Source organism: Terriglobales bacterium (assembly GCA_035567895.1).
Taxonomy (GTDB): domain Bacteria; phylum Acidobacteriota; class Terriglobia; order Terriglobales; family Acidobacteriaceae; genus Gp1-AA112.
The window spans coordinates 173,015-230,685 of sequence record DATMPC010000058.1 but is presented as its reverse complement, the minus strand read 5'-3'; the positions used below and the strand labels follow the sequence as shown (position 1 = coordinate 230,685).

General features: G+C 55.7%; 47 protein-coding genes, 1 tRNA gene and 1 riboswitch (1 of these 49 cut by a window edge). Of the genes, 25 read left to right on the top strand and 23 right to left on the bottom strand.

Features of this window, described 5'->3' with window-relative positions:
* Positions 1–548: the end of a succinate dehydrogenase flavoprotein subunit gene (gene sdhA / locus VNX88_11975; GenBank protein HWY69379.1), read on the top strand. 1,225 nt of this gene lie to the left of the window's left edge; only the last 548 of its 1,773 coding nucleotides appear in the window; its start codon lies off the left edge, out of view; it ends in the stop codon at positions 546–548.
* Between the two features lie 41 nt (positions 549–589).
* Complete coding sequence (gene sdhB, locus VNX88_11970) at positions 590–1,345, top strand: succinate dehydrogenase iron-sulfur subunit (GenBank protein HWY69378.1); 756 nt, start codon at positions 590–592, stop codon at positions 1,343–1,345.
* 254 nt (positions 1,346–1,599) lie between these two features.
* Here the strand turns inward: sdhB and VNX88_11965 are convergent, their stop codons facing one another.
* Both VNX88_11965 and VNX88_11960 read right to left on the bottom strand, forming a co-directional pair.
* Entirely contained in the window at positions 1,600–2,574 is a 975-nt protein-coding gene (locus tag VNX88_11965; GenBank protein HWY69377.1) for a glycosyltransferase family 2 protein, read from the bottom strand.
* 64 nt (positions 2,575–2,638) lie between these two features.
* On the bottom strand, positions 2,639–4,330 hold the full coding sequence (locus VNX88_11960) for a carboxypeptidase regulatory-like domain-containing protein (GenBank protein HWY69376.1): 1,692 nt from the start codon (positions 4,328–4,330) through the stop codon (positions 2,639–2,641).
* A 105-nt stretch (positions 4,331–4,435) separates the two neighbouring features.
* Here VNX88_11960 and VNX88_11955 point away from each other — a divergent pair, with 105 nt between their 5' ends.
* Entirely contained in the window at positions 4,436–5,071 is a 636-nt protein-coding gene (locus VNX88_11955; GenBank protein ID HWY69375.1) for a sugar transferase, read from the top strand.
* A gap of 7 nt (positions 5,072–5,078) precedes the next feature.
* On the opposite strand, the gene VNX88_11950 is transcribed toward VNX88_11955, so the two are convergent.
* The 4 genes from VNX88_11950 to VNX88_11935 all read right to left on the bottom strand — a co-directional run bounded on the left by VNX88_11950 (position 5,079) and on the right by VNX88_11935 (position 11,198).
* Entirely contained in the window at positions 5,079–6,173 is a 1,095-nt protein-coding gene (locus VNX88_11950) for an FAD-dependent oxidoreductase (GenBank protein ID HWY69374.1), read from the bottom strand.
* Positions 6,161–6,835 carry a methyltransferase domain-containing protein gene (locus VNX88_11945; GenBank protein HWY69373.1) on the bottom strand — a complete coding sequence of 225 codons (675 nt, stop codon included), beginning with the start codon at positions 6,833–6,835 and terminating at the stop codon, positions 6,161–6,163. Before VNX88_11945 ends, VNX88_11950 begins: the two co-directional genes overlap by 13 nt.
* A gap of 6 nt (positions 6,836–6,841) precedes the next feature.
* A complete protein-coding gene (locus tag VNX88_11940) occupies positions 6,842–8,593 on the bottom strand; it encodes an ABC transporter ATP-binding protein (protein HWY69372.1) in 1,752 nt (583 codons plus the stop codon).
* A 298-nt stretch (positions 8,594–8,891) separates the two neighbouring features.
* Positions 8,892–11,198, bottom strand: coding sequence for an LptF/LptG family permease (locus tag VNX88_11935; GenBank protein HWY69371.1), 2,307 nt, complete (start codon positions 11,196–11,198; stop codon positions 8,892–8,894).
* A gap of 84 nt (positions 11,199–11,282) precedes the next feature.
* On the opposite strand from VNX88_11935, the gene VNX88_11930 reads away from it, so the two are divergent.
* Entirely contained in the window at positions 11,283–13,508 is a 2,226-nt protein-coding gene (locus VNX88_11930; GenBank protein ID HWY69370.1) for a glycoside hydrolase family 57 protein, read from the top strand.
* A 27-nt stretch (positions 13,509–13,535) separates the two neighbouring features.
* Here the strand turns inward: VNX88_11930 and VNX88_11925 are convergent, their stop codons facing one another.
* A complete protein-coding gene (locus VNX88_11925) occupies positions 13,536–15,395 on the bottom strand; it encodes an alginate lyase family protein (GenBank protein ID HWY69369.1) in 1,860 nt (619 codons plus the stop codon).
* A 451-nt stretch (positions 15,396–15,846) separates the two neighbouring features.
* On the opposite strand from VNX88_11925, the gene VNX88_11920 reads away from it, so the two are divergent.
* Together VNX88_11920 and VNX88_11915 are read left to right on the top strand one after the other, a co-directional pair.
* Positions 15,847–16,740 carry a CPBP family intramembrane glutamic endopeptidase gene (locus VNX88_11920; GenBank protein ID HWY69368.1) on the top strand — a complete coding sequence of 298 codons (894 nt, stop codon included), beginning with the start codon at positions 15,847–15,849 and terminating at the stop codon, positions 16,738–16,740.
* A 54-nt stretch (positions 16,741–16,794) separates the two neighbouring features.
* Positions 16,795–17,373 carry a cytochrome c gene (locus VNX88_11915; protein HWY69367.1) on the top strand — a complete coding sequence of 193 codons (579 nt, stop codon included), beginning with the start codon at positions 16,795–16,797 and terminating at the stop codon, positions 17,371–17,373.
* Positions 17,374–17,375: 2 nt separating this feature from the next.
* On the opposite strand, the gene VNX88_11910 is transcribed toward VNX88_11915, so the two are convergent.
* Together VNX88_11910 and VNX88_11905 are read right to left on the bottom strand one after the other, a co-directional pair.
* Positions 17,376–18,122, bottom strand: coding sequence for an anti-sigma factor (locus tag VNX88_11910; protein ID HWY69366.1), 747 nt, complete (start codon positions 18,120–18,122; stop codon positions 17,376–17,378).
* Positions 18,115–18,666: a sigma-70 family RNA polymerase sigma factor gene (locus VNX88_11905; GenBank protein ID HWY69365.1), complete on the bottom strand. Its 552-nt coding sequence runs from the start codon at positions 18,664–18,666 to the stop codon at positions 18,115–18,117. The genes VNX88_11910 and VNX88_11905 overlap by 8 nt, the downstream gene beginning before the upstream one ends.
* A gap of 148 nt (positions 18,667–18,814) precedes the next feature.
* On the opposite strand from VNX88_11905, the gene VNX88_11900 reads away from it, so the two are divergent.
* From VNX88_11900 to dapA, 4 genes are all read left to right on the top strand, one after another.
* The gene (locus tag VNX88_11900) at positions 18,815–19,852 is read left to right on the top strand and encodes a metallophosphoesterase (GenBank protein ID HWY69364.1); all 1,038 of its coding nucleotides are present in this window, start codon (positions 18,815–18,817) and stop codon (positions 19,850–19,852) included.
* 147 nt (positions 19,853–19,999) lie between these two features.
* Positions 20,000–20,425 (top strand): c-type cytochrome, encoded by a 426-nt coding sequence (locus tag VNX88_11895; protein ID HWY69363.1) that lies wholly within the window; start codon positions 20,000–20,002, stop codon positions 20,423–20,425.
* Positions 20,426–20,463: 38 nt separating this feature from the next.
* Positions 20,464–20,988 (top strand): heme-binding domain-containing protein, encoded by a 525-nt coding sequence (locus VNX88_11890; GenBank protein ID HWY69362.1) that lies wholly within the window; start codon positions 20,464–20,466, stop codon positions 20,986–20,988.
* Positions 20,989–21,167: 179 nt separating this feature from the next.
* Complete coding sequence (gene dapA / locus VNX88_11885) at positions 21,168–22,070, top strand: 4-hydroxy-tetrahydrodipicolinate synthase (GenBank protein HWY69361.1); 903 nt, start codon at positions 21,168–21,170, stop codon at positions 22,068–22,070.
* Between the two features lie 239 nt (positions 22,071–22,309).
* On the opposite strand, the gene VNX88_11880 is transcribed toward dapA, so the two are convergent.
* Both VNX88_11880 and VNX88_11875 read right to left on the bottom strand, forming a co-directional pair.
* Positions 22,310–23,419 carry a glycosyltransferase gene (locus tag VNX88_11880; GenBank protein ID HWY69360.1) on the bottom strand — a complete coding sequence of 370 codons (1,110 nt, stop codon included), beginning with the start codon at positions 23,417–23,419 and terminating at the stop codon, positions 22,310–22,312.
* Positions 23,416–24,213: a PIG-L family deacetylase gene (locus tag VNX88_11875; GenBank protein HWY69359.1), complete on the bottom strand. Its 798-nt coding sequence runs from the start codon at positions 24,211–24,213 to the stop codon at positions 23,416–23,418. Before VNX88_11875 ends, VNX88_11880 begins: the two co-directional genes overlap by 4 nt.
* Before the next feature lie 60 nt (positions 24,214–24,273).
* On the opposite strand from VNX88_11875, the gene VNX88_11870 reads away from it, so the two are divergent.
* Positions 24,274–25,098, top strand: a complete 825-nt coding sequence (locus VNX88_11870; GenBank protein ID HWY69358.1) for a 2,3,4,5-tetrahydropyridine-2,6-dicarboxylate N-succinyltransferase — start codon at positions 24,274–24,276, stop codon at positions 25,096–25,098.
* Between the two features lie 53 nt (positions 25,099–25,151).
* Here the strand turns inward: VNX88_11870 and VNX88_11865 are convergent, their stop codons facing one another.
* Positions 25,152–27,104, bottom strand: coding sequence for a tetratricopeptide repeat protein (locus tag VNX88_11865; protein HWY69357.1), 1,953 nt, complete (start codon positions 27,102–27,104; stop codon positions 25,152–25,154).
* Between the two features lie 165 nt (positions 27,105–27,269).
* Between VNX88_11865 and VNX88_11860 the strand changes: the two genes are divergently transcribed.
* Positions 27,270–28,520: a vanadium-dependent haloperoxidase gene (locus tag VNX88_11860; protein HWY69356.1), complete on the top strand. Its 1,251-nt coding sequence runs from the start codon at positions 27,270–27,272 to the stop codon at positions 28,518–28,520.
* A gap of 194 nt (positions 28,521–28,714) precedes the next feature.
* Here the strand turns inward: VNX88_11860 and VNX88_11855 are convergent.
* Together VNX88_11855 and tadA are read right to left on the bottom strand one after the other, a co-directional pair.
* A tRNA-Ser gene (locus tag VNX88_11855) sits at positions 28,715–28,804 on the bottom strand.
* Between the two features lie 78 nt (positions 28,805–28,882).
* Positions 28,883–29,347, bottom strand: a complete 465-nt coding sequence (gene tadA, locus VNX88_11850) for a tRNA adenosine(34) deaminase TadA (protein HWY69355.1) — start codon at positions 29,345–29,347, stop codon at positions 28,883–28,885.
* A 301-nt stretch (positions 29,348–29,648) separates the two neighbouring features.
* Between tadA and VNX88_11845 the strand changes: the two genes are divergently transcribed.
* The 3 genes from VNX88_11845 to VNX88_11835 all read left to right on the top strand — a co-directional run bounded on the left by VNX88_11845 (position 29,649) and on the right by VNX88_11835 (position 33,589).
* A complete protein-coding gene (locus VNX88_11845; GenBank protein ID HWY69354.1) occupies positions 29,649–30,389 on the top strand; it encodes a hypothetical protein in 741 nt (246 codons plus the stop codon).
* Between the two features lie 180 nt (positions 30,390–30,569).
* Positions 30,570–32,126, top strand: a complete 1,557-nt coding sequence (lysS, locus tag VNX88_11840) for a lysine--tRNA ligase (GenBank protein HWY69353.1) — start codon at positions 30,570–30,572, stop codon at positions 32,124–32,126.
* A 2-nt stretch (positions 32,127–32,128) separates the two neighbouring features.
* Positions 32,129–33,589: a pyridoxal-dependent decarboxylase gene (locus VNX88_11835; GenBank protein ID HWY69352.1), complete on the top strand. Its 1,461-nt coding sequence runs from the start codon at positions 32,129–32,131 to the stop codon at positions 33,587–33,589.
* A 287-nt stretch (positions 33,590–33,876) separates the two neighbouring features.
* Here VNX88_11835 and VNX88_11830 read toward each other — a convergent pair whose 3' ends face one another.
* On the bottom strand, positions 33,877–35,166 hold the full coding sequence (locus VNX88_11830; GenBank protein ID HWY69351.1) for an MFS transporter: 1,290 nt from the start codon (positions 35,164–35,166) through the stop codon (positions 33,877–33,879).
* 65 nt (positions 35,167–35,231) lie between these two features.
* Between VNX88_11830 and VNX88_11825 the strand changes: the two genes are divergently transcribed.
* The 7 genes from VNX88_11825 to VNX88_11795 all read left to right on the top strand — a co-directional run bounded on the left by VNX88_11825 (position 35,232) and on the right by VNX88_11795 (position 39,795).
* Entirely contained in the window at positions 35,232–36,386 is a 1,155-nt protein-coding gene (locus tag VNX88_11825) for an alpha/beta hydrolase-fold protein (protein HWY69350.1), read from the top strand.
* Positions 36,387–36,426: 40 nt separating this feature from the next.
* A complete protein-coding gene (locus VNX88_11820; protein HWY69349.1) occupies positions 36,427–36,666 on the top strand; it encodes an exodeoxyribonuclease VII small subunit in 240 nt (79 codons plus the stop codon).
* Between the two features lie 40 nt (positions 36,667–36,706).
* On the top strand, positions 36,707–37,687 hold the full coding sequence (locus VNX88_11815; GenBank protein ID HWY69348.1) for a farnesyl diphosphate synthase: 981 nt from the start codon (positions 36,707–36,709) through the stop codon (positions 37,685–37,687).
* A gap of 58 nt (positions 37,688–37,745) precedes the next feature.
* A riboswitch (Fluoride riboswitch) is annotated at positions 37,746–37,809 on the top strand.
* A 48-nt stretch (positions 37,810–37,857) separates the two neighbouring features.
* A complete protein-coding gene (gene crcB / locus VNX88_11810; protein ID HWY69347.1) occupies positions 37,858–38,232 on the top strand; it encodes a fluoride efflux transporter CrcB in 375 nt (124 codons plus the stop codon).
* On the top strand, positions 38,223–38,594 hold the full coding sequence (locus VNX88_11805; GenBank protein HWY69346.1) for a DUF190 domain-containing protein: 372 nt from the start codon (positions 38,223–38,225) through the stop codon (positions 38,592–38,594). Before crcB ends, VNX88_11805 begins: the two co-directional genes overlap by 10 nt.
* On the top strand, positions 38,595–39,377 hold the full coding sequence (bshB1, locus tag VNX88_11800; GenBank protein HWY69345.1) for a bacillithiol biosynthesis deacetylase BshB1: 783 nt from the start codon (positions 38,595–38,597) through the stop codon (positions 39,375–39,377).
* Between the two features lie 46 nt (positions 39,378–39,423).
* Entirely contained in the window at positions 39,424–39,795 is a 372-nt protein-coding gene (locus VNX88_11795; protein HWY69344.1) for a hypothetical protein, read from the top strand.
* 1 nt (position 39,796) lies between these two features.
* Here VNX88_11795 and VNX88_11790 read toward each other — a convergent pair whose 3' ends face one another.
* The 3 genes from VNX88_11790 to VNX88_11780 form a co-directional block, all read right to left on the bottom strand.
* On the bottom strand, positions 39,797–40,243 hold the full coding sequence (locus VNX88_11790) for a GNAT family N-acetyltransferase (protein ID HWY69343.1): 447 nt from the start codon (positions 40,241–40,243) through the stop codon (positions 39,797–39,799).
* 49 nt (positions 40,244–40,292) lie between these two features.
* The gene (locus VNX88_11785; protein HWY69342.1) at positions 40,293–41,891 is read right to left on the bottom strand and encodes an Ig-like domain-containing protein; all 1,599 of its coding nucleotides are present in this window, start codon (positions 41,889–41,891) and stop codon (positions 40,293–40,295) included.
* 663 nt (positions 41,892–42,554) lie between these two features.
* A complete protein-coding gene (locus VNX88_11780; protein ID HWY69341.1) occupies positions 42,555–43,082 on the bottom strand; it encodes a DinB family protein in 528 nt (175 codons plus the stop codon).
* A gap of 102 nt (positions 43,083–43,184) precedes the next feature.
* Here VNX88_11780 and VNX88_11775 point away from each other — a divergent pair, with 102 nt between their 5' ends.
* Positions 43,185–44,498, top strand: a complete 1,314-nt coding sequence (locus VNX88_11775) for an MFS transporter (GenBank protein ID HWY69340.1) — start codon at positions 43,185–43,187, stop codon at positions 44,496–44,498.
* A gap of 83 nt (positions 44,499–44,581) precedes the next feature.
* Here the strand turns inward: VNX88_11775 and VNX88_11770 are convergent, their stop codons facing one another.
* The 3 genes from VNX88_11770 to VNX88_11760 form a co-directional block, all read right to left on the bottom strand.
* Positions 44,582–48,508: a hypothetical protein gene (locus tag VNX88_11770; GenBank protein ID HWY69339.1), complete on the bottom strand. Its 3,927-nt coding sequence runs from the start codon at positions 48,506–48,508 to the stop codon at positions 44,582–44,584.
* 35 nt (positions 48,509–48,543) lie between these two features.
* Positions 48,544–50,805 (bottom strand): carboxypeptidase-like regulatory domain-containing protein, encoded by a 2,262-nt coding sequence (locus VNX88_11765; GenBank protein HWY69338.1) that lies wholly within the window; start codon positions 50,803–50,805, stop codon positions 48,544–48,546.
* Positions 50,806–51,309: 504 nt separating this feature from the next.
* The gene (locus tag VNX88_11760) at positions 51,310–52,005 is read right to left on the bottom strand and encodes an amino acid racemase (protein ID HWY69337.1); all 696 of its coding nucleotides are present in this window, start codon (positions 52,003–52,005) and stop codon (positions 51,310–51,312) included.
* Positions 52,006–52,105: 100 nt separating this feature from the next.
* Between VNX88_11760 and VNX88_11755 the strand changes: the two genes are divergently transcribed.
* Positions 52,106–52,600, top strand: coding sequence for a DinB family protein (locus tag VNX88_11755; GenBank protein HWY69336.1), 495 nt, complete (start codon positions 52,106–52,108; stop codon positions 52,598–52,600).
* Here VNX88_11755 and VNX88_11750 read toward each other — a convergent pair.
* Both VNX88_11750 and VNX88_11745 read right to left on the bottom strand, forming a co-directional pair.
* A complete protein-coding gene (locus VNX88_11750; GenBank protein ID HWY69335.1) occupies positions 52,597–53,979 on the bottom strand; it encodes an ATP-binding protein in 1,383 nt (460 codons plus the stop codon). The genes VNX88_11755 and VNX88_11750 overlap by 4 nt on opposite strands.
* A complete protein-coding gene (locus tag VNX88_11745) occupies positions 53,980–55,650 on the bottom strand; it encodes an FAD-dependent oxidoreductase (protein ID HWY69334.1) in 1,671 nt (556 codons plus the stop codon). It abuts the gene before it with no gap.
* 173 nt (positions 55,651–55,823) lie between these two features.
* On the opposite strand from VNX88_11745, the gene VNX88_11740 reads away from it, so the two are divergent.
* Positions 55,824–57,455, top strand: a complete 1,632-nt coding sequence (locus VNX88_11740) for a DUF5597 domain-containing protein (protein HWY69333.1) — start codon at positions 55,824–55,826, stop codon at positions 57,453–57,455.
* Positions 57,456–57,671 lie beyond the last annotated feature (216 nt).

Sequence of the window (57,671 nt, the reverse complement as noted above, 5' to 3'; positions counted from 1 at the left end):
ACGGCGGCTTCGTTGCCGGTCAGCAAGCTGTCGCACGTGCAAAGAATCAAGCCAAATCCAACACCGCGGCGAATGGAGCCTTTGACTCGGAACGCAAACGCCAGCAAGAGATCAACGCTCGGCTCATGAGCTCGGAAGGCAGCGAAAATCCTTTCCGCATTTGGCGTGAGTTGGGCGAGATCATGACCAAAGACGTCACGGTAATTCGTTACAACGCAGCGCTCGCGAAGACCGATGAAAAGATTGTGGAATTACTTGAACGTTATCAGCGGATCAATTTGAGCGACAAAGAGATGTGGGCGAATACCTCCTTCGTCTTCACACGCCAGCTCTACAACATGCTGCAGCTCGCCCGTGTGATCACTCAAGGTGCGGCGCTGCGCAACGAGTCAAGGGGCGCGCACTACAAGCCAGAGTTCCCTGAGCGCGATGACGCTAACTTCCTCAAGACAACGAAAGCATATTTCGCCCCCGATGCCGATGAACCTCGCTTCGAATTCGAGCCGGTGGATACGTCGTTGATCAAGCCTCGGCCACGTAAGTACTGAAGGGAGATTAGGCATTAGCATTCAAATTCATCTGGAGAGCAATGGCCCAAAACCCTAAGACGGTAATCATCAAGATCAAACGTCAAGCTTCCCCAAACTCTGAGCCTTACTGGGAAGAGTTTTCTTTGCCTTGGAAGCCGGGTATGAATGTGATCTCGGCAATGATGGATATCGCCGCGAATCCTGTGACTCGAGGGGGGAAACCCTCGCGTCCGATTACCTACGATTCAAACTGTCTCGAGGAAGTCTGCGGCTCTTGCGCGATGCGCATTAATGGCCGCGCTCGCATGGCATGCTCTGCTCTGATCGACAAATTGGAGCAACCGGTCAGGCTCGAGCCGCTCTCGAAATTTCCCGTAATACGTGACCTTGCTGTCGATCGTTCAGTTCTCTTCGAGAACTTGAAAAGAGTTAAGGCGTGGGTTCCTGTTGATGGAACCTACGATCTGGGGCCCGGACCAAGACAGACGCCTCGTCAGCAGGAGCAGGCTTATCCGCTATCGAGATGTATTTCATGCTGCTGCTGCATGGAGGTGTGCCCGCAGTTCAACGACAAGACTAATTTCGTTGGTGCGGCGACGATTGCGCAGGTTCGGCTCTTCAACACTCATCCCACGGGAGCAGCCTTGAAGGAAGACCGCCTGCATGCACTCATGGGTGATGGCGGGATTCAGGAGTGTGGTTACGCGCAGAACTGCGTGGAGGTTTGCCCAAAGGACATCCCACTCACGAATGCCATTTCAGAAGTTAGCGGACAGGTGATGAAGCAGGCGATCAAGGATTTGTTCACCGGATAACGCTAGCCTCTCCTCTAAGCCTGTCATCCTGAGGCCCTCTCTTGGCCGAAGGATCTCCCGCGATGTGTCGATCTGAAATGCTGTGTCCTGGCTCTTTGGCCAGCATTTCCCACTATTCATGAAAAGTCAAAACGGTATTTTCTGGCCGAAGAGCCGAGAAGCAGCGTTCGCGACTTACGCATCGCGGGAGATCCTTCGGCCAAAAGAGGGCCTCAGGATGACAAACTTTCATGCACGAATCAGGAAAAGATTTGCTAGTCGTTGACTGTCTCGCCGGTATGAGAGCGAAGAATCCGATCTACAGAGTAAGGCGCGCGCCGGGCGGGCTCATGATAGTGGCGAACTTGCATCTCGCCAAGCAAACCTAGCGCCAGGAGCTGCACTCCGGCGACGATCAACACGGCGGCGAAGACGAGAAGTGGACCATGGGCGTCCATTACGTTCGCATTGTGAAGCACCTTTTGAGACGCCAGCCACAACGCGATTAGCGAGCCCGAAACAATGCCGCTTGCCCCAAAGGCCCCAAAGAAGTGGAGTGGACGCGAGAGATATCGCAGCAGGAAGCGAATTGTGATCAGGTCGAAGAAGACCCGCAGAGTCCGCGAAATCCCATAGTGCGAGTTGCCACGCTCCCGGTTGACGTTGCGAATGGGAATCTCGCAAATCGAAGCCCCGTACCAGGACGCCAATGCAGGAATGAAACGGTGCAGCTCACCGTAAAGTGGCACTTGATTGATGATTTCGCGCCTGTACGCCTTAAAGGTCGTGCCGAAATCATGAATATCGACTCCGCTGAGCTTCGCCATCAGCCAATTCGCGCACCGCGAAGGCACTCGCCTGAGTACGAAGTTATCGATGCGTTCTTTACGCCATCCACTGACGATGTCGTAACCCTCGCCGATCTTTTCGATGAATGTCGGGATGTCGTTCGGATCGTGCTGAAGATCGCCGTCCATCGCGATTATGTACTCGCCGGAGGCGTGGTCGAAGCCCGCTGCAAGGGCAGATGTTTGACCGAAGTTTCTCCGTAGCTTTACTACAGTGACGCGGCTATCAATCGCGGCAATCTCGCTCAGCAGGTGGAAGGTGAGATCCGTACTCCCGTCATCTACAAAAACGAGTTCGAAACTCTCGGAGTATGCCTCCATCACGCCCTTCAAGCGGTCATACAGAACGGTGACGTTCTCCTGCTCGTTATGAAACGGCACCACGATTGAGTACTTCGGCATACTGTCAGATTATACGGGGAGATTGCGTCAATTTACACCCGAAAGACTGATAAGACCAGTCATTTCACTGCTGTGTTTCCGTGCCAACCGGAATGGATTTCAGATCTAACGTTTCCTGGGCAGATTCCGATAGTCGGACGGTATGTGCCTGCGCGGTAAAGCTCTTCAACCACTCTTCGTCCTCGTAAGCGCCTGGTTCGATGTGCTCGAATGCGTAAACCCGATAAGTGCCGGGACGAAGTCCCTGAACCTGATAGCGTCCGTTCTGATCCGTTGTCACCGTTCGGAATCGATCCGCAGTCCCGCTGAGGCGCTGCTCCGGGACGAGGACGACAGTCACACCCGGATCGGGTTTATCGTCGGCGCCGGAAATTACCCCGCTAAGCTTGGCTCCGGTGGCAAACACCAAGTCCAGACTTCGGCTGCTGGCTGGACTGAACCCTTTCTCCAGTACGTCGTCACGGCCCGCGGTTGCGGATTTGAGATACATCTCCGGAGGAGCGCCATAGGAGCCGACCCTATACCTCTCGTCAGCCGACGCCTGAAGCGTAAATGAACCATCCTCCTTCGCATGGGCGTATGCACCCCGCATGAAGTCCTGGGCGTCTTCTGGGGATAGTGCAATCTGAACCGAAGATGGCTTGGCTGACGACCCGCCGCCATCGAATATCACATGGCCAGTCACGTCTACTTTTGGCGATAGCGAAACAACCAGGCCCTGAATGTCTCCTTCACGCACATCCACTTCGATCCGTCCACTCGCGGACGATTTGTCGTCTTCCTGTTGCGCGATCAGGTTATAAGACCCGGGAAGCACTTGTTTGAACGTGAACGTATTGTCCTCGCGCGCGCTGGTGTTCGGGCCGCGACCAAAAGCGAATTCGCTTTCCCCACGTTTTACCAGCATCAGCCAAGCGCCGCGTCCTGATGTTCCCTGCGCTCCCCCGACGATACGTCCGCTTACCGTGTAGGACCTCTGGGGACTCATCGAAAAGTCGGCGCGAAGCTCGTCTCCGCCGCGTACCGTGAGCGCCGACGCTTGGCTCGCGTCTGTCACATTGGGATAGAAGACCGGTGGATAAGAGGTTGTTTCCGAAGGGGCGGAAGGATCAACGGCGTCTCCCGGGCCGGCGTACATTCCCGATCCGCGAAGCGTTGCCCGAATGTATACCTGTCCGGGGCGGATTCCGAAGATTCGATACTCACCCCGATCATCGCTGACGGCGTTACCGAGAGGCATGAGTCGACGACGACCTTGCATGTATCGGAACTGTAGCGCCTGCACCTGAACTCGAGATAGCGGCTCCGAGTCTTCATCCACGATGCGGCCGGAAATCACGCCGCCTTGAATGAGCCGAAAAACGATGTCGGTTAGCTTTTGCCCCGCGTTCAGGGAGATGGTCGTTCCCTGCTCGCCTGCATTCTTCTGCCCGTAAGTTTGGTTTACATAGCCGTTGCGCTGGGCCGCGAGAGTGTAGCGTCCGGCCTCCAGGTCCTTCAGTAAGAAGTGACCCTGAGCATCACTCACAGCGGTTGAGCCACTGCGTCCGCTTTTCTCGAGGACTCGCGCGGTCACCCACGTCTTTTTTAACGGTTGCCCGGTCGCCGAATCGAACACTTGACCAGAGATTTCCGCTTTGGGACCCCCGGAGGTGGATTGGTTGGCTGCCGTCGAATTAGCCTGTGCCCCGGCAGATTGCGTTTGACCATAGCAGCCAACGCCGGCGAAAAGGATAGCCACGAACACCCAACGCATAGAACTCCCCACTGGATTAGAACTGAGACTCTGGCATGCGTTGAAATTGTATGCGAAGCTCTATCCGGTCGTGAATCGGGCACATCCGCTCGGTACCGAAGTATCGTGGACGCATACTCACACCAAATCCCGATTTGGAAGCGCGGCCTGGATCTGCTTGTCGGCTCGCTCTGCCTGATAGTGGCAGCTCCTTTGATGCTAGTGATTGCTGTATGCGTGCGAGCGAGTATGGGGAGCCCAGTTCTCTTTCAGCAATTGCGACCGGGACTTGGAGGACGTCTTTTCGTTCTTCATAAATTTCGCAGCATGCGGATTGGGAACGGTTCGGGAAGCGACTCTGTCGACCATCGAATCTCACGACTTGGTGCGGTCCTGAGAAAAACTAGTCTGGATGAGCTTCCCGAGCTCTGGAACGTCCTGAGGGGGGAGATGAGTCTGGTTGGGCCGCGTCCCCTGCTCAAGGAATATCTGGATCGCTACTCTCCCGAACAGCGGCGGCGCCATGAGGTATTGCCGGGAATAACCGGGTGGGCGCAGGTGAACGGCCGGAATGCCCTTGATTGGGACGAACGATTCACCATGGATATTTGGTACGTCGATCACCAGAGTTTATGGCTCGACTTGAAGATTCTCTCCATGACTCTATTGCAAGTACTGCGACAAAAAGGGATCAGCCGACCCGGTCATGCCACCATGCCTGAATTCACTGGAGCAGTAGCGAACGAGAATCCGCAAACGTAGTTCCGAATCAGGCGATCATCCGGACGCGCGTTTGTTGCACCGCCAAGCGGGCTAGCGGTCCCCACTGGAGAAGTGAGAGGGCGGTGAGCCTCAGCGTTTTGGGAAGCTGCAGCAAACGTCGCAAACGAGCCGCTGCTTTCAGCGCAGGTTGCAGAAGCTCTCTGTAAGCACTGTCGTACTTCTCTAGCGCGGCCCCAAGCGAGTATTCCTCTCGCAGATATGGAGCGAGACTGAGTGCGGCAAGGCGTCCGCTGTGCAGAGCCATGGAGATGCCATCGCCGGCAAATGGATCGATAAAAGCGGCAGCGTCGCCGACCAGAACTGTATCTTTGTCGGAAGTTCGGGGCGCGCTAAACAATAACGGAGACGTGGCCACTGCTTCACTCGCGGGGTGCCAGTTGCGAGACCGCGCCGCCAATTCTCGATTTTGCCCGAAGACTCCCGTGAGAGTTCGCGCCAGATCAGCTCGTACCATCGCGGCTACGTTGATCGTGCCATTCCCTAGCGCCTGAACACCGCAATATCCGCCTCGAAAGAAATACAGATCGCAACGCAGCGAAGCGTTGTCTTCGATGAAGTGCTGTTTAAGGCCGATCCAGCTATCGCCAATCTCCGCTTTTGGACGGGAAAGATTCGACCAGCGCCCGCTCGCATTGACTACCGCCCGCGCACGCAGTCGGCTTCCTTTTGACTCGATGGAGAAGAACGATTGCTCCTTACGTACTGCGGCTACCCGTGCTCGATCACTGGCCCAAACGCCTTCGGCAATGGCCGAGTCCCAGAGGCGCTGGTCGAGTGCATGCCGCGAGAGACTCACGGCCGCAGGCTCTACTACAAAGTCCACCCCTCGATCGTCGAGAAATAGGCGAGCGGTCCTGATGCGAGGTGCGCGAGCTAGTAATTCGTCGTTAGGAATGAGCGATTTCAAGATTGGCAAAGCTTCGCCGGAGACGAATTCGCCACACACCTTATGTCTGGGAAAGCTGCCGGACTCGAGGAGTGCAACAGCGAAGCCCTCCCGTGCCGCCGTAATCGCGGCAGCGCTACCGGCAGGTCCTGCGCCGATCACTGCGACATCGAAAACCTTCTTTACGCCTTCCACAAAATTAGTCCGAAACGCTGAAAGTAGTGTGGCCAGAGATCGAACGAGGCAGCAACGCTCTTGCGAGCCAGCTCAGCAATTTCGCTCGGGGTGTAAGCCCGCCGAACCGAAGCGGGAGCATCATTGCGAGTAAGCCGGCTGCGATAGGTAAAGCGTCCCGCAGAGGCAACAATCCAGTGAAACAAATTCCGACGCAAATCGCTGACGATCACTGCACGTCTAGCGACCCGCAAAGCTTCATCGAAGAACGAGACCACGTCGGCCGGCTCGAGATGATGGCAAAAGAGGTTGCAGCCAACGATATCGAAGCTTCGGGAAGCAAAAGGCAATCGCAAGGCATCCCCAGCGACTCTTCCAAGACCAGCATCGTTCCCAGTCATGTGTGACACCGCACGATCGAGCACAGTTGCCTTCACCAGAAGACCCTCTTTTCGCAACGTTAGTTGTACGAAGTCGGCGACATCGCCAGTCCCGCCAGCGACGTCCAGGAATGACAACGATTGGAGGCGATTCTTGCGCGCGACATTCTTCAGTAGTGAAGTGATGCTGCGGAACCCACCGAAGTTTCGATTAAAGCCTCGAAGATCGAGCAGCGTACTCCGAATTTCTTCAGGCGTGCCCAAATCCTCGTCGAGCAATTCGGGCGTGACCACGCGTTGCATTGTCGGCTAAACCTTCGCGAGTTCTTCTTCCAGCAACTGCTTGTTGTAGAGATCGGCGTAGTAGCCATTAAGCGCTAACAAGTCTTCGTGAGGGCCCAATTCGACGATCTCTCCGCCGTGCAACACCGCAATCTGATCCGCTGCGCGCACGGTTGAGACGCGATGCGAGATGAAAATCGTGGTGCGTCCCTGCATGATCTCGCGCAGATGATTCAGAATACGCTCCTCTGTGTAGGTATCGACGCTGGAAAGAGCGTCATCGAGAATGAGGATGCGCGGATTGCGAATGATGGCTCGAGCAATGGCGGTCCTCTGCTTCTGTCCCCCCGATAACATTAACCCGCGTTCACCAACCACCGTCGCGTAGCCTTGAGGAAATCCGTGGATCTCCTGCGCCAAGCTGGCGGCTTGCGCTGCGGCTTCGACTTCCTCATCGGTACTTTGCTCGGTGCCGAAGGCGATATTGTCGCGAATGCTCGAGCTGAAGAGAAAGGTTTCCTGCGGGACGAATCCAATATTCTTGCGCAGAGTCTCAAGAGGAAAGTCGGTGATGTTCCGCCCATCAATTAGGACCGAACCTGCAGCCGCGTCATAAATGCGCGGAATCAAACTCACGAGCGTGCTTTTACCGGAACCCGTGGGACCCACGATCGCCAGGCTTGTCCCAGCGGGAATTCTGAGCTCGATGCCGGAAAGTACCTCTCCACCCGTCGGATAGCTGAAGGTCAGACCACGGAACTCAATGTCGCCGTGAATCGCTGAGAGTTCTTTCAAATCCGGGGCAACGCGATCGTCGGTTACATCCGGACGCTCGGAGAAGATCTCGTTGATTCGTCCCAACGAAGCTGTGCCCCGCTGGAAGATATTGATAACCCAGCCGAGCGCGATAACCGGCCAGGTGAGCTGCACCATGTACGTGTTGTAAGCCACGAAGTTGCCGACATTCATCCGGTGCAGCAGTACTTCCCTTCCACCAAGCCACAGCACGAGGATGATCGCGAGGCCCAGGAGCATCTCCAAAGTGGGCCACAACATGCCGATGAGGCGAACTAATTTCAGGCTGCGCGCTATGTATTCGCGGTTCGCGGTCTCAAAGAGTTCGATTTCTGGCTCTTCCTGAACGTATGCACGCACCAGTCGCGCACCGGAGAAGTTCTCCTGTGCTCGTGCGGAGATATCAGAGAACGTAGCCTGGATGCGTTCGAAGCGCTCGTGAATGCGTCGCCCAAAATACTGAACCAGGATGCTGGCTACGGGCAGCGGGAGGAACGCAAACATTGTCAGCCGCGGGCTGATTTTCAGCATGAAAGCAAGAGCGCCCGCAGTGAAGACGATCGTGTTGGCCGTATACATGATTGCTGGACCAAGCAACATGCGAACGGCATTCAGGTCATTAGTCGCGCGCGCCATAATGTCCCCCACGCGCGTGCGCTGGTAGTAAGAGTAGGAGAGAGACTCGAGATGCCGGAACAGATCGTTCCGCAGATCAAACTCGATCTCGCGCGAGATACCGATCAATATCCAGCGCATCAGGAACTGGAAGAGGCCTTTGCCCAGCGCAATCGCTATCAGCGCGAGCGAATAAGTAACAATCTTGTGCTGCGTTATGCCCTGATTTAGATCATTGATGGCGCGTCCGATGACCTGAGGAAAGAAAATCCAAATCAGGTTATTGAGAAGAAGCACCGACCCGCCCCAGAAGAACTGGACGCGGTATTTGTAGAGATAGGGCTTGAGTGGGTCGAGCTTCTTGAACATGACCAGAAAAATTAGACGTGCTCAGCACTCACTTCGCTTCACAGGCTCGCAGAAACGTGGCTGTCGCGGCAACAGTTCCCTGCCAATTCCGTGTTCATTTTTTGAATCTTGCCAGAAACAGCCTTAAGTGCTTTGGTAGCTCCCGATTACGAAGAAATCCACAGAAATCCCTGTTAGTTCCCTGGTTTTGAGCGAAATTTCCAAATTTCGGGCAGAATTCGATGATTTTCCGATCGAATTCGAAGAACCGCCTGTTCTTTTGCCTGTTTATGGCTATCTATCTAATTCCCTTACCGGTTTACGTTGGCACCTTCAATATGAAGTATCCACCGGCAAGGCCAAAAATCACATCAGGAGACCAGGCTGCCAGCGCCGCGGGCAACTGGTTGACGTTGCCCATGGCTTCAAACAAGCCACTTGCGATCCAGTAAACTACGGCAATTCCAATCGCTGTCGCCACACCACGAAGAGCGCCTTGTCGTCCCGCGGAGACGGCAAATGGGATCGCCAGGATCGACATTACCAACGTGATCAATGGGAAAGAAAGCTTCTTATAAAGCTGAACTCGTAACCGCACAACATCGAAGCCACCCTGCTCCAGCTCACGTATGTAAGCTTTTAATTCGTCGAAATTCATTTCGGAAGACTGCTTCACTTCTTTCTTGAAGTAGTTCGGCGGCTCGTCAATGTCCGCGAACGTTCTTACGTCGAACGTTTTGTAATCCTGCACTTGGGTGGCCGTGAGCGCACGGACCCAGCCCTGCTCGAAAACCCACTTCTTCATGGATTCATTCCAGAACACACGTGACGCAAACGTGCGAGCGGTTAAGGCGAAAGTCGGTGGATCGATGCTGAAGACGGACAGGTTTGCAAATTGGTTGCGTTCGCTATCGAAAAACTCGTAATAGTAGATTTCGCGATGGGCGCCGAAAATCCACTTTCGTTGTGGATTCAGATATGTCTGCGCGGGTTTGCCCTTGATCTCGTTCCGCAGAGCGTCTTGCCGCTTGTTCGCGTGCGGCAGATAAAACTGATCGAACAAGAACAAAGCGAATGACAACGTGGCTGCGAGTGCCACTACGGGCACAATGAGCCGATACAAACTGATCCCCGTCGCCTTCATCGCCGTCAGTTCATTGGATTTTTGCAGCAGTCCAAACGTCACCAAGACTGCGATGAGCACGCTGAGTGGCGTCATCAAATAGATCATTGACGGGATCACGTTCAACAGGTATTCGCCCACCGTGATGAGCGCGATGCGATTCCTGATGATGTCGCCCAGTAACTCGAAAAAGGTGAAGACCAGAGTTAGAACAACAAACGTGGCAAGAATGAGGCCGAGGTATTCCAGAAACTGGCGAAGCACATAATCGTCGAGAATCTGAGGAAATCGCGAACTTCTCTTGCGCAGCGGCGACGCGCTGATTGAGACTTCCGCTTGTGATTTCTCGCGTGAAAACCTCTTCGCGATATCGCTCCACACAATTCGAAATGAGACGACATCGATGCTCGATTGCTGAACTCGTCTCAGAAGCACCAGCCCGGCAAGAGCAAACAAGATGTCAGCACTCCACACTCCCAAAGCGGGCGGCACCTTCCCCTGCCTCGCGAAAGCGATGCCAGCACTCAGCGAGAAGTAATACAAAAAGACCAGCAGGATCGTGAGTACAAATCCGGTAGATTTGCCACCCTTCTTGGAAGACAGGCCCAAAGGAATTCCCACCAACATCAGCACGAGGCACGACGCCGCGAGCGCGAGTCGTCGATGAAATTCAATCCAGTACCAGCGAGCTTTTGCCGGCACCTCGGTGCGGGCTCGATACAAGAGCTCGCTCGACTTGAGCTCTGCGGCGGGAAGCAGATCACGGGATGGCGCAGGCCCTGCCGCGGGGAGTGGAATGGGAATGTCCGTCTGATCGAAGGTCGAGATCGTGTATTGATCGGGATTCTTGGGGTCGGTCTCCTGTTGACTTCCGTTCTCAAGGTGCATGCGCATCGTGTCGCCCTCGGTCACGACTATCGCACGCTGGGCTAAAGTCACCTTCGGGGCAGCAGGGTTACTAATGTCGGCGAGGAAAACGTTCCTCCACACGGCAGCACCGGAGGCGGGCTCCACGTCCTGCACGTACAACACGTATCCTTTGAGGTCCTCATAGAAGACGCGGGGTTGAACCTCAAAGGAAATCTGCGAAGTTTTCAATGAGTTCTGTAAGTTTGCGAGAGCAGCCGCCGATCTGGGAGCAATCACGACGTTGTTCAACAACGCGACAGCAAAAGCGCCAACCGCAAAGATGCCAATGATCGCAACAAATCGCCACGCACCCACGCCACTAGCTCGGAGCGCGGTGACCTCGCTGTCGGCGGCCATGCGCGATAGTCCAATCAGGATGCCGACCAGAACTCCCATGGGCAAGGTGAAGGTTAGAGCCGTGGGAATTGTGAGAAAGAAAATTTCAGCTACGCTGGGAATCGGTGCGCTGTTGCGCACGACGAGTTCGAGGATCCGCCCAACGTCGCGCATGAAGATCACGAACGTAAACAGCGCGGCGCCGATTACGCCATGGGAGAACACTTCCCACAGGATGTAGCGAGTCAGGATCCTCATATTGCCGATCTATACGCAAGTCTAGCATCGCTTTCCAGAACGTCCTGAGGTGGGACTCTAGACGCTTAATTACACTAGGTAACGATGCCCGCGATTCGTCTCATTTTCCTCTGGCACATGCACCAGCCCTTCTACAAAGACTTGGTTACGGGTGAGTACCGTCTTCCATGGGTAAGGATGCACGCACTCAAGGACTACTACGGCATGGTGAAGCTGCTCGATGAATTCCCCCGCGTCCACCAGAACTTCAACCTGGTCCCGTCGCTAGTCGCGCAGATCGAGGACTACGTGACCGGGAACGCAAGGGACTCCTGGAGAGATCTAATTGCGAAGCCAGCGAAAGATCTCAACGAGCAGGAAAAGGAATTCGCGCTCACGTACTTGTTTCAAGCCAACCACACGCATCAAGTTGCCCGATATCCCCGCTATTTTGAGCTGTTACAAAAGCGTGGCAAATACAAGTCGGCCGATCTTGCAGTTCCGCATTTCGGTACACAGGACTTTGCTGATCTGCAGATCCTGTCTCAACTCGCATGGTTTGATGAGTTTTTTCTCGATGAACCGGAAGTCGCGGCGCTCATTGAGAAGGGACGCTATTTCGATCGCGCTGACCACGAAGCCCTACTCGGAGTAGAAAGTCGCCTTTTGGCCAGCGTTATACCCGCATACCGTGCCGCCACAGATCGTGGTGGGATTGAACTATCAACGACGCCGTTCTTTCACCCCATACTTCCACTGGTTTGCGATACGAACAATGGTCGACTGAGTAGCCCCGGATTGCCCTTGCCCCGCCGACGCTTTCTGCAGGCCAATGATGCACTTGAGCAAATGCGACGTGCGATTGAGTTCCACGAGCGGACCTTTGGCCATCGGCCTTCGGGCATGTGGCCGTCGGAAGGCAGCGTGTCCGACGAAGTGCTTAAACTTGCAAAGCAGCTTGGACTGAAATGGCTGGCGACAGACGAAGGCGTTCTTGGCCGCTCAACGCGCAGTTACTTCGAGCGCAACTCCGCAGGCCAACTGATGGCGGATTCGGCCCAGCGTCTTTACCAACTCTATCGTCATGGCGAAAAAGAAGACGGCGTCGCGCTCGTCTTCCGCGATCACAATCTTTCCGATCTCATTGGATTCGTCTATTCGGGTGTGCCTCCGAAGGATGCAGCAACCCATTTTGTGAAGAGCGCCAAGGCATCGGCGCAGGCGGTGCTCGCTACTGGTCGAGACGCAATCGTGCCTATCATTCTCGATGGAGAGAATGCGTGGGAGCATTTCCCTGCCTCTGGCCGCGAGTTTCTGCGGAGGCTGTATCACGCTATTGAATCTGATCCGCAGATCGAGCCGCTCACGATCTCTGAAGTCATCGAGCGGACCAACGACGCGACTCCACTCACATCGCTGGTTCCTGGATCATGGATCAACGCCAACTTCAATGTGTGGATTGGGGCGCCGGAAGACAATTTCGCCTGGGACTATCTTGCAGAGGCGCGCGATTTCTACGAACACCATTCCCAGAATGCAACCGCTGACAACCGGCGACTCGCCTATGAGGAATTGCTCATTGCAGAAGGAAGCGATTGGAATTGGTGGTACGGTCCCGAGCATCACTCTGCGAACGATCGCGATTTTGATGAGCTCTATCGCAATCATTTGTCGAATGTCTATCGGCTACTCGGGGCGAATCCACCAGACTATCTCCACCACCCAATCTCCGCCGAGACCATCGGCAAGACGCGGACCATTCCGCAGACCGCGTTCATTTTTCCTCAAATCGGCTCGCCCAATATCGGATACTTCGACTGGTTAGGCGCGGCCTCTTTCACCGCCGATCGCCGCGGCTCGTCAATGCACGGAAAGAAATTTCTTCTTGAGCGAGCATACGCCGGCATCAACGAGCGGGATTTCTTTCTCCGGCTTGATTTTGCGAACGAATTGCAGGGTGGCCATCAAGTTGAGACTCGCATCGAAGTGCAACCATCCAGGCCGGAGCAATCGAGGCGGACGTTCGTAGTCAAGTTTCACCTCTCTGGCAGGAAAATGCTCAGCGCCGAGATCTCTCGAACAGATGGAGGCGAGAGTAACGGAAGTCCTTCGAACCCCGGGAAAGAGCACGTCGAAAGCAACTTTGAAAAAGTGCTGCGCGCCAAGCTCCCGCTTTCCACACTCGGCGCCCAACTCGGAGACACTCTTCTGCTGCGCTTCACCATCTCGAGCGAGCAGCTCCCCATAGATTCATTGCCCACTCAGGGATGGATAGAGCTGCCGATAGTTGCAGAAGAGCAGATGCTCGAGAGCGGCGATCAGGTCTGGTGAGCGAAGGAGTCTAGCGACCCGCGGCATTCAGCTCGGCGACTCCGCAATCCGCCCTGAACCGGCCGGACGCAAGCACACGCGGTAGCGTTCACCATTCGAGCCGACCTCCACGACAGTTTCGTCTACCTTGATCACGCTTACTGCTGACGGAGCCAGCACTGTCACAAATCGAACGGGCAACGGCTCCTGCGTTTCTACGGCGAGAGAAATGGCAGGATCCTTTTGACCATAATAGAGCGACCGCCAACCTCGAATCTGATAATCGGACCTGGGAATACTTGAATCGGGATCGGAAGACACTCTTCCCCCAATTACCAGAGTGGGAGTATTCAACTTCGTGGCGTGAACACAACATTGGAAATCGCCGACAGCAGTCTGCAATGTCAGGCGCAGGTCACTTGAGCGCCATCCATGCCGACAGTCTTCGAACAGCCAGTGCAGCCGAATATCTCCGCGAAAGTCTCCGCAAACATCGTCGACAACGATCCAGCAGTCCTCATCGCTGATGACGGCAACACATCGCCGATGCGTCGCGCCCAGCTTCTCATATCCATCATGCCACGCTTCGATTGCTCGGCATGAATCCCCAATCTCATACTTCAGAGAGTCTGCTTGAGCCCAATCGAGCCAGAGAAATCGGCCAGCGCGCGTCATCTGGTCGCGGCGGCCTACTGTGATCGTGTTGTGAACAGCGGTACCAGCCAGTCCGTTCGTCCAAGGCGAAGGTGCGTTGTACAGATATGTTCCGGGATCACATGCGATGTTCTGTCCGCGCCACCAAAGATCGAGATGAAGCTGGTCGGCCTGGGAGGGGCGGTCCTCATAACGCGCCGCACGAAGCATCGCATGGCTCTCCCGCGCCACGAGCTTTAGGTATCCGGACTCTGGTTGCTTCGTCTCAACGTCGATTCTCGGCGGTCTACGCTTGCCCTCAAGCCGCTGAGTTAGTTCTGTCCCGAACAGCCATTGGGATTGCTCATCCCAGTTTCCTGTCTCAAAACAGAACTTCCTGTGCACCATGTAGTGCGCCGCTTGCAATGAGGGTCGATAGTCTAAGTAGTCACAGGGACTGAGAGGCAGGACGAGACTGCCATCGTTTGCGCCATAATTTGGCATTCTGCCAGTGGCCAGATCGCAGAAACGCAACATGAATTGCACGGCTCTGCTCAGAATCTGGTAGCACTCTTCGGAAAAACGGTGGTCGTTGACTTCGCCCAGCCGGAATGCCCAAACGAGATAATCAATCAATCCTCGCTGATAGTTAAAAGAGTGCTGAATGTAGCTGCCATCTTCATACACTTGCTCGAGAATCTGCGATTCGATTAGCTTTCGACCCAGCTCCATCCATTCGTCAGCTCGCCGAAATTCGGGAAACAGAATTCCGATTGTGAAGAGCCCAACAGCTTCACCAATTCCGTGATTGTTTCTCTGCGAGAGCGCGTACTGTATGAATGCAGAAATGCGATTGCCGTGTACTTCAATGATCCAAAGAAGCTTGGAAGTGCGCTCCTCTGTCGATGACGGAGAACTTGAGAATGCATGCAGTCCGAAGCTCCAGGCCATCACGCGAAGCGCAGCCTCTTGCCCGCTCGCCCAATTCACTCCTCGGTTCGGGGGATTCCTGTTTGCCCAGTCTTCAACCAAGTTCCAAAACGCCTCTGCGTACCGCTCGTCACGAGCTCTGGCGTAAGCCCTGGCCAGTAGGTAAGTAACAGAGAAGCGATTCGGCTCCCACACGAACTTCACGTCGTGAATCGCGCCAATGTCAATTTCTGACCAATGGCGAGTATCTTCGACGCGTCTGCCGTCCAGAGTATTGAAATGCCAGTCTGGAGGAAACCCAAGCTGCACCCACCGACTGAGAAAGAACGGCCACTCGCCGGACAAAATTCGATCGGCCTGCTCACAGGCGCTGCTTTCTGCTGGAGGAGCCGGAAGGGTACTACCCGAGAAGAAAAACCTTCCTTTGATTGCCTCCTTAGTCTTCTTCCGATCCCCTCCGGACGTGGGATCTACTAAATTGGAGGGCTCGAATTTCCACGCGCTTAGTGGGAGCCGTTTCCTCACTATCCCGAAATGGACCTCTGCGGCAAGCCGCAGCCGTTGGAGAACCCAGTTTGGACCGAGCTCACGCAAGATTTTCCAAGCCGTTGGAAGAGAGAACATTCTGGAACCAGATTAGGTGCCGGAAACGATTCGCAATTCTACAAGCGAATTCGATCAGGGCAGCAGAGTGTAACGCGGAAGACCTAAATTGAGAAAAATTGAGGCGCTGACCTCGCACTGCAAGAACCTCTAGTACACTTTTCGCGCCCGTTCCGTAGGAGCACAACCAGCCATGGTGAAGAGATCGCATGTTGTCATGTACGTCGCACTCGTTGCGCTGTTGAGTTTGCCTTGGTACCTGCTCGTAATCCACACGAAAGAGCTCGGTATGGGACAAGGGAGAGTTGTCCACACACTAATGTGGTGTCCGACTCTGGCCGCGCTGCTCACGTGCTACCTGGGTGGCATCAGCATCTCTTCGCTTGGATTTACCTGGCCTAAGCTGCGCTACATCGGTCTAGGGTATGGCCTACCCATTCTGTATGCGTTGCTGGCCTATATTCCATATTGGATTGCTGTACGCGGAAGTTTCAATTTGGCCGGCTTCTCGTACGCCAGCGCAACCTCGCTGCAGCTTCAGACAACAGGGCCGGCGCTGCTGCTCAATCTGTTTCTGTTGTTGGGTTACGGAGTCATAAGCGGGACAACTTCGGGATTGGGCGAAGAAATTGGATGGCGGGGATTTCTATTCCCGGCGCTACTGAAATTAGGCGGGCCTGTCAGTGCCATTTTGATCTCCGGTTTGATTTGGGCTCTCTGGCACTACCCGGGAATTCTAGGCTCAAACTACAACTCGGGAGGACCAGCATGGGTCGCTCTCGTGTGCTTCACCTGGATGGTGATCTCGGGTGCAGCGATCTTCGGATGGCTCCGCGTGAAATCCGGCTCAGTGTGGCCTGCTGCTATCGCTCACGGAAGCCACAATCTCTTCATTCAGGCCATTTGCGATCCCCTCACCCGCTCTTCCAGATCGGAAGCAATCTGGACGACGGAGTTCGGTATTTTGCTGGCGCTCACAACCACGATTGTCGCCTTGGTGTGCTGGCTACGATATCCACCAGAGCCAACGAGCCTGGTGGCCGTCACCACTCAGTCCAAACTTGTGATCGAGAACGCAGTAAGGTAATCACAGAGGAACTTAGAAAGCAGTCCAGGGCAGACTGGCTCTACAATTACGCGCATGCGTCCATCCCGCTTCCCTGCCTTTCTTGTGGGCCTCATCGTCGGCCTGATCATCGTCCCCGTTTCGGTCTACTCCTATTTCCGCTTCGGATTCGCACCAGTCGCTACTGCGGCTGCCGCGATGCCTTTTGAGAAGAGGTTTGCTCGAATGGGACTGCACGCCAGAATGGACAAAGAGTATCCCCGAAGCGCGCCCATTCAGGGAAATGAAGAAAACTACGCCGCTGGAGCCCACATTTATCGCGAGAACTGCGCGGTGTGTCACGGCGTAACAGGACAATCCATAACATCAGTCGCCAAGGGCATGTACCCTAGACCTCCACAACTTCTTGATCCACACCACATGGTTACAGACGATCCAGCGGGCGAAACCTACTGGAAGGTTTCCAACGGAATCCGCATGACGGGCATGCCATCGTTTCACGGATCTCTATCGGACACGCAAATGTGGCAAGTAAGCCTGCTGCTCGCGAATGCGGACAAGTTGCCGGCCAACGTTAACTTGGTTTTGAGTGAGCCTCTGCCTGCGGACCAACCCACTGCTGGATCCACAGCCGCTGGAAACGTGCGTCGTTAAGGTTATTTTCGCAGCAGGGAGGCTAATTCCGTTAGCTCCTGGCGATTCAGGTCGGAGATCGCGCAGTAGTACATTCCGGCCTGCTTCCATTCGACGAGATTGAATCCCTGCTGCGCCGTTGCCTGGGGCTCTTCATCCGACGCTGAAGTTGGCCAAGTAAATAGATTGATTACATGTTTACGCCGCTGATAGACGACGGCCGCGGCGTTATGACCATCGAGATACTCCAGACGCCCCCCGATCAATTCAAAGCCATCGGCTGAGAGATCTCGTACCTGCGGCGAGAAGTCGAGCTTCCCTGTAAACCAGGGCTTCACCGTGTGCTGGTCGGAGTTGGCTACGTCTGTTAAGTGACTAGCCATCAGTGAACGCACGTGGTCTGTGACGATTTCGCTCGCTACTTTGCGTTCGGAACGCTGACTTACATCGAGTACCAATGCCGCCGAAGCGAGCAAGAGCAAAGCCGCTACTGCTGCCCAGCTCCAGCGCGGAATCCGCCAGTGAATCACCGTCGGTTGTGGTCGTTCCTGCTGCTCCAACTCCCTCAACAAACGCGAGCGAAACTCCGAGGAAGGCTGATAGCGAAGATCAGCGGCCTGTACACCTTCCCGAAGAGCTCGATAGCTGGCTACCTCATTGGCGCAGTCGCCACACTCAGCCAGATGGTCTTCGAGCTCCATACTGCGCACGAGATCCAGCTCGTCGTCGAGGTAGGCGTGCAGGAGGTTGCGTTGTGCGTGACTAGCCATGGTGCTTTACCTCCATTCGTCTTTCTCCTGCAATCAACTGGCGCAACATGCTGCGACCCCGGGAGATCCTTGACATTACCGTACCAAGCGGCGAACGCGTGACTGCAGCGATTTCCTTATATGAAAGTTGTTCGAGTTCCCGCATAAGAATGACTTCCCGAAACTCCGCCGGCAGATTCTCGATTGCGCGACGCACCTGCTCAGCGGTTGCTTGCCGCAGGAACTCTGACTCCGGCGTGAGCGCCGTCTCGATGTCGGTATGCAGACGCTCGTCAAACTCCGCCGAATTCTGCTGCGGAAGCTGACGCCGAACCCAAGTGAGATACGTGTTACGCACGATCGTCAGAAGCCATACCCGGGCATCTTCGCCGCGAAATGTGTCGAAGAAGCGGAAAGCGCGCATCATCGCTTCCTGAGCAACGTCCTCGGCATCAGTTGTGTTTCGCGCCATCCAGCGAGCGAGGTTGAAGGCCGAATCGAGATGAGGCAACACCAAAGCCTCAAAGCGAGTGATCTTCTCGCGAGAATCTGCGGTGCTTTCCATTCTGAAGGCTTAGACTCCTGCCACCCACATTTGATTCCCGAAATTCCAACAAACTTTTCGTCCCAGCTCCCTTGCCTCCTGCAGGAATAGGCACGCCCGTCACGCAGTTCCTTCTCACGAAAGCCACTGAATCACAAAAGGAGCCCCCATGTCTCGCAAACAAAAAGACCGCGATCCCAACATCCTGGACGAGGACCAGAGCAAAGACGGCCTCGATCGCCGAGGATTTCTCAAGTGCATGGCCTGGGCCGGCACCGGACTCCTGTGGACGATCACTGCTGAAGGCATTCCCACATCCCACATCTTCGGCCACGACACAAAGAGCAAGAACACCAAATCGGCCCTGCGATTTGTCCAGATCAGCGACAGTCACATGGGATTCAACAAACCTGCCAATACCGATGTAGTCTCGACGCTCCAAGCCGCAGTGGACAGAATCAATAGCCTGCCGGAGCAGCCGGAGTTCATCATCCATACCGGCGACCTGAGCCATCAATCCAAGCCTGCCGAATTCGACACAATGGACCAAATCCTCAAGAGCGCTCACCCCAAGCAGATTTTCTACGTGCCCGGTGAGCACGACACATCAGTAGACGATGGCAAACAATACCTGGACCGTTACGGCAAAGACACCAAAGGCAAAGGCTGGTACAGCATGAATCACAAGGGAGTTCACTTTGTTGGACTCGTCAACGTGATTCAGCTCGAAGGCATGGGCCAGCTTGGCGACGAACAGATTGCCTGGTTGAAGGATGATCTGAGCGGAGTCTCCGCGAGTACCCCTGTAGTCGTATTCGCCCACATTCCCCTTTGGAGCGTTTATCCCGACTGGGGATGGGGGACGAAGGACAGCGAGCAGGCGTTCGCGCATTTGAAGCGATTCGGCTCGGTCACTGTGCTCAACGGCCATATTCACCAGGTAATGCAAAAGGTCGAAGGGAACGCGACATTCCATGCGGCGATGTCCACGGCTTTCCCCCAACCTGCACCGGGGTCTGCGCCGGCGCCAGGCCCAATGAAGGTCCCGGCCGAACGCCTACGCAGCGTGCTCGGTCTGGCGAATGTGCACTACGTACAGCAAAACCACAGCCTGGCCATCGTTGATTCACCGCTTGCAATAGCCGGTGATTCTCAAGAGCCGCATCCGTCCGCGCATCTCCTGCGCAGAGACCTGCTGATCGGTTAGACAGGGTGCGGCAGGGAGAGGCACGACTTCGAGTCGTGCCGGTACCTGAACCTCGTTTCAAAAAGGCTTTAGCCGCTGAGGTATTCGATTTTGGACCATGAAGTTGTTTTCAAAGCCTGCAAAGGCGAGCAAATGAGGACCCGTTTGATGCCACTTCGTTCGTGCTTTTCCAGACTCACGCCAACCCGCCTGATCTGCATTCCGCTCAGTGTGTATATGCTTGGCGTGATCTTTTTCCTTCCCTCCTCTTCTGCAGTAGTCACGCAGGAGGCGGATGCAGCCCGCGGCCATCAGCTGTTCGACAAACGTTGCGGCGGTTGCCACTCGCTCGACAACGACAAAGAAGGGCCGCGCCTGCGCGGTGTCTATGGCAGGAAAGCAGGCAGCGTCTCCACTTTCAAATACTCCGATTCGCTCGGAAAAGCTGGGATCACCTGGGACGACGCCAGCCTCGACAAATGGCTGACCGATCCGGACAAATTCATTAAGGATGTCGATATGGACTTTCACTTGGAAAAAGCAGATGAGCGGGCGGACGTAATCGCATATCTCAAACAACTATCCGGCAAGTAGCGAGCCACGCGATTCCGGAACCTCCGAGGCGGTAAAAAGTGAGCACTAACCTGACAACAAAACGGCGCTGGGGTGTGCGACGTCTCGGCACTTTCGCCGTGGCATTCCTTTTTCTTCTCTTCGTGCTGACGTTTGTTCATCCATTCGGCAACGCAAGAGTTGCCAATCCCAGTAAGGAACTGATGGTGTCAGCTCAAATTGAGCATCCAGTGCTCGATGTGATGCAGCGTGCCTGCCAGAACTGCCACTCTGAGCAAACGGCATGGCCCCTTTACAGTCGCGTGGCTCCAATTTCGTGGTTGATCGAGAGAGACGTGCAGGTGGGACGAAGCCATTGGAACATGTCGAACTGGGACCACTACAGTATCGACGAACGCGAAGATATCCTGTCCCGAATTGGACCAATGGTCCGGAACAGAAAGATGCCTCTTCCTAAATATCTTCTTCTACACCCAGAAGCGAAGCTCAGCGACGCCGATGTGGAGACTCTCTACCAATGGAGCCGCCGGGAGCGCAAGCGGTTAAAGGCCGAAGCTGACTCGGCGCCGCCGAACGACAAATGACTGTCTAAACAATGTGGTTCCGGCCGCCCTCGGCCGGCTTCGAGAATTTGGTGATTTCGTGATCGTATGATTTCGCGATTTCAGATCACCAAATCACGAAATCGCCAAATCACAAAATTGCCGAAAGCGCCGGCCGGAACCACGTTATTTTTGGGGCTCGTTCGCGTTATCCTGTGGACATGAAACTTCGCGGTTGTGGCACCGCTATGGTGACGCCGTTTCGCAGAGATGGCGCCATCGACGAACCCGCTTTGCGATCTCTGATCGAATGGCAGATCAGCTCTGGCGTGCACTTCCTCGTGCCTTGCGGAACCACGGGAGAGACTCCAACTCTCAGTCGCGAAGAGTGGCTGCGCGTGATCGATATCACGATCGAGGTGGCGAACCGACGCGTGTCGATCGTCGCGGGCGCGACCTCCAACGCGACCGCTGAAGCTATCGAACGAGCTCAGACAGTAGCCTCGCGGAGAGGGGTAGACGCGATTCTTACTGCTTCGCCCTATTACAACAAGCCGACACAGGAAGGCCAATATCAGCACTTCAAAGCGATCGCCGAAGCTGTTGATAAGCCGCTCGTGCTCTACATCGTGCCTGGCAGGACCGCGGCAAACATAGAGCCCACAACTCTCGCTCGACTGGCAAAGATTAGGAACATTATCGCCGTAAAGGAAGCCAGCGGCAGTATGACTCAGATCGCCGAAGTGCTGAACGTAGTCCCGGATGATTTCATTGTGCTTTCAGGCGACGACGCCATCACGCTACCGGTGATCTCTCTTGGGGGACAAGGAATTATCTCAGTCGCGTCCAACGTCATTCCTGCCGAGCTTTCAAAAATGACACAAGCCGCACTCGACGGAGATTGGGTTGGGGCCCGCAAGCTCCATCGCAAATACCTGCCTCTGATGCAGGCGCTGTTCCTGGAGTCGAATCCAATGCCGGTTAAATGTATTCTCGCGATGATGGGACGAATCGATGAAAATTATCGTCTGCCGATGCTGCCGGTGAAGCCTGAAACTCGCAGCAAGCTCGAGCATGTAGCCGCCGAAGTCGGCCTGCTGGCAGACAGGGTTGCAGCGCGCTAGCTTCGAGTGGTTGGTGTTTCTTCGGCCGCCATTGTGATTGTGCTGAAGGACTGTGAAGTCTCTACAACTGTCATCCTGAGGCCCTGTTTGGCCGAAGGATCTTCCGGAATGTTTCAGGCTTGATTGGTGCGTCCCGGCTCTTTGGCCAGGATTCTCGTGAGAGAGCCTGGAGAGTGCCATTACAACTGAAGCATTGCGGGAGATCCTTCGGCCAACGTCTGACCTCAGGATGACAGTTCCTAGGGAAACGTATAGCGCACTTCACGGTCTTCAATCATCAGCCGATACAACTGCTCATATTTATCCGCCATGCCTCCCGATGAATAATGCTGTTCCGCATAGCGCCTGCAGTTTTCACTGGCAATCTGATCAATCCGCGAGATCGCCGCTACCATTTCATTCGAATCCTGCGCGAGGAGTGCGGTGATTCCATCTGCGACTACTTCAGGTAATGCACCCTGCCGCAGAGCGACCACAGGTGTACCGCACGCTGCTGCCTCCATCGCGACGATTGAACTCGTCTCGCCGATGTTGCTGGAAATTAACAGCGCCTTGGCATTCCGGATCAGGTCGATCTTCTCTGCGAACGTTGGGCGCTCGATGTATTTCGCCATGCTGCCGGCGCGCTTCAATCGGGGGATGATTTCGCGTGCAAAATATTTCTGGTGATACAAAAACGGATAAACCATTCCCGCTATGATCAGCTTCTTCCCTGCTGCGTGAGCTACATCGAGAGCAGTGTGCGTTCCCTTTTCTTCACAGATCCTGCCCAACCAGAGTAGATACTCGCGCCGTTCCTGCGCCACAGGCTTTGCTGGAAAGCGGTCTAATGCAATACCGTTGGAAGCGACGCCAATCACGTGAGCAGCGATATCCTCAAACTCCGCCGTTTGTTTCTGTGAGACACAATTGAAGAAGGCGTTTGTTGGTACGTCTGAAAACTTGACTTCTTTGTACAACGATCGAGGAAGATGCAGGGTAGCGAGTACAGGCAATCGGATATCTTTTGCGCGCTGCCAAAACCACCCGCTCACGTCATGCAGAAGATCGAATTGATTCTCAGCGCCGGAACGTAACCACTCGATTACCAGATGTGTCTGCTTTTCTGAGCGCGCCTCGAACTGATCGACCATTTCCGCCTGATTGCCAGTTTCAAACAACGCTCCCGCGACTTGCGAGCCCACACATGCAGCGACAGTGGTTTTGAATCCACGAGCATGCATCTCGCGTTCCAGCGTCCAGAGCACTTGCTCGGCCCCTCCGGCGCTGTGCTCGGAGACCGGCAACAGTGGATACGCTATGTATAAGACGCGCAGCGGGCTTCCTGCCGAAGTTGCCTTCAAGTTCATTTAAGGGACGTTGCCACTGTTGAAGAAAACGCAACGAAGGCGCCGCTAACGTCCTCGGCCGTCATCGGCCACTGCCACAGCTCGTAGTTCAATTTTCCCGCGTGTGGTCGACGTGAGTATGCATAGCTTGCTTGCGGACGGAACCGTTCAATCTCGATACTGAAAGACGGAAGCGAATCGAACTGCGATTTGTAACAACTAAGCATGCGCTGCTTGGCTTGAAGTTCCTCGCCCTTCACCGCGTGTTCGATAACCTCTGTGTCCTCATCGACAAATCGCTGATACACACCGCCGCCATCGGAGTTGCGGTGATACAGGGGAGCTTCCCACACGGGGAGTCGAAACGTGCGTCCCAGCTGCGCACTCAGAAAGCTGACTGAATCGTGGTCTGGGTGCCCACCTTCGTAAGCAAGCGTCAGGAGACATTCCGGTTGGCGTTGCTCCACAATCCGCGACAACGCAGCGAAGGCCGCCGGCAGCGCTCTATAAAGAAGCTGGTCGATCAGTGGAGCCTCCGATTCCTTCGACAGAAATTCAAGCTGGTCTACTCCAACCGCAGCCAGCGCGGCATTCGCTTCCTCCTCGCGAATTGCTGCGTATCGTTCGCGGGAACCGAAGCGACGCCAGAAATACGAATCCTCAGGAGCGCCGTCTGTTGCAAACACCACACACGGATCTTGCATCCGCTGCAACAGACCACCGCACATGATGGTCTCGTCGTCAGGGTGCGCAACGATAACCAGCGTACGACCGAGAAGCGGGGCTAGTTCTGCAGCTCTCAAGGATGCGGCCAAGCAGTCCTTCGCGTTTATACTCCACTGCAAATGTCCCATAGCTCACCCGCGACTGCAAACATGCAGAAAGAGATCGAGAGGTTATTTGAGGCTGGAAATCACGCCCATGAAGTTCCCCAGGCACACGCAACCTTCGAACGATTCCGCGAAGCGCTCAGCCACGGCGAAATCCGCGCCGCCGAGAAGAGGGATGGAAAGTGGCATGTAAACACATGGGTAAAGCAGGGCATCCTCGTAGGATTCCGAATCGGCACCTTGCATGAGTGGCAGGCGGGCGCGCTCTCATTCGTTGACAAAGTCACATATCCGCCGCGCAGGTTCGAAGTCTCAGACCGCGTACGCCTCGTGCCCGGAGGGTCTTCCGTCCGTTGCGGAGCCTACGTAGCGCCCTCCGTCATTTGCATGCCGCCGATGTTTATCAATGCCGGAGCCTATGTCGATGAGTGCACGATGGTCGATTCTCATGCCCTGGTTGGCTCCTGCGCGCAAATTGGCAAACGTGTGCATTTGAGTGCGGCAGCACAAGTGGGTGGAGTGCTCGAGCCAGTGAACGCGTCGCCTGTCATTATTGAGGACGATGTGCTCGTAGGCGGCAATTGCGGAATCTATGAAGGAACCCTGGTTCGCAGCCGCGCTGTGCTGGGGGCGGGCACAATTCTCACTCGCTCGACACCTGTCTACGACCTCGTTAGAGGCGAAGTGCTGCGTTCTTCCACCGATCGCGTGCTTGAGATTCCCGAGCGAGCCGTTGTGGTACCGGGATCGAGGGCAGTATCCCGCGGCAAAGGCCAGGAGTGGGGACTATCGCTCTACACTCCGGTGATCGTGAAATATCGCGACGAAAAAACCGATCTGTCGATCGAACTAGAGGATCTGCTGCGGTAGATCGTCTTTACGCGAATCACGCTGAAGACAGAATAAATGAACAGACAGCCTTCCTAATTCAGGCCAACGCGGCGGACAAGGTCCTTAAAACGGGGATCCTCGCGCACCGGATCAAAGTAGGGGTGTACTTTGAGAAACTGCAGAATGTTTGACTGCTCCTGGTAGGCGTGTTCCAGCCAGACAAATATTTGTTCCCGATCGTCGAGCCCCAGGTGGGCATTCACGAATGCAGCGGCCGGAACATAACCTTTCTCGCGTCGCCGCTTCAACTCGTCGAGGAGACGAAGCGCATCGTTGCGCCGATCGGCATGCGCGTATGCCCTGATCAGCACACCGATAACGCCCGGGCTGCGGTTAGAAACCGAAAGCGCCTTCTCGAGCACGGGAATTGCCTCCTCAGGTTGACCGTTGCCGGTAAGTGAAAATCCGAGGTACCAGAGGGCGCTTGCAGCGTTCGGTTCTACTGCCAAGACGCTGCGCAACTCATGTATGGCTTCGTCATAGCGGCCTGAGTAAAACAGAGTCTGACCGATGCTAACGCCCGAAACCGCAACCGGATCGAGTTGGCGACCGCGCTGGACCAGGGTGAGGGCCTCCTCCGTGCGCCCCTGGCATAGCAGCCAATGCGCAAGTCCGACATGCGCATCGGGGTCGTTCGGTTTCAAATCGAGCGCCCGTTTGTATTCAGCTTCGGCATCGCGCCACTGCCACTGTGCTTGATATACGTCCGCCAGCAGGACATGCGCTTCCGCGAGCTGCGGATCCAGCTCGAGGGCCTTCCGAGCTGCGCCGATTACTCTTGGACGTACTTCACTTGGGCGAGCGCCGATAAAGACCGTGCCAAGCTTGTCATAAGCGCCCGCAAGGCCGACGTACGCTGGTGCAAACGCCGGATCTTTCTTTATCGCCTCCTGAAAGTAACCAATGCCCTCCTCGAGGCCTGATCTGCTGTATGTGTTGTCTAATATGGACCGCCCCTTAAGATAACTCTCGTAGACTTCAGGTGAGATGGAACGCGCCGCGATCAGCCTCTGGTGTTCCCTTCCCGTGATCGTAACTTCGACCTTCGCTGCAATGGACTGCGCTACCTCGCTCTGCAGAGCAAGAACATCCTGCAACTCACGATCGTAACTCTCTGACCAGAAGTGCTCGTCCGATGCGGCGCGAATCAACTGCGCGTGAACGCGAATCCGGTTGCCCTCTCGAATCACTGATCCTTCGACGATGGCATCTACCCCGAGTGTTCTGGCAATTTCGGGAACCGAGAGCTGAGTATCCTTGAAGCGCATCACCGACGTGCGGGACGTAACGCGCAGGTCGTGGATGTCGGAGAGGCGCCCGATGAGATCCTCGGTCATGCCCTCAGCAACGTAGTCCTGTTTTGGGTCGCCCGAGAGGTTTTTCAACGGCAATACCGCCACCGACTTGATCGGCGGTTGCTTCGGGCTGGCACCTGCGCCCCGATACAATGCGAACCAGCCCGCGAGTGCCAGCAGAGCCAATGTCCCGAGCAGCACCCACAGGCGTTTAGATGAGGCTCTTTCTGCGGCTGGTAGAACAACAGAAGGCGCAGGACTCGGAGCCGTGACTTCGGGTACAAGGCTAACCGGTGAGGCTGGCGCGGCCGTCGCCGGCCGACCGTTGGTTACAGGTGCTATGAAGCGGTAGCCTCGCCGCGGAATGGTCTCGACGTATCGCGGTGTGTCCGAAGAATCCTCCAATACCTCCCGAATCCTGGCTACTGCGTTATTCAGCCCGTGATCAAAATCGACGAAGGTATCGGCCGACCAAACCTTGGACTGCAGTTCCTCGCGCGCCACTACCTCGCCCTGACGATCGACTAGAACGGCCAGGACTTGGATGGCTGGCCCGAAAGCCGCAGCCGCATTCCGTTCTTGCGCAGCTCTCCGGATCGGAGATCCATCTCGAAAGCGCCGAAACGGCGGACTGCTGGAGCCTGTGTTGGGGCCTGCATAAGGATTCTGTGGAGGCGAAAAGCCTATCACGGAAAGCGTACCTTTCGGAGATGAGCGCCGATCCTGTGTGGAATGACAGGCTTACCTTCTGATTCCAATTTGGTGCGGAAAGGACTCGGTCAGGATTGCGCAATTAAAGAGTAGAAAAGAGGATCGCTGGGGCCGCGATGCCGGCCGAACAAGGAGGAGAAAGAAATGAATGGACTCAAACGTATAGCAGCCGTCGCGACCTTGCTCATTGCACCTTGGGCAACTGCGCAAAATACCGTGACAGATTGGAACGCCACTGCAATTACCGAAGCTCGGAACAGCTCAGCGCCCGGGGCAGCAACTCCGGGCGGGGCAGGGATATACGTCGCTTACATGCAACTGGCAGTCTATAACGCCGTGAATGCAATCAAGGGAGGTTTCGAACCATATAAGTACAAGCTTATCGCTCCCGCGGGCGCGTCCCCCGATGCCGCGACGGTTGAAGCTGCATATCGCACGCTATTGTGGCTGCTGCCGGATCGCTCTGCTGCTCTTCTCACCGCATACACCGCATCGCTGTCAGCCATCCCTGACGGTCAAGCTAAAACGGATGGAATCAGCGTCGGCCTCGCTTCTGCCATGGCGATGAAAGATCTGCGCGCAGGTGACGGGCTAGGAGCAAACGTTGCCTACAATCCGCCAGCAAACCCGGTTCCGGGAGTTTGGATCCGCACACCACCGGGCTTCCTTCCCGCGCAGACGCCTTGGGTAGGGCAGATGCGGCCGTTCACGTTCGATGATCCGGGCCAATTTCTTCCCGAGCCACCGCCCGATTTGTCCAGCGATACCTGGGCCGATGATTACAACCAAGTGAAGGCGCTCGGAAGCATCAACAGTACAAAAAGGACGCCAAAGCAGACCGAGATCGCCCTTTTCTGGACGGAGCACACAACGGCCCAATATGGTCGCATGCTGCGCGCAAAAGTGGACGAACTGAACCTGAGCCTTTCGGATACAGCCAGATTGTTTGCCATGGCATATGCAGCCTCGGCGGATGGGATTATCGGCTGCTACAACGCGAAATATCGTTACAACTTCTGGCGGCCTGCGACCGCGATTCCGAATGGCGACATCGATGGGAACCCCGACACAGTGGCAGATCCTGCGTGGAAAACGCTCACAGCGACACCTGGCCATCCAGAATATCCGTCAGCCCACTCCTGCCTGACCGGAGCATTGGCCAATACGCTGAAGGCCTATTTTGGAACTCCGAATCTGCACATATCCCTTGACAGCACGGTTCCCAATACCACAAGTCCTCACGTCTTCGACAGCATCCGGGAGTGGCAGACCGAAATGGAATTTGCACGCATCTATGCCGGATTCCATTACCACCATTCAGTTGTGCAAGGACTTGTACTCGGTCACAAAGTCGCGCAGAACATGGTCCGAAACTATTTCAGGCCAGTGCGCTAGACCAGAGGTCAGACGCGCCTAGGGTTTATCCCTTCGGCCGCCTCTGACTTGTTCGATCTGTAGCATGTTCTCGACGCGTTTGGGGCCAGGCGGAACGCTTCCCATTCTGGGCTAGACTGACGGAGCAAGAAAACCGTGCGTCAGCCTCGCTGGACTACGGCAGACTTGGCGGAGTATGAAGTGACTTACTTAAATGGCGGAGAGGGAGGGATTCGAACCCCCGATACCCTTTCAGGTATGGCCGCTTTCGAGGCGGCTCGTTTCAACCGCTCACGCACCTCTCCGCGCCAAAAGCTCGTTGCAATCTGCCTGGAAGCAGAATTCCGTTCTGATTTCCATTCTAGCAGCCGTTCCGTGATTCGCTATTCACTTCCGAGTCTCCTCGTACGGAAGAACTCGCGCATTAGTTGAGAACACTGGCCTTCGAGGATCCCGCTCACTACTTCCATCTTGTGGTTCAGCCGTGGATGATTCAGCACGTTCATCACGGATTCGACCGCACCTGCCTTAGGATCGCTTGCGCCATAGATGAGACGTTTGAGCCGAGCATGGACCATGGCCCCCGCACACATAGCGCAAGGTTCGATAATGACGTACATCTCGCATCCTTCGAGCCGATGATTCCCGAGATGACCTCCGGCAGCACGCAATGCGACGATTTCCGCATGCGCGGAGGGATCGTGATCCCGTAAATTGCGGTTCTGTCCCGCGGCGATGAGTTCACCGTCCTTGACGATCACAGCTCCCACTGGAATCTCCCCAGCCTCTTGCGCTGCCTGGGCTTCGGTAAGTGCGCGCTGCATCCACAACTCACGCTCAGAAAGCATTGCGGCCGATTGTAAAGGTAAGACCAGAAGCTGGCAGGGCACTGCATTTTCCGGAGAAAGCATGTTAACCCTTTTGCACATAGGGTTGGGCGACACAAAATCTCTGGGAGACGCCTAATTCCGCAGCTCCGCTCATTCGGTGTTGACCCTTCCTAAATTTCGTATCTGGGAAAACCCCGCCATAGTAACCAATCTCTAACTCCCCATGTGATGACAGTTCGCGTGCGCCACTCGGGCTGAATCAAGCACCCACGATGTCCGGCAATTCCGGCCGGGCAGGAGAGATTAAGAGGAGTAGCTCATGAAGAAAGTGTTGTTAACATGCTCTGCACTGCTGCTGTCAGCCGGCATCGCTGTTGGCCAGACATCCAGTACAACCGACCCGAACAGTCAGAACCAAACACCGGCTGCGACAAGTTCGACCAGCCAGAATCCGTCATCGACTTCCAGCGCCACGCCATCCACGAGCAACACCAGCTCTGATATGAACCAGTCGGCAACGCCGAGCTCAAGCCAGAGCAGCGCAGCGCCGAGCGCAGCCTCTGGACAAACGTCAACGGCACCTGCCTCAACCGATCAGACATCGAGCCAGGCAAATCCGACCTCGGCTCCTTCGAGCACGTCTGATCCGAACGCAGCCCAGGCTCCAGGTGCAGCATCCAGCTCCAGCTCGACCAGTACGACGCCCAGCAGCAACGCTGCTGCGCCCCAGAGCTCGTCCAGCTCCACCAGCAGCCCAACCGATCAGAGCGCGCCGGCTTCATCCGCTGCGCCGTCTGCTTCGTCCTCTGCAACCAGCACGACCGATCAGAACGCCAGCGCTCCTGCCGCTTCCAGCACGACGACCGGCAGTAACGCTGCTGACCAGTCTGCTGCCAGCACGCAGTCGAACGCTGCCAGCGCCGATCAGAATGCCAACTCCGCTAACCAGAACGCAGGTAACGCCAACGGACTGCCCCAGACGGCATCTCCGCTGCCGCTGCTCGGACTGCTCGGATTCGGCTCATTCCTTACGGGACTAGTCGCACGTTTCCGTAAGTAAGCAAGACACAAACGCAAGTTAGAACGCCCGCGGCGAGAGTCTCGGGCGTTTTTGCTTGTCTGCAGACGAAGCACTTCCGCCAAATCGCCGGACTAAAACAAGCAGTACCGTGCTCGGCACCGGCACCGTTGCACTACTTCGCCCGATCACCCGATTCTCCCGGCCCGATATACTTTGTTGGTGTCATTCGAACAAGACCAATATCAGCTCCGTCGCGAGAAGCTAAAGCAGATTGAGGCTCTCGGACAGGAGAGCTATCCGCGCAAATTTGAATCCACGCATTCCATTCCCGAGATTCTCGCTAAGTACTCCGACGCCACTGGTGAGCAGCTGGAGCGGGAGCGAGTCAACGTACGCGTGGCCGGGCGGCTCATGTCGATCCGTGGACAAGGCAAGGCCGGATTTGCCCATCTGCAGCAGGCGGGCAATCGCCTTCAGATCTACGTAAAGCTCGACTTTGTCGGCGAAAAAGGATTTCAGCTCTACAAGCTGCTCGACCTGGGCGACTTCATCGGTGTGAGTGGGTATCTCTTCCGCACGCGAACCAACGAACTGTCGGTACACCTGGAAGAGATCACGTTTCTGGCCAAGGACCTGCTGCCGTTACCGGAGAAGTATCACGGACTTTCCGACGTCGAGCTCCGTTATCGCCAGCGCTATGTCGATCTGAACATGAACCCCGAAGTTCGTGACGTTTTTGTAGCGCGCAGCAAAGTCGTAAAGGCGATTCGCTCGTTTCTCGACGCGCGCGGCTACATCGAAGTGGAAACGCCGATGATGCAGCCCATCGCGGGCGGAGCCGTGGCGCGTCCTTTCATCACGCATCACAACACTCTCGATATCGACCTTTTCCTGCGCATTGCGCCGGAGCTGTACCTGAAGCGGCTGATCGTAGGTGGGCTGGACCGCGTCTACGAGATCAATCGCAACTTTCGTAACGAGGGCATTTCCACACAGCACAATCCGGAATTTACGATGCTGGAGTTTTATCAGGCCTATGCCGATTATCACGACCTGATGACTCTCACGGAGCAGATGCTGGCGTACGCTGCCCGTGAGGTGAACGGCACAACTGTAGTTTCGTATCAGGGGCGTGAAATCGATTTTGGCAACTGGCAGCGCCTCTCGATGAGAGAGGCCATCATCAAGTACTGGCCCGAGAGTTGTGCGCCTGCTCCGCAGATGTCGGATTTCGCGAATGCCAGTTCGGTACGGAAGCTCGTGGAGCGACTTAACGCGAAGCACACTCCACATATGCCATACGATCCTGCCGAACCGGCAGGCAAGACCATCGCAAACATGTTCGAAGCTGTGGCAGAGGAGCATCTGTGGCAGCCCACGATCCTCTACGACTTCCCTGTCGCGATTTCGCCGCTCTCGAAGAATAAGAAGGATGAACCAGAGTGGGTGGAACGCTTCGAGATCTTCGTCGGCGGCCTGGAGATTGGAAATGCGTTCAGCGAGCTGAACGATCCTGAAGAGCAGCGCCGACGCTTCGAGCAACAACTTTCCGAGCGAGAGCGCGGCGATGAAGAAGCTCACGCGATGGACGAGGACTACATTCGCGCGCTTTCGTACGGCATGCCGCCCACAGGGGGCGAAGGGATCGGTATCGATCGCCTCACGATGCTCATTACAGATTCAAAATCCATTCGTGACGTCATCCTGTTCCCTCTCCTGCGGCCCCAGAAACAGGAAGAAGAGATAATGCAGGAAGCCACGGGCACGGGCGCTTAGTCGTGGGATTTGCGCTCGATTCCGAGACTCGGCGACGACTTGGCTACCGCCTGATCGATCACATCGACCGCTACTTCGAGTCACTACCAACTCGTCCGGTCCAGTTGCCGGAAGATCAACGCACATTCGGTCAACTGACTGCCACCCTGCCCGAATTTGGCGAAGACGCCGCCAAGGTGCTGGACGATGTCTGCAGCGAGATGATCGCCAATGGCTTCCACGTTCCGGCCGCAAACTATTTTGGCCTGATGAATCCGACGCCGGCGTATATGGCAGTTCTTGCCGAGGCTTTCGTGGCCGCGCTCAATCCACAACTGGCGACGCTGGCGCGCTCGCAGCTTGCTTCGAAGATTGAGCAGGAGACAGTTTGCTGGATCGGCGAGCGTGTCGGTTGGAACCGTCCCTTCAACGGGACCTTCACCAGCGGCGGCAACGAGGCAAATTTTTCCGCCTTGGCGCTTGCGCTAACGGCCAAATTCCCTAATGCCGTAAACGACGGTGTGCGTTCCCTTCCCGCGGCACCAATCGTTTACGCGTCCTCAGAGGCACATCACTCGCTCGACAAGTCGACTGGCCTGCTCGGGATTGGACGTAAGGGGGTCCGGCGCATCGGAGTCACTGATCACGTTCAGATGGATCTTGAGCAACTCGACCGTGCAGTCCGAGACGACATATCTGCCGGACACCTGCCCTTTTGCGTTGTGGCCACAGCGGGCACGACGAACTCCGGCGCTATCGATGACTTGCCGGCGATTGCCGACTTTTGCCGCCGACACAACCTCTGGATGCACGTTGATGGAGCCTACGGCGCTGCGGCGATCTTCAGCGACAAGCATCGCGGCGTTGTAGCGGGCATCGAGCTTGCGGATTCAATCACTGTCGATCCCCACAAGTGGCTGGCTATGCCGTTTGCGGCTGGAGTGGTGCTCACTTCACATCCTGAGCTGCTCAAGGCGACGTTCAGTGTGACCACGCCTTACATGCCCAAGGTGAATACGCCGCTGCCGCCGGAAAACTTCGCGATCAGTACCCAATGGACGCGGCGCATGAACGCGCTCAAGCTATGGCTCACTCTCAAGGTCCATGGACGCGAAGCCTATGAAGAGCATATTGATCGGCAAATCCGACTTGCGGAGTGGTTAAAGCAACAGATCGGGACTTCGCCCTATTTCAAACTGTTCGCGCCGCCGATGCTGCCGATCTTCAACCTGTGCCTGAGAGAGAATCTGGATACTGAAGAAAATAATACCCTGACACTCCAAGCGATTGTGAGCGAAGTAACGCGCGATGGTCAGCAGTGGATCTCGACCACGCTTGTCAACGGACGCACTGTGATCCGCGTGATGATCATTAGCTACCTTACTGAGCAGAGGCACTTGCAGGAACTGTTGGAGCGCCTGCATAGGGCCGCAGAAGCAAATCTAGGATCCCAGAAGACGAGGAGAACGCCCGTGGGACGGTGACAGCGCTCCCGCAGAAATCCTTGCCAGCACAAGCTTATTGGGCTAGGTTTGGAGACAGGGCGGTTTAGTACGGTTGAGAATGACCGATTGCACGTTGCTCATGCTCGGTCGCGTGAATGCACCAGGAGAGTCACGACAGACGAATTCCCTGCTAGTTCCATCACAATTCCCTGGCGATTTCCAATTCGCCTGTATTCATGCGGGTTTCGCGATCGAGAAATTTTTCCACGGGAATAATTCCCTTCCGCTTTCCCTGAAGCAGGGATTCCTGGCTTGCAAACTTCTGACTAGATCGGCTCCTGCTGACCGGCGGCTTCCGGAATGACTTGAGTTTCCAATTTCGGTAGCAGGCGATCCATTTGCCGCAGCGACGGAAATATCAACGACCACACGCCTACCACAAGCAGAGTCCCGACTCCTCCAAGGACAACAGCGGGCACTGCGCCGAACCATTGTCCGGTGATCCCCGATTCGAATTGTCCGAACTCGTTCGATGCTCCGATAAATAGCAGGTTGACCGCGCTCACCCGTCCGCGCATTGCGGGAGGCGTAGCAATCTGTACGAGTGTGCTGCGGATCACAACGCTAATCATGTCGGAGGCGCCGATTACAAACAGTGCGATGAGAGATACGACGACTGAACGCGAAATTCCAAAAACGATCGTAGCGACACCGAAGATGGTGATGGCAATAAACATCGTCACACCAGCCCGACGTCGCAGTGGACGGTATGCAAGCCAGACCGCCATCAGGGCTGCTCCGGCCGCCGGCATGCTGCGCAGAAGCCCGAGGCCGCGCGGCCCGATGTGGAGAATGTCCTGCGCAAACACAGGTAGAAGCGCAACCGCACCGCCCAATAAGACCGCGAAAAGATCGAGGGAAATCGAGCCCAAAATGATTTTTTCCTGCCAAACATAGCGGAAGCCGGCTAGCACTGTCTCGAGCGAAACATCCCTGGTCTCCATTCGTCCGGTGCGCACATGCATCATCAGGATGAAGGAAAACGCCGCCGAGTACATGCACACGGCGGTGGCATAAACGCTATATGCTCCGTGCGCCCATCCGTAGATCAATCCTCCCAAGGCGGGGCCAACTACACTAGCAACCTGAAAGATCGACGCTCCCCATGCCACAGCGTTTCCAAAATGCTCCTGGGGCACGACCTGCGGTACCAAAGCTTGACTGACGGGACCGCTGAATGCCCGAGTAATACCGATCAATAGCAATACCGCGAATATGGGCAGCACAGAATGGATTCCAGCTCGGGCCTGAAGAAATAACAGGAGAGAGCAAAATGCATACGAGACATTGCACGCGAGCAGTACTCCGCGCCGATCGAAGCGATCAGCGGCGTGTCCGGCAGGCAGAGACAGGAGAATCCCAGGCAGAAACTGCACTAGGCCGACGTAGCCTAAGTCCAGCGGACGGTGCGTAATCTGAAAGACCTGCCACCCAACCGCGACCGACTGCATTTCTGAGCCAACGATTGAGAGCGCGCGGCCAGCCTGAAAAAGTCGGAAATCGCGGTGCTGAAAAGCTGCTCTTGGGGAGACTGAGATCTCGGCAGCGGTGGGCACTCTTTAGAGTACACGAGCGTGAAACATGCGCTCATTCTCCCAGACTGCTCGATATAATCGCCCGCGTGCGCGACTCAATTTTGCTCCCTCTGCTCCTCGGTCTGGCAGCACTCACAACCGTAGCCGCTGTCGCTCAGCAAGCTCCCATCGCCTCTCCAGAAGTGCAATCGGACAATCGAGTAACCTTCCGATTTCGCAGTCCCAATGCGCAGATAGTTGAACTGCAACTGGAAGGCACAATGCAACACCTTCCACTGTTGAAGGACGATGCCGGTGTTTGGAGTGTTACTACTAATCAGCTCGAACCCGACTACTACGGTTATTCCTTCATCGCTGACGGCGTGGCCCTAATCGATCCCGCCAATCCATTGATGAAACCCAATCTGGTGGGAACACAAAGCATGGTGCATGTGCCCGGACCATCGTCGCTGCCTTGGGAAGTGAATGAGATACCTCATGGGGTGGTTCATCGGCATTTTTATAAATCGGGCGTAGCTGGTGATCAGCGCGATTATTACGTGTACACTCCGCCGGGCTACGATGCCCTGGCGAAAATACCGTATCCGGTCCTTTATCTCCTGCATGGTTACAGCGACGATGCCAGCGCATGGACTGCAGTAGGTCGCGCGAACGTGATCCTCGATAATCTAATCGCGCAAAAGAAAGCCCGACCTATGCTTGTCGTGATGCCCCTCGGTTATGGCGAACCGAAAATACTCGCGCCCGGTTCTCATGGACTTCGAAACGACGAGCTACGCCGGCGCAATCTGGAGAAGTTCCGGACGTCCTTGCTTCAGGAAGTCATGCCACGGGTTGAGAAGGAGTATGCCGCAGCAAAAGACGCCAGTTCGCGAGCTATAGCAGGACTCTCAATGGGCGGCGCAGAATCGTTATTTGTCGGACTAACCTCGGCAGGGCGCTTTGGATGGATTGGCGCATTCAGCACAGGGGGTTTAAGCGAAGAGTTCGACCAGCAGTTTGCAGGCATGAGGTCGAAAGAAGTTGCCAAGTTGAGCTTGCTGTGGATCGCCTGCGGTAAGGAAGACCATCTGTTCGAATCGAACCAAAAGCTTCGTGAATGGCTCACATCTAAGGGAGTAAAGCACACGGACGTCGACACCCCTGGCGCTCATACCTGGACGGTCTGGCGAAGAAATCTCGCCATTTTCGTGCCGTTACTATTTCAGAACACCGAATCATCGCAGTCGGCTGAGCGCTGAATGACGCCGCTTACCCTTACAATGATTCTGGAGACACTCCTTGCCGAAATTTGAAGATTGGCTGCAACAGCTAGAAAAGATTGTGGACCAACTGGAGAAGGGAGACCTGTCACTCGAGCAATCCTTGAAGCTTTTCGAAGAAGGGGTACGCCTGTCCAACTCCTGCCGGCAGGAACTCGAGGCAGCCGAAGGCAAGGTAGAGATTCTGATGAAGCAAGGAGGCAAGCTCCAGGCACAACCGTTTGAAGCTTTAGGCGAGGATAGGTCGACTGGAAAATAGCCGCCTCTTAATTTGTTTGCTTCCTTGAAGGGACTCCTCATTGAAAGTAAGTGAACCAACAGATTCGCGAAGTCTGAAGCAGACAAGCGGCCGAGGGTGGCGGGATCCACGCAACGGCTCGACATCGCTGAAAGACACTCTCACCGCTGGGTGTGCGCTTGTCGACTCGACACTCGATCGACTTCTGCCTCCTGAGACGCAAATTCCTACATCGATCCACAAAGCCATGCGCCACAGTGTTTTTGCTGGCGGCAAGCGGCTTCGGCCGATCCTCTGCATGGAAGCGGCTCGCATGGTGCAGCGCGAACTGCCCATCGGCGAGCTGCCAATTGGTGTTGAAGAACTGGGCAGCGCACTGGAGATGCTGCATACCTATTCGCTCATTCACGACGATCTTCCAGCCCTGGACAACGACGACCTGCGTCGAGGTAAGCCGACCTGCCATGTGGCATTCGGCGAGGACATTGCTATTCTCGCGGGGGATGCCCTTCAAACCTACGCCTACGAAGTGCTCAGCAAGTTATCCTGCGCTGCGGATGCGCGCATTCGCATCGTTGAAGAGATTGCCCGCGGCACCGGCACAGTCGACGGCATGATCGGCGGTCAGGTAATGGATCTTGAGGCAGAGAAGACTCACGCGGATGCTGTGGCTGTCGAATACATCCACCGTTCGAAAACCGGAGCGTTGATTACCGCCAGTCTGGCTACCGGTGGGATTTACGCGAGTGGCACTGAAGACGAGATCGCAAAGCTGCGGGAGTTTGGCCGCTCGATCGGTCTGGCATTCCAGATCGTCGATGACGTGCTTGATGTAACCAAATCGTCAGCTGAGCTTGGAAAAACCGCCGGCAAGGATTCTGCGTCCGACAAGGCGACCTATCCGGCTGTATTCGGCATTGACGAATCTCTACGTCGTGCAGACGCACTAGTTGCGCGGGGATGCGCGGCGCTTGATCCCTTTGGCCCCCGTAGCGAAACTTTGAGATCGTTGGCTCACTTTCTGGTGGAGCGCAAGAGCTAGGCTGCTTAACGGCGTTGCTTCACAATCAACGCCAACCCGTCCGCTACAATGTCATTGCTGCTTGTAAGGCGATGGAGTTCGCCTGAACCGCCGCTCTCACGGCTGATGACTCCTACCATCTCACTTCCAGCCTTGCTGGACAGGTGGAAGTCTTAGGACGGACGAACTTCATGCGAGCCTATCTCTGGGTTTCCCTGGGTGCTCTTCTCGGAGCCAATCTGCGGTACTTCGTTAGTCGCCTTGCTGCCAAGCTGCTTTCGCCTAACTTTCCTTACGGCACTTTGATCATCAACATCACCGGCAGTTTCATTCTTGGCTTGTTTCTTATCTGGACCACGGAGCGGGTCTTTGCCGATCCGAAGTGGCGATGGCTAATCGCAATCGGTTTCTGCGGTTCTTATACGACCTTTTCCAGCTATGCGTTCGAAACCATCGCCTACTTTGAACAGGGACACTGGAGCCTATTGGCTATGAACGTCTTGAGCAACAATTTGCTTTGTCTGGCCGCAGTGGTAGCCGGAGCGGCATTAGCCAGGTGGCTGTAGGCACGAAATCTTCGAAGCTGCATACGTCGTTTACAATTTCGACCGTGGCCGTCCAAGTAACCATTTATCTCAATGAAGGCGACGAATATCAGCGTCGCCCGGCACACCTTCAGATTCTCAACTACTTGCGGCATGAGAACATCGCCAACGCCGTTGTGATGCACGCAGTGGCCGGATTCATTGGCCGCAGCCGCGTAAAAACAAGCACTCTCGTGGACGCTGGCGGCAAGCTCCCTCTGGTCGTTCTGTTTGTAGACGAAGAAGAACACGTAAGCCGGGTCTTGCCCACGCTTAAACAGATGTCAGGCTCGCGCCTAATCGTTCGGGAGAACGTCGTTGTGGAATCCGGGAGCCTGGCCTAGATGCCCGCTCCCAGTTCGAAACCCACATCACAGCTCGACATCCTCGCCATCGCGGCTCATCGCGACGATGTAGAACAAACCTGCGGCGGCACGTTGCTGAAGATGGCGCAGAAGGGTCAGCGCACAGGAATACTCGACTTGACGCGGGGCGAAATGGGAACTCGCGGCACAGCAGCTGATCGTGAGCGCGAAGCGAACGAGGCGGCGCGGCTGATGCAGGCGTGCTGGCGCGAAGCCCTTGATATCCCGGACGGCCGTGTCGAGAACACTTGGGTAAATCGCCTCAAGATCGCGCGCGTGATTCGTCGCACGCGCCCTCGAGTAGTCATTCTTCCCTACTGGCAAGGACGCCACCCAGATCACTACACCTGTTCCACTCTGGGCTATGAGGCATGCTTTCTCGCCGGATTGAAGAAACTGGAAATTGGCGCCAAGTTGCGCGAACAAGGTGTGCAAGTCGAAGTTGACGACGCGCTTCCTCCGCACCGGCCATTCAAGATCATCTATGCCACTCTCTACTACGACGTCCGTCCAACGTTCGTCGTGGATATTAGTGACCAGTTTGAGGCCAGATTCGCGGCGCTGATGGCATACAAGTCCCAGTTTGAAGATCAGCAAGAGGGCAGCGGGCTATTCCCAGCGCGCGCCGACATTCACGACCGCATCCATTCCATGGCCCGCTTCTACGGCATGATGACAGGCGTGAAATACGCAGAGCCGTTTTTGCAAAAGGAAGTTGGTCTGGTGGAGGATCTGACCGCAATTCCTGTGCAGTCGATCTAACTTTCCGACAGTTAAGAGGCAGATCAGATGAACATTCCCGCACCCAGTGCTGCTGATAGGCATACTGGGAGGAATTCTTGTAGGGCTCACCGGCACAAGCGGGGCTTTTCTGATTCCCATTATGACGCTGCTGTTTCGGGAAACACAGGTCCGCGCGCAAGGCACTGCCCTCTTGATCGGAGCGCTGCCGATCTACTTAGCTCCGTTCATTCCCTACTATCGCGCTCATCACTACAACTTGAAACTGGCGCTCCTGATTGCCGCCGGCATTTATGATAGGCGGCTATTTCGGAGGAACCCTGGCGCAGACAGTTTCGGTGGTCTATCTGAAGCGGATCTTCGGGCTGGTGCTTCTGACGATCTCGCTGCGACTGATATTTGCTCCTTAGTGCACATTCATGGATCGCGGAGACAATAATTCACAGCCAACGGGTCATCAGATGTCGGTCATGGTCTTTGAATCCCAGGCGCCGGTAGAATTCGTGTCCGCGCGTATTGAAGTGATCCGCCTCAAGGTGCAACGCCCTAATGCCGAGCTCGCGGCAAGTTTGCCTTGCGAAATCGACCGCCGCGCTGCCGATCCCTTGCTGGCGTCTGTCTGGCCTAACGTAAAACTCATCGATGAAACAATCGCGTCCGTGAAACTCGAGTGAGAATCCGAAGCCCAGAACCATGTAACCGATTAACTGGCGCGAGTGTTCGAAAAGGACCAGCCGACCAAGATTTTTATCTTCGATTAGCTCTGTCAGAAGACGCTTCAAGCGGGCTTCGTCATACGGCAGGTGCTCGAACGAGTAGAAATCTTGGATCAACGGCAGGAGCCCGTCGATGTCCGACATTTCGGCAAACCGGAAGGAAGCGTTCATAGGGTAGAGACGCAGCGCGCTGCGTCTCTACCTTACCAACCGCAACGCCTCAGTAGTAATTCAAGGCGATCTTGTCCACCCACACTGAATAGTCCGTACCTGCATAGTTGCTGTCGAGTTGGACGGCTACGTTCAGCTCGTCCCCACCTTCCGGCTTTGACCAGTACGTCTGGTTTATTGATTGCGTCTGTCCATTCAGGGTCACGGCGAGGAATGTGTAGCTGCCGTTTAAGTTGCGCTGGAACTCCCACGTCATGTGGTTCCAGTTGTTGGCCGAAGGACTGCATACAACTCCAGTGTTCACCCAGTGAGCGTTGGTTGTGTCCCACACTCGCCAGGTTCCAGTCTCCTTCAGGTTGCATTCCGTTCCGAAGATGTACCTGCCGCCATTCACGACCTGATTCACATCAAATTCAAGTGCCTGGGGCGCATTGGCGTTCTGATAGTTGAAATACAGATCGTAGGTAAAGTGCGACGCGGAGGGTTTTGGCGCTAGCTCCTTCCACCAGAGAGCGCCTGAATACGGATGTCCTCCTCCAAGCCAGAACTGCGCCGATTGTCCGTCAATGGACGGCGCACCCTGCCACTGACTCAGCGAATAGCTCACCTGCGGTCCGACTCCACCTGGACCTGCGCACGAGTTACAGCTGTCCCACCCACTGAGCTGGTCAATGTCGTAATATCCGCTGCCGGTCGGCGTCGGCGCTGGCGTGGGGGTCGGTGAGGGCGCGCTATTCCCGGTCACACTTACGGAGACTGGCTGCTTGTAAACCGCGCCGCTGTTGTCCCATGCCTGGACGACGAGGTTGTGGCTTCCGGTGCCGGCGTTCACGTTGGAGTCGAGGCTGCCCGCGTTGGTTCGGAATACAAGATTGTCGTCGAGATAAATTTGCATTGCGGCGATGCCGCCGCTGGCTTGCGCCGAGGCGACTACATGAATCGAGGAGCCGGAGCTGCCTCCGTTGGAGGGCGAGGTGACCGTTACACCAGGGCCTCCGGAAGGGGTCGGCGCTGGCGCAGGTACCGGCGAACTGCTGCTGCCAACCGTGAAGCTCACTGCCTGGCTGTAGGCCTGATCCGCAGTATTCCAGGACTTAACCACCGCATTGTGCGATCCTCCACCTAGATTGAGATACGTATCCAACTGGGCCCCGTTGACGCTGTAGCTGAGCTGATCGTCAACGTAAACCTGCATTGCGGTGACCGGGTACTGGCCCTGCTGGGTGGCCGACGCCACAAAGTGCGTGGGCGAACCCACGGTCTGTCCTGCGGACGGCGAGGTCACGTTGACAGCTGCTCCGCTACTGCTCGACGCGGAGGTCGGGGTTGCCGAGGCAGCTACGTTAATCGTCATTACCTGCTTCGACGGATTCCCAGAATTGTCCCAGGCTTGCACAACGACGTAGTGAGAACCCAGGCTCATCGGAATATTTGTGTCGATGCTGCTGCTGTTAGCGAGATATACGCTGTTGTTGTCTACCCAGACGCGGATTGCGGCAATGCCGTTAGCTGCGTTTGCCGAAGCGACTACATGCACCGGGGAACCCACGGTGGCGCCATCTGAAGGCGAGCTGACGGAAACCTGCGCGGATGCAGTCAGTGTGCTCAGAACGATGAGGGCTAGAGCCCATTTCGAGAATATGTTCAAAAACCTAAGTCTCCAAATTGATTTTTTCGCGCGGCTGTTTGTAATGCGGCGTAAGTCGCACCATAAAAGTCCATCTACTCTGGCGATATGAGGGGTTAGCCTTAGAAACGCAATTTCACGATTTTTGGTACTAAGGGAGGACTAGTAAAAAACCGTAGTACTACCCGGAACCGGCTAACTCGAGCGAGGTGGGAAGGCCAAGTCTTAGTTCGCGAGGAGCAACTTATGTTCGCGATTTGGCCTGAACAAATGAGGTGACCGGGATTGCTCGCGCTTCAGGCCAGAGAAAAGTCCAGAGAGATTGCGACTGTGGATGGGGGTAATGTCGTGCGGGATCTCGGGTTTGACCTTCCCGCTGGGTGGGAATTTGAGGAGAGAACAGCGGGTCCCGTTTCGGAGTCAGCCGGAGGCTACGAGCTATTCCTTTTTCTTTTTAGTGTGCGGTTTCTGCGTCTTCTGGGCGCGCTGGCGAGCGCGATCTGAGGCGCTTACGTCATCCGCGTTTTCGTCGTGTTCCTGCATGGCGAACTGAAAATAAAACAACACGCTCCCAATCGCAAGCGGTTTTCAGGGATTTTGGACACACAAAGGTAACAGCGTGGCCTGCATGCTGGCGGGTTTTCGGGCCGTTGCGTGCTTGAGGGCAAGGAGAAACGCTGCTATTTATCTGGCAACCGCCGAATGTTGCCGCTGATTGCGCTCATCGTAATAGAGCAGCAGATCTGTAGAAGCGGCTGCCGCGCCAAGCTGTCGCAACATTGTGGTGATCTGGCCACGATGATAGGTCGAGTGGTTCGCTACATGGGCTAATTGCTGCCAAAGTGGATAGGAGTAGAACTGTCCTCGAAGATTCCGATACCGGATGTCCTTACGCAAGTCGTCCTCTCGCAAAGAGGACAGCCACTTCTGGCGATCGGAGCGGACCTGATTCATCTTCTCGCGAATAGCCTGGAGTCCGCTGAACTCCGAAGGCTGAAGCAAACCTGCCGGCCAACGTCCATTCCATCGCTCCAACCAAATCCACTCCGCCCCAGCGATATGCGTGAACGTGTCATGAAGCGAGCCAAAACTGTTGCCCAAGTCTCGCCTGAGCAAGTCCGGGTCTAGCGGCTGGGCGGCGTCAAAGGCTCGATCATTGGCCCAGGCGTTGAAGGCATACAGCTCCTCGAAGTAAGCGATGCTCGGATTCAAATCATCCTCCTGGTGTTCCCGAGTCGGTATTATGGAAGTTGCAGCAGTTTACGAGGCTGGAAGAGTTTGAGGCTCTCGTCCCCTGCCGCATCGAATCATACCGTGGCTACCCTGACGACAAGCTACCTGCCTGCCAAATTTGCGAGCGCATTCCGCTCTCTACGCCATCGCAATTTCCAGCTCTTCTTCGCAGGTCAGCTCATCTCCCTGGTTGGCACCTGGATGCAGAACGTCGCTGAGGCGTGGCTCATCTACCGGCTCACTGGATCATCATTGCTGCTGGGCGCAGTTTCATTTTCGTCGCAAATCCCGATCTTCCTGCTCTCGCCCATCGGGGGCGCCGTTGTCGACCGGCGTCACCGGCATCGCGTAATCATCGCTACCCAGGCCCTCTCGATGATTCTTGCATCCATCCTGGCTGCGATCACCTTGCTTGGCGTAGTAAAAGTGTGGCACGTCTTCGTGCTTGCTGCCCTGCTTGGATTCGTGAACGCTTTTGACATACCGGCCCGCCAGGCCTTCATTGTGGAGATGGTAGGTCGAGAGGACTTGATGAATGCGATCGCGCTCAACTCCTCGATGTTCAACGGTGCTCGTGTCATAGGACCTGCGATAGCTGGCGTTCTAGTCGCCAGCATCGGCGAAGGATGGTGCTTCTTTGCCAATGCCGTCAGCTACATCGCGGTTTTGGCCGGGCTTTTGATGATGAAGGTCCCGCCATGGTCCCCTCATCCCCGGGAAACGTCGGCCTTAGAGGATATCAAGGAAGGCTTCCAGTGGGTCCTGCACACGAAACCAATATTTGCACTGCTGCTGCTGGTTGGTGTGGTTAGCCTGGTAGGCATGCCGTATGCGGTGCTGATGCCGATCTTTGCCGATCAAATTCTGCATAGCGGCGCACGCGGGTTGGGGATACTCATGGGATTCAGTGGCACAGGAGCGCTGATCGGAGCGTTGGCGCTGGCCTCTAAATCAAGCCTAAGAGGGCTGGGAACGTGGGTCGCCGCATCTTCGGCTTCTTTCGGCGTGTCTCTTATCTTGTTTTCTTACTCACGGGTCTTTTGGGCTTCTGCTGTACTCCTGATTCCAGTTGGACTGTTCATGATGGTGCAGATGGCCTCGACGAACACGCTCATCCAATCAATGGTTCCCGACCGCCTTCGCGGTCGGATCATGTCCGTCTATTCCATGATGATGATGGGCATGGCGCCGCTTGGAGCGCTGCTCGCTGGAGCCCTGTCCGAGCGCATGGGAGCGCCTTTTACGGTTGCGGCTGGCGGAGCCTGCTCAATCCTGGGCTCGATTTGGTTCAGGACTCAACTCAAAGAGTTCCGGATTGAAGCGCGCCGCCTGATCATCGCGCAGACTTACGCTGGCGGCGATCCGGCGCAGGAAATTACGACTGTACGCGAATAGTGAGATCCGGCCGCACAGAACAACGTCGTGCGCGTCTGCCGTCACGATTCGAAATGAGTCCGGTACTAAAGTTACGGGCCTCTCTACCTCTGTCCGCCGCTTCCCTTCTTCTCTTCCGGCGCGCCATGGCCCGCCTTGAGTGGAGTGTGGGAATCCACAGGCCGTCCGGGAGGATCATTGGTTACGGTGTAGAGTTCGCCGTTGCGCATGTACATGAGCTGCATTTCCTGCTGATTGAAGGGTCGCGCACCACGGCGGCCAAACACTGAGAGCTGATTTCCGCTCTCGTCGACACCGCGGTCACGGTCAGTGCCTTCCGACACGATAAGCGCAGGCCCCTTCGTCTTGTATCTGGCAATGAGTTTCGGAGTCGGCGGGGGACTGAATCCGTAAAACTTGTCGTTGTCCACCGGCGAAAAGAGTTGAACGATCTTGAACCCATCCTCGCCATCGGCAACGAACGCGAACTGACTGGAGCTGACCATTCCCGTCTTCAGATCGCGCGTATCTTTCAGTTCGCCGTTGGCGTTGAACATCTGTGCGAGCTTGGGCTTCTCTGGGCGTTCGATATCGACGATGGCAATTCCATCCTTGCCGTCGGACACATAAGCGTACGTACGTGAGAGATAAACGTTGCGTGCATCCCGTAATGGGACCTTCGCGGCTTCGACCAACTTAGGTTGGTCGAGATGGGTCACATCGAAGACCTTAAGCCCTTCTTTATCGGTTACAAACGCATACCGGAATTGCACCGCCACTCCGGTGGGCTCGTTGAGTACAGGCGCTCCGATCTCGGCCGTGATTTTGGGATGCAGTGGATCGTCGAGACTCACAACCTCGAGTCCCCGATCGCACAAGATGTATGCGTACACTCCCGCGATCGTGATGCGGTGAGCGCCATTCAACTTTCCGTCGGGATTGAACGTTGCGGCGCGATGAACGAAATTGTTCGCCGGATTTCCATCGAGTAGTGTGCCTACGCCAGCGAAGTCTTTCTTTTCTTTGAGGCTGTTGCCGATTACTACCAATCCTTCGTACTTATCCGTTCCGAAGAGGAAGCCATACATCAAGTGGATCTTCTGCTCCTCGTTTTGAGGATCGTGGGTCCGCAGCGGATCAACGCCTAGAGTGGTCGGCGTCGCAATGGCCGTAGCGTACTTGCTCTTTACATAGAACTTTTGTCCTAAAGGTGAAACGGGAGCGGTAACGATCTTCTCCGAGAAATCCTTGTTGTCGATTTGCGCGACATCGTAGAAACGGAACCCGCCTTTGCCTAAAGCCGTGTAGACGTATTCGCCACGCAGTTGGATGTCGAGTACCTCTTGTCCCCCGAGCTTTGCCCGAACTGGATGCTCGTCGGCCTCAAGCTCCAATTTGTGTTTTTGAAATTCCTCGTAGTTTTTGGGATAAGCGACCTTGTGGAAGTCGCTTCCATAAATCGCGGGAGGCTCCTCGTGCTCGGCTACTTTAACGGCATTGAATCCGTCTTCGCCTGTCGCGACATAGACGTAGCGTCCCATGAAGTTGAGGAAGTTCGTGCCCTGAACAAGGACTTGAGCCATCCAGGCGTTATTGTCTTTGTCCTGCGAGACGTGGCAGTCAGTGCATTCCTTCGTTTCTTTGGCGCGAACCGTATGGGGGACGTACGGACTAAAGGCTTGTCCACTAAAGCCTTCGGATGAGACTGTCTGCTGCTGGTAGTAGAGCCAATCGCGCTGGGCGTTTTGTGAGCTCACGACGACAGCGCAAGCAGAGCGAATTGGCGAGACGCGATTGCCGGTGACGGTGCCATCGATGCCGAGCATGTAGACGTCATCGCGCAGCACCATGAAGTCGTAGGCTGTATAGTTGCGCGTCAGCAGCCCTTCGTTGTGCAACATGGGCATACGCTGATTTGCCGACATCGATAGATGGCACCCGAAGCAGCTCGTTGTCCAGGACGTGTGGCAGCTCTGGCAGCTCATCTTGCTCGAAGAGTGCGCGAGTTTGGTGAGGTCGTTCTGATCGACGAGCGCTCCCCACGTCGAGCCGTCTTTCTGAATCGTCTTTGCCAAGCGTGACTTCTCGCTGTAATGCGGATGACCAGGCATGATGGTGTCGATTACCTGCACGACCTCCCATTCCTGATTTGGGTCCATGATCGAGCGTTGGTAGAGACGATCGCCGCGCCAGTAGAACTGTTTCTGCTTGAACGGCGTAGTGTTAATCGCAAGATTAATCCCGTTGCTGGGTGCGGCCGGACCGCTCGATACCAGCGTTGCGCGTGAGCGAATGTCGCCATGGCAAGCTTCGCACGTGATTACCAGCGCATTGCGCGTCTCGCCGTAAAGCTTGCCGTTGCCATGGTTGTCCTGCGAGAAGTGGCAGTCGGCGCATTGCATTCCCTTATCAAGATGGATGTCAGCCAGGTGAACGGCCTTTTTGAATTTGTCGGGGTCTTTCCAGTCGACGATCTTGTCATCGGCGTCGAGGAGATTTCCCTTGCGATCGTGCTTGTAAACCGCTCGGAAGATCCAGCCATGGCTGTGAAAGTCCGCCATCTGGGTCTTATCCAGTTGCTTGTTGAACTCGGGGGTCCCAACCTGCTGCAAGAAGTTTACGTCGCGCCATTTGCCGCGATCGGCTGCGCCTTCGGGGTTACGCACTTGCGCTCGGTATGCTTCGGTAGCCGAAGGATCGTGCTGCTTCTCCGGATACATCTTGTCGGCATTGATCTCGTTGTCCCACCAGGTATATCCGAAGTAGGTGGTAACCATGTTCGTGCCCGGATGCATGTGGCACGTCATGCATTGACTGGATGGAATCGACAGCGTGAAAACATGCTGCAAGGGATGGCCGCTCTCGCTCTTCGAGATCGTCGGGTCAGACTGTTGCGACAATCCCAGATTGCCGTATCTGGCGTAGTTTCCCGAGTGCATCGGATCACGGTCGTTGGCGTAAACCACGTGACACGCGCTGCATCCTCCCTGGCGATAGTCGCCCGGCTGATCGTTGGTGCCGGGGAATGAGAGGAGCGGATCGAGCAGGCGAGTTTTCTGCAACCCAAGAAAGACCGGATCGGTACGCAATTCTGTGCCAAATCCTCGTGTCGATAGCTTCACATCGGGATGGCCTGGATCCTCATCTGAAACGGGATTTCCAATTTCGCCTTTTTCGCGTCCGCCGCGTTCGAAGACGCGCAATACGTTCCCAGGTTGGGAAATCTCCCAGCGCTGCAGCGGGTCGATATACGGCAACACACCTTTCTGCTTCGTCTCCTCCGGAGTTGGAGGAGGCCAGGTAATCAAGCGCTGTGGCTTGCCGTCGCGCCCATAGCTCTCACCAAAACGCGGATTCTTTATTGGATACCCGCCGTTGTTATAGAGTGCGGCGCCCCAGAGCATCGCGCCGTGAGTCATCATGCTGGTGCGTACCTGGTGCACCTCTTCAGAGTGGCAGCCGGAACGTCCGCACGTCTCCTGCGACACTCGGTTGTCGCTAGGGTTGACGAACTTCACCCACTCCGCGCTCTCTTTTAGCCAGCGCGCTCCAAAATAGGAACGCACTGGATTTGCCGCTGAATGCTCGTCCTCGCGAAAGCGTGCGCGCACATGCGCTTTATTCTTCGCCTCGTCATATTGGGCAGAATCCTTGGCCGCGCTGTTCATTACCGACGCATCACCGCCGTGGCAGTCGGTACAGCCCAGGCGCACCGTCCCGGGTGCGTGCATCGTCGTGCTGTCGATTGGGTTATGACAGCCGGAACTCATGCAACCGCGAATCTTGGTGTCCGCTTCTTCTTGCGTCTGGAGAATTAGGAGTTGCGACCCTCGCCGTTGCGTTCGTTCCGTGATGCTCTCGGTTTGATCCGGAGACGTGGCTTGAGAATTTGCCGAGCCTGCCTGTTGGGATTGCTGCGTTTCTTGTCGGTTGCTGAATGGATTCGCGCGTGCGACCACGCGCGTGATGAACACCAAACAAATTGCGAGGCCAAAGACCCAAGCCAAGCGAACGCCGCGAGACCTCTTCATTAATCCCCTGAGCTGACTGGTTTCAACTTGCTTCCTCAGAACACAAACTTAATCAGACCGAATGCGCTAAGCAGCGTTTGGCCGGTGTAGATGTCGCGCAAGCCCCGTGCTGGAACGAGCCCGGTGATGCCACCTTCGATAATGATGTTCTCCGACAGCGGCGGCCTGTAAATCACACCGGTGCCGAAGTCCGCCCCAATGCCGCGATGAATATGGTTCTGGAAGAGCACTAACTGGATCGGGTCGGTGTGCACGAATTGCAGGTAGTTGAAGTTCACTACCCAGCGCATCTTCGGAGTTATGTCGAAATCAGCTCCGGCGTTGTACACATAGGCGCCGGGATTCACATAGTTCGCCTGGCCTTCATTCTTGCTGGCTCGCAGATCGGGAAACAGAGCATTCTCGGATTTAAGGCCGATAAGAGTGCTCGTGAGTCGAATGCCTTCGCGGTTCCAGAAACTAAATGGTCCACCGGCAAAGCTCTGCGATTCATCAATGGAATCGAATCCTCGCGCTATGCCATCGCGCGGATTCTTGTCACCGGAAGCATAGAAGAACGACGTGCGCAGCCGCAGCCAATCTTTGTCCAGCGACAATTCCAACGCGCCCAGTTGCGCGTTGATGTCCACCCGATCGCACTTCCCAAATCCCTGCGGACACGGAACAACATTCCGCCGCGATGCGACTTGGTTGTCGGTATCGTATCCCAGCACCTGATAGAAGGCAGACGACACATTGATGCGCTTGATGTGGCCGTTGCTGGTCCATCCCGCATAATGCGAGCGGATGCCATGAGGAATGACTACTCCAATCGGTTCCGGCCGAGTGATGACCCCGTTGTTATTGAAGTAGATCGAGGGATCGTCTTTGTTGAAGTGATAACTGAATTGAGTCGTATAACCCTTGAACAGAAAGTCCTGGATGTACAGGTTCGCAATCGCTACTTGCTGATGCCGATCATTGAACGTGTTTAATCCGCTGTTGGTGTCCTTCTCCAGGTGATAAAAGTACGCGAGGTTGTACTCATATTTGTCCGACTTCAGATTCCCGAAGATCCTCAGCCCGGGCTGCTCTTCCGAATAGATCAGGCCTCTGAAGTCACTTTGAAATTGCTGAATGCCCGCGCGAACGGAAACGAAATCAAAGTTCGGACTTAGGTCCTTGATCTTGTATTCGACAAACGCCGCCTGCAATCCAACGTGATCGTCAAAGCGATCAGTCCCGCGCTGCGGATTGATGTTCACAATGCCACGTTCCCGGGTTAGCAGGTAGTTCACATCGAACGCGGGAGTGAAGACGATCCGCCAATCCTTCGGACGGAAGCTGGCGTCGCCGTGGTAGAGCTCGCCGGTAAACCGAAATATCTGGCTGAGGAAGAATTGGCCGCCGCTACCGAAGAAGTCGAACGATCCGGGATTGCGCGCGGCTACTAAGCTCGGAGTCGGAAGGCGCCGCCCATCGAGAGCGCTGACCGCACTCCCGGTAAAGACGAAGAAGGTCTGTTGCCCAAAGATCGGATAATCGCCCTTGAGCTTGTTGCGATTGAACGGATCGTACCAGTGCCCGCTGCTGTAATTGTATTCGCCCGACGCCGCATATCTCCTATAGGCGTTGAGCGGATCCTTCGGGTCACCACCAGCGATATCCCAACGGTAGGTGCGCTTCTCGAAATTCTCATTCTCGGTAGGAGGAGCCTGGGCCACGGCGGCTTCCCCCACGGGCATGGTCTCGTTTGGACGCCGCCGCATTTCGTTGTACGGCGTGCGTGCCTCCGCCTCGGTCTGACCAGCCTTTGGCGGCACGGCGCCTGCCAGCGGACGATCCATAGGCCCTTGCGCTAAGAATTCTTCAGTCGACTGCAGCTTCACCTCGATGCTTAACACTTCGCCTGGACCCACGCGAACGTTTTGGCGTGCAAAGTCCTGGAAGCCCTGTCTACGCAACTCGATCTGATAGACACCGGCATTGAGATCACTAACGCGAAACACACCGTCGGCATCGGTCATGGCGGCGCGCAATCTTCCATTTGCGTCGCGAATGACGACTCGCGTACCGCCAATTCCGCGACCATCGGTGCTCGTCACCAGCCCTTCCACCGAGCTGGTCGTGATCGGACGTCGGTTCGGCAATCGCCTCTGCGGACCTTGAATGACAGTGTCTTTGCTCTGCTGGTCTTCGTCTTTATTGCGTGCTGAGGGCAGCTGCGTTGGGTCGGCAGGGGCTGTGGCAGCGGCAGTCTGTTGCGGTTGGCCTGACGGTTCCTGTCCGAAACCCAATGCGGAAATGGTTAGACACACCACCGCCGCCAGTGGGCCACACGAAAGTCTCCGGACGATCACGGAACCAGCCTCTCCCTCAGGGGGTTGAGGAATTGTAAAGTGCTCTGAGTTAAGGAACTTCGGGGTCCGTACTTGGTATCACATCCGGCTCACTGCTTCAAGAAGAACCGGAATCGGGTTCCTTTCGTGGAACGTGGCGCCGTTTGCGCTGGATTGCAGGTGTTTGCACCAGGCAATCTTCCGCTGTGCTCTATGTGGCGCCGTAGATAGAAGAACCTCACGGCATTCCTTGCTGCCTCCTTGTGCGCGAAGCTGACCATCGGTCAGTATCTTCCGGGTTGCCGTCAGACTTCCCCTTGCTCTGCCACCACTTAGACGGTACAAGCGCCATCGGATTTTGGACATGCACCACTGTGATTGTGCTTGGGTGGGGGATTCATGGTCTGCTATGCCGCAGATGAGCCCAGAAGTGCTGATCTACAGCCCCGAAGCCAACGTCGCGCGGAGTCTCTCGAACCACACTTACGAGCTCAAGCGCTCAAGCGCGGCCTCGACGTGAATCTGCGTAGTGTCTAGCAGTGGAACACCGCCAGCTTCGCCTCCACGCAGAAGCAACGGTAGCTCAGTGCCTCCCAGAATCACCGCCTGTATGCCATCCCGATTCTTCATTCGCACGATCATCTCGGTAAGCGCTTGACGAGTCTCGTCGAGAAAAACTCCGTTCACCAGTTCCTTGAAATATCTTTCGTGGATGTAAGCCTGATCGTTCTCATCGGGCACGTGGATCTGCATCTGCTTCCTTGCAAATACGTCAGGGTAGAACGTCGCCTGCATCGTGAATCGTGTCCCCAGCAAACCGACCCGCCGGAAACCGGATTGATGAGCGCGGTCGGCCGTGGCCTGCACGATGCTAATGAGAGGAAGCGGAGAAGCGCGCTCAACCTCGTCGAAGACGATGTGTGGTGTGTTCGCGGTTAGCAGAGCGAAGTCCGCACCCGCTACCGCAAGCTTTTGCAACTCCGATACCAGAAACGCAGCGAGGTCATGAAGACGTTCTCCACGAACGCAGCGGAGGACATGCTGCATATTCACACTGTTGATGATGATCGACGGTGGATCTGCGTCAGGATATCGCGACCGATGCGTCTCGATGAGCGAGCGATAGTAGTCGACGGTCGACTCAGGTCCGAGCCCGCCGATAAGTCCGATGGATTTCATGCGAGATCGCGATACAGTCGCAAAAATTTAGCAACTCGTGGCTGATTCTCGAAATCCTATTGCCGATTCTGTTTAATTTGCTGCCTGGGATGAGATCACGATGAGTGAAGTAACACGCATTGCCCAATTATACCGCTCGGTGTATGAAGGAGATGGAAGTGGCGAAGCCTGGCATGGTCTTGCGCTAAAGCCTCTATTGAAGGATGTGACCGCTGAACAAGCTTCACGCGCTCCCATCGTGGGACAGCACTCCATCCTCCAACTCGTGCTTCATATCGCCTATTGGGAAGAAATTGAGCTACGCCGCTTTCTCGGAGAGACGGTCACTGCGCCCCTAAACACGCCGGACGATTGGCCCACGAATCGGAGAGTAACGGATGCCGAGTGGAAGGCGATTCTCGCTCGCCTCGAAGCTTCACACGCAGCGTTGCGCGAAGCGATTGAAGCAAGCACCCACGAGAAGCTCAACCAGCAAGTCCCTGGCCGAAATCACGACAATTACACGCTGCTGCACGGGACCATCGATCATTGCGTCTATCACACCGCGCAGATTGCGCTATTGAAGAAGGCCAGCGCAGCAGCTCGTAAGAATTAATTCTGAGTCTCCGCCAACGGCAGCCAGACTTGAAAACGCGTGTCCCCGGGTTTGGAAGTTACCTGAATGTTTCCGCGATGTTTCTTCACGATTCGTTGCACGGTGTCGAGGCCGAGCCCAGTACCCTCTCCGACTCCTTTGGTCGTAAAGAACGGTTCGAAGATGTGCGGTTGAACTTCGGGTAAGATGCCGGGGCCGGTGTCTCCGATCTCGACTACAGCGCAACCATCGTCACGATAGGTACGGACTCGCAGTTCTCCTTTTCCGTGCATGGCGTCGATCGCGTTGTCGATAATGTTGGTCCAGACCTGGTTTAACTCGCTTCCGAATGAATTCACGAGAAGCACGGGCTGATAATCGCGCTTCACGACTACTCCGTGTTTCAACTTGTGATTCAGGATGGTGAGTGTGGTTTCCAGGCTCTTGACGATGTCCACGTTCTGTATCGGGGCCTGGTCCATGTAGGTGTATTCCTTGATCGCGCGAACCAGGTCGGAGATGCGCGAAGTCGCGCTCTCGATTTCGTGTAACAAACTCGCGACTTCCACTGAGGCAGCGATCCGCACAAGAGCGGCTCGGGCAGTTTCGGCATCGAGGTTTGCGAACAAGGACTCAAGGACCTCGGGCTTGATGTTTCTTCGCGCGAGGCTCGCTGCCAATTGCCAGAGATCGTTCTGGCCATGGCTGCGCAGCAAAGAGTCGATTTGATCCTCCAGGTCGGCGATTGTCAGCGCATCGGGTGGAAGGACATCCGTCTGCGTGAACGAGACTTCGAGTTTCTCGATCTCTGATTTCTGCCCAGGAGTGAGATTGCGCTTTCCCAATTCGAGACTCGCGTCTCTGATCTTTTTGAGAATACTCCGCAGTTGACTCGTTGCGCGTGTCGCAGCAGAAGCGGGATTGTTGAGTTCATGAGCCAGTCCAGCCGAGAGTTTTCCTAGAGAAACCAGGCGATCCCGCTGCTGCTCGATGCGAGTGATTTCCCTAATCCGGTCCGACATCAGAGCTACCAGGCGCGTCGTCAGTTCCGGCATCTTTTGTACAAGTTCGGGAAACAATGAAGCCGGGAACTTCAGGATGCGACCCTCCGTGATAGCCCGGCCAGTGACGCCGAACTCTTTCATGCGGGAAAAGGGCAGCATCCCAGTGACTTCGCCCGGTTTGATCGTAATGATGATAGTTTCGCCGCCGAATTCGCCGCGGAACTGCATTTGGCCCTCGAGAATTACAAACATCGAGTCAGCCGGATCACCTGCGCGAACGTATATTTCTCCGGCTACTAGATGCATTTCCTGCGCATGGCAGAGGAACCAGTCGAGCTGGTCATTAGGAAGATCGGCAAAAGCCGAAACGCGAAGTAATTCGGATTTCTCGACCATTTAGACCTTGCTTAGATACTGATGGATGAACTGCACAGCCACCGATCCCTCGCCTACTCCCGAAGCGACGCGCTTGATCGAACCGTGACGAACATCGCCCACAGCAAAAATGCCGGGGACGTTTGTCTCGAGCAGGAACGGATCCCGATCGAGTCCCCATCCCTTCGGGCGCTGCCCGCCACGTAAGAGATCCGGACCTGTCAGCAGGAAACCGCGTTCATCTCTCTCGACTACATGTGCCAGCCAATCCGTCCTCGGCAATGCACCGATGAAGATAAACATCGCGTTTGCCGGCACACGCTCGATCTTGCCGGTATCGGAACACAGCACCGAAATCTCTTCCAGATGTTCTTCACCGTGCGCTTCGGCCACGCTGGCGTGTGTCCACAACTGGATGTTCGGCGTTTGTTGAATCTGGTCGATTAGGTATTGAGACATTGTGCTGGACAGAGAGTCGCCGCGAACGAGAATTACGACGCGCGCAGCGTATCTAGCAAAGTTCATGGCGGCTTGCCCAGCGGAGTTGGCCCCACCTACAACGTAGACGATCTCATCCTTGCACGATAGCGCTTCAGTAGCTCCGCCGCCGTAATAGATTCCCGCACCCTGCAACCGATCGACTCCCGGAGCTTCCAAGCGCCTCCACTGCACACCCGTGGCGATCATCAGCGCGTGACACGAAATCTCGTTTCCATCCGCCAGCTTGATAATTCGGTAAGAGCCTTTCGTTCGAATGCCGACCGCCTCCTGCGGCGCCAGGATTTCCACTCCAAAACGCTGGGCTTGTACGACAGCACGTCGAGCAAGATCACCGCCGCTGAGTCCAGTTGGAAATCCGAGATAGTTCTCGATTCGGGAACTCATGCCAGCCTGGCCGCCCGGAGCTTCGCGCTCCACCATCACCGTATGCAGGCCTTCGGAGGCTCCATAAACCGCAGCAGCTAAGCCAGCCGGACCTCCACCAACAATCGCCAAATCATAGAAGCTGGTTTGAGCGCGTGTTCGCAGCCCAACCTTCTGCGCCACGTCAGCCGGCACGCTCTCGAAAAGCCTCGTACCGTCTGGGAAAAGCACGACAGGAAGATTGGCCGCCTCGGGACCAAGAGCCTCGAGAAGTCGCTTTGTCTCCGGATCATTCGCGGAAAGCTCGACGTCAATCCACTGATATGGAACGTGATTGCGTGCGAGGAAGTCTCGCAGTTCATACGAACGCGGCGACCAGCGTGTGCCCAGCACGCGGATTCCCTGAAACGTTGGACGGAACCCAGCCTGCCAGTCATCGAGCAGATCGTCCAATTGCGGATACAGATGCTCAGCGGGAGGATCCCAGGGCTTCAGAAAGAAATAGTTGATATTGGCTTCATTGATAGCGCTAATGGCCGCATTCGTGTCTGCGTACGCGGTCAGCAGTGCGCGCTTGGCTTCAGGAAAGATTCCCATCGCCTCCCGTAGGAACTCCACTCCGTCCATATGCGGCATGCGCTGGTCAACCAGGAGCAAGGCCACATTATCATTGCGTATTTTCAAATCCTTTAACAGATTGAGTGCGCCTTCAGGAGAATCGCTACCGATCACTCGATATTCAGCGCCGTACTGCGAACGAAGATCGCGCTCTATCGCCCGCAAAACGTCAGTATCGTCATCGACACTCAGTAAGATTGGTTTGGCCATGCTCACTTTCAGTTCTCAGCGAATGAAGGAAACGAAAGGAACGATTACAGCTTCTGGTTCTCAGGATGACTTCATTTAGATACACGAAATTGTATTTGGTCGCGTAATTCGTACGAATGTTCCCACTAGTCGGAAATGCCAAGAGACCGGATAATTCTGCGCTTGGAGGATTCGTGACAACCACTGTCCGCCCCATATATCTGAGCGTCGTCTTCCTCGGACTTGCCATCGCGGCAGTCCATGCCGCCGAATTGCCGCACATCCGTATGGAGAACGGAACCGGTCAACTCATCGTGAAGGACCAGCCATTTCTAATCCTTGGTGGCGAACTAGGCAATTCCTCGGCTGGCACCGCTGCGCAAGCAGACTCGATCATCCCCAAGCTCGCCGCGATGCACGTGAACACAATCCTGATGCCTGTCGCCTGGGAGCAGCTCGAACCAAAGGAAGGCAGCTTCGACTTCAGCATCCTCGACCACTGGATCGATACCGCGCGAGCACACAATATGCACTTAGTGCCACTGTGGTTTGGCAGTTGGAAGAATGCCTTTTCCAACTACGCTCCGGCCTGGGTGAAGTCCGACACCAAGCGCTTCCCTCGCTCCGAATCCCCCGACGGAAAGCCGCTGGAGATTCTCTCGACTCTACCTGCGGAGACTCGCCGCGCCGACAGCCGCGCATTCGCGGCCTTGATTCGACACGTGCGCGAAAAGGATTCCGATCAGCAGACAGTCTTAATGGTGCAGGTCGAAAATGAAGTCGGCTACCTTGGCCCGGGGCGGGACCGCTCCGCGGAAGCAAATCGACAATTTCAGGGACGCGTACCAGACGCATTGATCCGGGCGCTTGGAGCCAAACGCCTTCAGGTATCTCCAGAACTGGCAGCACATTTCAATCAACAAGGCCGAACTTGGAGCGAGGTCTTTGGCGACGCCGCAAACGAAGCCTTCATGGCGTGGAATTACGCAACTTACATCGAAGCTGTCGTTCACGCCGGAAAGCGCGAATACGCGCTGCCCATGTACGTCAACGCGCAGCTCCCTGCGCCGCAGGAAAGGGCAGGCGAGTATCCGAGCGGAGGCCCGCACCCTTCTTATCTGGAGGTCTGGCGCGCGGCAGCTTCAAGCATCGATTTCTACTCGCCCGATATCTATTGGCCTAATTTCGAATACTGGGTGCAGCGCTATCAGATCTCTGGCAATCCGATCTTTATTCCCGAAGCGAGACTCGATAGTGCTTCGTTCAACGCGCTCTATGCTTATGGGCAGGGGCGCGCCTTCGGTTTCTGCCCGTTTGGGATTGATAGCTTGAAGCTGCCGGAAAACGATCCTAAACCCGCGATCATGCAGACGTACGAGTTGCTGGGTAGCATGCGCGATCTCTTGCCGGCAGCCCAAGCAGCTGGAATGACGCGCGGTTTGGTGCTGCATACCACGAGCCCGCGACCCACACAGACAGTTCCCCTGGGAGGATTTCTGTTCGAGGCAACCCTCTCGCGTTCCTCGCCGGCAAGGACCATCGTTGCTGACGACGGCGCCATGCTGATCCTGCAAGCAGCACCCTTAGAGTTCTACGTTGCAGGCAGCGGCTTAACCGTCAGCATTGCCCGCGATCCTGATCTCGATTCGGGAATTGCTGGCATTGAAGGTGTTGAGCAGGTCACTCGCGCCGACGGAAAATGGATCACGGAGAGGCGCCTGAATGGCGATCAGACGAATCAAGGACGACAGTTAATGCTCGATCCACATCAGCCGCATATTTATCGCCTGCGGTTGTACTCCATCACCCGAGACAGCGAGCACTAGTCGCTATCTCCGAACCAGTCACCTGTCGTTCTTACTCATCGCTGTGTGTGCAAACTCTTGCACATTGACAATCCATTCAAGGTGCCGCAGGATACGACTCATCTTCTGTCGGTATCTCAAGTGTGTCGGCACTCCGACTTCTTGAGCTTCGCTTCCCGATTCAGTCTTAGCATTTGGCATTCCCCCAACGGCCCCATTTTCCGTTTGGAGGGATCA

Excerpts from the sequence above, each read along its gene's own strand:
- VNX88_11930 (HWY69370.1), top strand. The coding sequence starts at position 11,283 with ATGCCCGCGATTCGTCTCATTTTCCTCTGGCACATGCACCAGCCCTTC.
- VNX88_11845 (HWY69354.1), top strand. The coding sequence starts at position 29,649 with ATGAAGAAAGTGTTGTTAACATGCTCTGCACTGCTGCTGTCAGCCGGC.
- VNX88_11915 (HWY69367.1), top strand. The coding sequence starts at position 16,795 with ATGCGTCCATCCCGCTTCCCTGCCTTTCTTGTGGGCCTCATCGTCGGC.
- dapA (HWY69361.1), top strand. The coding sequence starts at position 21,168 with ATGAAACTTCGCGGTTGTGGCACCGCTATGGTGACGCCGTTTCGCAGA.
- VNX88_11755 (HWY69336.1), top strand. The coding sequence starts at position 52,106 with ATGAGTGAAGTAACACGCATTGCCCAATTATACCGCTCGGTGTATGAA.
- VNX88_11900 (HWY69364.1), top strand. The coding sequence starts at position 18,815 with ATGTCTCGCAAACAAAAAGACCGCGATCCCAACATCCTGGACGAGGAC.
- VNX88_11860 (HWY69356.1), top strand. The coding sequence starts at position 27,270 with ATGAATGGACTCAAACGTATAGCAGCCGTCGCGACCTTGCTCATTGCA.
- bshB1 (HWY69345.1), top strand. The coding sequence starts at position 38,595 with ATGCCCGCTCCCAGTTCGAAACCCACATCACAGCTCGACATCCTCGCC.
- VNX88_11910 (HWY69366.1), bottom strand. The coding sequence starts at position 18,122 with ATGGCTAGTCACGCACAACGCAACCTCCTGCACGCCTACCTCGACGAC.
- VNX88_11745 (HWY69334.1), bottom strand. The coding sequence starts at position 55,650 with ATGGCCAAACCAATCTTACTGAGTGTCGATGACGATACTGACGTTTTG.
- crcB (HWY69347.1), top strand. The coding sequence starts at position 37,858 with ATGCGAGCCTATCTCTGGGTTTCCCTGGGTGCTCTTCTCGGAGCCAAT.
- VNX88_11920 (HWY69368.1), top strand. The coding sequence starts at position 15,847 with ATGGTGAAGAGATCGCATGTTGTCATGTACGTCGCACTCGTTGCGCTG.
- VNX88_11965 (HWY69377.1), bottom strand. The coding sequence starts at position 2,574 with ATGCCGAAGTACTCAATCGTGGTGCCGTTTCATAACGAGCAGGAGAAC.
- VNX88_11760 (HWY69337.1), bottom strand. The coding sequence starts at position 52,005 with ATGAAATCCATCGGACTTATCGGCGGGCTCGGACCTGAGTCGACCGTC.
- VNX88_11960 (HWY69376.1), bottom strand. The coding sequence starts at position 4,330 with ATGCGTTGGGTGTTCGTGGCTATCCTTTTCGCCGGCGTTGGCTGCTAT.
- VNX88_11895 (HWY69363.1), top strand. The coding sequence starts at position 20,000 with ATGCCACTTCGTTCGTGCTTTTCCAGACTCACGCCAACCCGCCTGATC.
- VNX88_11880 (HWY69360.1), bottom strand. The coding sequence starts at position 23,419 with ATGAACTTGAAGGCAACTTCGGCAGGAAGCCCGCTGCGCGTCTTATAC.
- VNX88_11945 (HWY69373.1), bottom strand. The coding sequence starts at position 6,835 with ATGCAACGCGTGGTCACGCCCGAATTGCTCGACGAGGATTTGGGCACG.
- tadA (HWY69355.1), bottom strand. The coding sequence starts at position 29,347 with ATGCTTTCTGAGCGTGAGTTGTGGATGCAGCGCGCACTTACCGAAGCC.
- sdhB (HWY69378.1), top strand. The coding sequence starts at position 590 with ATGGCCCAAAACCCTAAGACGGTAATCATCAAGATCAAACGTCAAGCT.
- VNX88_11770 (HWY69339.1), bottom strand. The coding sequence starts at position 48,508 with ATGAAGAGGTCTCGCGGCGTTCGCTTGGCTTGGGTCTTTGGCCTCGCA.
- VNX88_11940 (HWY69372.1), bottom strand. The coding sequence starts at position 8,593 with ATGTTCAAGAAGCTCGACCCACTCAAGCCCTATCTCTACAAATACCGC.
- VNX88_11905 (HWY69365.1), bottom strand. The coding sequence starts at position 18,666 with ATGGAAAGCACCGCAGATTCTCGCGAGAAGATCACTCGCTTTGAGGCT.
- VNX88_11750 (HWY69335.1), bottom strand. The coding sequence starts at position 53,979 with ATGGTCGAGAAATCCGAATTACTTCGCGTTTCGGCTTTTGCCGATCTT.
- VNX88_11870 (HWY69358.1), top strand. The coding sequence starts at position 24,274 with ATGCAGAAAGAGATCGAGAGGTTATTTGAGGCTGGAAATCACGCCCAT.
- VNX88_11790 (HWY69343.1), bottom strand. The coding sequence starts at position 40,243 with ATGAACGCTTCCTTCCGGTTTGCCGAAATGTCGGACATCGACGGGCTC.
- VNX88_11935 (HWY69371.1), bottom strand. The coding sequence starts at position 11,198 with ATGAGGATCCTGACTCGCTACATCCTGTGGGAAGTGTTCTCCCATGGC.